Annotated in this window: 50 protein-coding genes and 9 tRNA genes (2 of these 59 cut by a window edge); 39 read left to right on the top strand and 20 right to left on the bottom strand. The window is 70.9% G+C overall.

Annotation, left to right across the window (positions count from 1 at the left end; genetic code table 11):
- The 4 genes in view from HNQ01_RS06300 to HNQ01_RS06285 are tightly spaced (at most 13 nt apart) and all read right to left on the bottom strand, a layout consistent with a single transcriptional unit that may run on beyond the window.
- Positions 1–37, bottom strand: partial view of a UDP-2,3-diacylglucosamine diphosphatase gene (locus HNQ01_RS06300; protein ID WP_353621642.1) — the 5' portion only. Its footprint begins 779 nt before the window's first position; the window shows 37 of its 816 coding nt (coding positions 1–37); its start codon is at positions 35–37; the stop codon falls past the left edge of the window.
- Entirely contained in the window at positions 34–540 is a 507-nt protein-coding gene (locus HNQ01_RS06295; RefSeq protein WP_173804510.1) for a peptidylprolyl isomerase, read from the bottom strand. Before HNQ01_RS06295 ends, HNQ01_RS06300 begins: the two co-directional genes overlap by 4 nt.
- 5 nt (positions 541–545) lie before the next feature.
- A complete protein-coding gene (locus HNQ01_RS06290; protein ID WP_173804509.1) occupies positions 546–1115 on the bottom strand; it encodes a peptidylprolyl isomerase in 570 nt (189 codons plus the stop codon).
- Positions 1116–1128: 13 nt separating this feature from the next.
- Positions 1129–3024, bottom strand: a complete 1896-nt coding sequence (locus HNQ01_RS06285; RefSeq protein WP_173804508.1) for a L,D-transpeptidase — start codon at positions 3022–3024, stop codon at positions 1129–1131.
- Between the two features lie 166 nt (positions 3025–3190).
- Between HNQ01_RS06285 and cysS the strand changes: the two genes are divergently transcribed.
- The 35 genes from cysS (at position 3191) to HNQ01_RS06110 (ending at position 35986) form a co-directional block, all read left to right on the top strand.
- A complete protein-coding gene (gene cysS, locus HNQ01_RS06280) occupies positions 3191–4579 on the top strand; it encodes a cysteine--tRNA ligase (protein ID WP_173804507.1) in 1389 nt (462 codons plus the stop codon).
- Entirely contained in the window at positions 4564–5289 is a 726-nt protein-coding gene (locus HNQ01_RS06275; protein ID WP_434801487.1) for a DNA-3-methyladenine glycosylase family protein, read from the top strand. The genes cysS and HNQ01_RS06275 overlap by 16 nt, the downstream gene beginning before the upstream one ends.
- An 81-nt stretch (positions 5290–5370) precedes the next feature.
- On the top strand, positions 5371–6339 hold the full coding sequence (locus HNQ01_RS06270) for an acetyl-CoA carboxylase carboxyltransferase subunit alpha (protein WP_173804506.1): 969 nt from the start codon (positions 5371–5373) through the stop codon (positions 6337–6339).
- A gap of 13 nt (positions 6340–6352) precedes the next feature.
- Complete coding sequence (gene tilS / locus HNQ01_RS06265; RefSeq protein WP_353621649.1) at positions 6353–7735, top strand: tRNA lysidine(34) synthetase TilS; 1383 nt, start codon at positions 6353–6355, stop codon at positions 7733–7735.
- Positions 7736–7890: 155 nt separating this feature from the next.
- Complete coding sequence (locus tag HNQ01_RS06260) at positions 7891–9153, top strand: aspartate kinase (protein WP_173804504.1); 1263 nt, start codon at positions 7891–7893, stop codon at positions 9151–9153.
- 72 nt (positions 9154–9225) lie between these two features.
- Positions 9226–9319 (top strand) — tRNA-Ser (locus HNQ01_RS06255).
- A gap of 155 nt (positions 9320–9474) precedes the next feature.
- Positions 9475–10608, top strand: coding sequence for an acyltransferase family protein (locus HNQ01_RS06250; protein ID WP_173804503.1), 1134 nt, complete (start codon positions 9475–9477; stop codon positions 10606–10608).
- Positions 10609–10671: 63 nt separating this feature from the next.
- Positions 10672–11634: a LysR family transcriptional regulator gene (locus HNQ01_RS06245; RefSeq protein WP_173804502.1), complete on the top strand. Its 963-nt coding sequence runs from the start codon at positions 10672–10674 to the stop codon at positions 11632–11634.
- Entirely contained in the window at positions 11631–13055 is a 1425-nt protein-coding gene (gene leuC / locus HNQ01_RS06240) for a 3-isopropylmalate dehydratase large subunit (RefSeq protein ID WP_173804501.1), read from the top strand. The genes HNQ01_RS06245 and leuC overlap by 4 nt, the downstream gene beginning before the upstream one ends.
- Before the next feature lie 31 nt (positions 13056–13086).
- Positions 13087–13740, top strand: coding sequence for a 3-isopropylmalate dehydratase small subunit (gene leuD, locus HNQ01_RS06235; RefSeq protein WP_173804500.1), 654 nt, complete (start codon positions 13087–13089; stop codon positions 13738–13740).
- 47 nt (positions 13741–13787) lie between these two features.
- On the top strand, positions 13788–14885 hold the full coding sequence (gene leuB, locus HNQ01_RS06230) for a 3-isopropylmalate dehydrogenase (RefSeq protein ID WP_149503090.1): 1098 nt from the start codon (positions 13788–13790) through the stop codon (positions 14883–14885).
- A 114-nt stretch (positions 14886–14999) separates the two neighbouring features.
- Entirely contained in the window at positions 15000–16127 is a 1128-nt protein-coding gene (gene asd, locus HNQ01_RS06225) for an aspartate-semialdehyde dehydrogenase (RefSeq protein ID WP_173804499.1), read from the top strand.
- Between the two features lie 301 nt (positions 16128–16428).
- Positions 16429–19122 (top strand): FimV/HubP family polar landmark protein, encoded by a 2694-nt coding sequence (locus tag HNQ01_RS06220; RefSeq protein ID WP_286180524.1) that lies wholly within the window; start codon positions 16429–16431, stop codon positions 19120–19122.
- A gap of 43 nt (positions 19123–19165) precedes the next feature.
- A complete protein-coding gene (gene truA, locus HNQ01_RS06215; RefSeq protein ID WP_173804497.1) occupies positions 19166–19978 on the top strand; it encodes a tRNA pseudouridine(38-40) synthase TruA in 813 nt (270 codons plus the stop codon).
- 61 nt (positions 19979–20039) lie between these two features.
- Complete coding sequence (locus HNQ01_RS06210; RefSeq protein WP_173804496.1) at positions 20040–20720, top strand: phosphoribosylanthranilate isomerase; 681 nt, start codon at positions 20040–20042, stop codon at positions 20718–20720.
- A 37-nt stretch (positions 20721–20757) separates the two neighbouring features.
- Positions 20758–22026 (top strand): tryptophan synthase subunit beta, encoded by a 1269-nt coding sequence (trpB, locus tag HNQ01_RS06205; RefSeq protein WP_173804495.1) that lies wholly within the window; start codon positions 20758–20760, stop codon positions 22024–22026.
- The gene (gene trpA / locus HNQ01_RS06200) at positions 22023–22856 is read left to right on the top strand and encodes a tryptophan synthase subunit alpha (protein ID WP_173804494.1); all 834 of its coding nucleotides are present in this window, start codon (positions 22023–22025) and stop codon (positions 22854–22856) included. Before trpB ends, trpA begins: the two co-directional genes overlap by 4 nt.
- Positions 22853–23725, top strand: coding sequence for an acetyl-CoA carboxylase, carboxyltransferase subunit beta (gene accD, locus HNQ01_RS06195; RefSeq protein WP_173804493.1), 873 nt, complete (start codon positions 22853–22855; stop codon positions 23723–23725). Before trpA ends, accD begins: the two co-directional genes overlap by 4 nt.
- A 78-nt stretch (positions 23726–23803) precedes the next feature.
- Positions 23804–25150: a bifunctional tetrahydrofolate synthase/dihydrofolate synthase gene (gene folC / locus HNQ01_RS06190; RefSeq protein WP_173804492.1), complete on the top strand. Its 1347-nt coding sequence runs from the start codon at positions 23804–23806 to the stop codon at positions 25148–25150.
- Between the two features lie 12 nt (positions 25151–25162).
- Positions 25163–26152 (top strand): SPOR domain-containing protein, encoded by a 990-nt coding sequence (locus tag HNQ01_RS06185; RefSeq protein ID WP_173804491.1) that lies wholly within the window; start codon positions 25163–25165, stop codon positions 26150–26152.
- Between the two features lie 26 nt (positions 26153–26178).
- A complete protein-coding gene (locus HNQ01_RS06180; protein WP_173804490.1) occupies positions 26179–26709 on the top strand; it encodes a CvpA family protein in 531 nt (176 codons plus the stop codon).
- Between the two features lie 108 nt (positions 26710–26817).
- Positions 26818–28335 (top strand): amidophosphoribosyltransferase, encoded by a 1518-nt coding sequence (gene purF / locus HNQ01_RS06175; RefSeq protein WP_173804489.1) that lies wholly within the window; start codon positions 26818–26820, stop codon positions 28333–28335.
- A gap of 32 nt (positions 28336–28367) precedes the next feature.
- Positions 28368–29597 (top strand): O-succinylhomoserine sulfhydrylase, encoded by a 1230-nt coding sequence (locus HNQ01_RS06170; protein ID WP_173804488.1) that lies wholly within the window; start codon positions 28368–28370, stop codon positions 29595–29597.
- Positions 29598–29604: 7 nt separating this feature from the next.
- A complete protein-coding gene (gene gltX, locus HNQ01_RS06165) occupies positions 29605–30999 on the top strand; it encodes a glutamate--tRNA ligase (protein WP_173804487.1) in 1395 nt (464 codons plus the stop codon).
- A gap of 97 nt (positions 31000–31096) precedes the next feature.
- Positions 31097–31172 (top strand) — tRNA-Ala (locus HNQ01_RS06160).
- Between the two features lie 38 nt (positions 31173–31210).
- Positions 31211–31286: transfer RNA gene (locus HNQ01_RS06155), tRNA-Glu, on the top strand.
- A 50-nt stretch (positions 31287–31336) separates the two neighbouring features.
- Positions 31337–31413, top strand: a tRNA-Asp gene (locus HNQ01_RS06150).
- Between the two features lie 27 nt (positions 31414–31440).
- A tRNA-Glu gene (locus HNQ01_RS06145) sits at positions 31441–31516 on the top strand.
- Between the two features lie 102 nt (positions 31517–31618).
- Positions 31619–31695 (top strand) — tRNA-Asp (locus HNQ01_RS06140).
- A 6-nt stretch (positions 31696–31701) separates the two neighbouring features.
- A tRNA-Ala gene (locus HNQ01_RS06135) sits at positions 31702–31777 on the top strand.
- Positions 31778–31785: 8 nt separating this feature from the next.
- Positions 31786–31861 (top strand) — tRNA-Glu (locus tag HNQ01_RS06130).
- 57 nt (positions 31862–31918) lie between these two features.
- Positions 31919–31995: transfer RNA gene (locus HNQ01_RS06125), tRNA-Asp, on the top strand.
- A 170-nt stretch (positions 31996–32165) separates the two neighbouring features.
- Positions 32166–33560 carry a phosphomannomutase/phosphoglucomutase gene (locus HNQ01_RS06120; protein WP_173804486.1) on the top strand — a complete coding sequence of 465 codons (1395 nt, stop codon included), beginning with the start codon at positions 32166–32168 and terminating at the stop codon, positions 33558–33560.
- Positions 33561–33596: 36 nt separating this feature from the next.
- A complete protein-coding gene (gene waaC, locus HNQ01_RS06115) occupies positions 33597–34604 on the top strand; it encodes a lipopolysaccharide heptosyltransferase I (RefSeq protein WP_173804485.1) in 1008 nt (335 codons plus the stop codon).
- Positions 34601–35986, top strand: a complete 1386-nt coding sequence (locus HNQ01_RS06110; RefSeq protein WP_353621641.1) for a 3-deoxy-D-manno-octulosonic acid transferase — start codon at positions 34601–34603, stop codon at positions 35984–35986. The genes waaC and HNQ01_RS06110 overlap by 4 nt, the downstream gene beginning before the upstream one ends.
- Here the strand turns inward: HNQ01_RS06110 and HNQ01_RS06105 are convergent.
- From HNQ01_RS06105 to HNQ01_RS06090, 4 genes are all read right to left on the bottom strand, one after another.
- Positions 35958–37316, bottom strand: coding sequence for a TolC family outer membrane protein (locus tag HNQ01_RS06105; RefSeq protein WP_286180523.1), 1359 nt, complete (start codon positions 37314–37316; stop codon positions 35958–35960). The two genes, HNQ01_RS06110 and HNQ01_RS06105, sit on opposite strands and share 29 nt — an antisense overlap.
- A gap of 28 nt (positions 37317–37344) precedes the next feature.
- The gene (locus HNQ01_RS06100) at positions 37345–37686 is read right to left on the bottom strand and encodes a rhodanese-like domain-containing protein (RefSeq protein WP_173804483.1); all 342 of its coding nucleotides are present in this window, start codon (positions 37684–37686) and stop codon (positions 37345–37347) included.
- 33 nt (positions 37687–37719) lie between these two features.
- Positions 37720–38373, bottom strand: coding sequence for a protein-L-isoaspartate O-methyltransferase family protein (locus HNQ01_RS06095; protein ID WP_173804482.1), 654 nt, complete (start codon positions 38371–38373; stop codon positions 37720–37722).
- Between the two features lie 118 nt (positions 38374–38491).
- Positions 38492–39157 (bottom strand): TetR/AcrR family transcriptional regulator, encoded by a 666-nt coding sequence (locus tag HNQ01_RS06090; protein WP_286180522.1) that lies wholly within the window; start codon positions 39155–39157, stop codon positions 38492–38494.
- Positions 39158–39276: 119 nt separating this feature from the next.
- Here HNQ01_RS06090 and HNQ01_RS06085 point away from each other — a divergent pair, with 119 nt between their 5' ends.
- Positions 39277–39909 carry a YceB family lipoprotein gene (locus tag HNQ01_RS06085; protein ID WP_173804480.1) on the top strand — a complete coding sequence of 211 codons (633 nt, stop codon included), beginning with the start codon at positions 39277–39279 and terminating at the stop codon, positions 39907–39909.
- Positions 39910–39984: 75 nt separating this feature from the next.
- The gene (locus tag HNQ01_RS06080; RefSeq protein ID WP_173804479.1) at positions 39985–40239 is read left to right on the top strand and encodes a hypothetical protein; all 255 of its coding nucleotides are present in this window, start codon (positions 39985–39987) and stop codon (positions 40237–40239) included.
- Positions 40240–40274: 35 nt separating this feature from the next.
- Here the strand turns inward: HNQ01_RS06080 and HNQ01_RS06075 are convergent, their stop codons facing one another.
- Positions 40275–41894 carry a DEAD/DEAH box helicase gene (locus HNQ01_RS06075; RefSeq protein WP_173804478.1) on the bottom strand — a complete coding sequence of 540 codons (1620 nt, stop codon included), beginning with the start codon at positions 41892–41894 and terminating at the stop codon, positions 40275–40277.
- Positions 41895–42359: 465 nt separating this feature from the next.
- On the opposite strand from HNQ01_RS06075, the gene HNQ01_RS06070 reads away from it, so the two are divergent.
- Entirely contained in the window at positions 42360–42767 is a 408-nt protein-coding gene (locus HNQ01_RS06070) for a methylglyoxal synthase (protein ID WP_173804477.1), read from the top strand.
- Between the two features lie 40 nt (positions 42768–42807).
- On the opposite strand, the gene HNQ01_RS06065 is transcribed toward HNQ01_RS06070, so the two are convergent.
- On the bottom strand, positions 42808–43614 hold the full coding sequence (locus tag HNQ01_RS06065; protein ID WP_173804476.1) for a mechanosensitive ion channel family protein: 807 nt from the start codon (positions 43612–43614) through the stop codon (positions 42808–42810).
- 78 nt (positions 43615–43692) lie between these two features.
- Positions 43693–44223 (bottom strand): HugZ family pyridoxamine 5'-phosphate oxidase, encoded by a 531-nt coding sequence (locus HNQ01_RS06060; RefSeq protein WP_286180521.1) that lies wholly within the window; start codon positions 44221–44223, stop codon positions 43693–43695.
- 167 nt (positions 44224–44390) lie between these two features.
- Between HNQ01_RS06060 and HNQ01_RS06055 the strand changes: the two genes are divergently transcribed.
- Complete coding sequence (locus HNQ01_RS06055) at positions 44391–45590, top strand: GGDEF domain-containing protein (RefSeq protein ID WP_173804475.1); 1200 nt, start codon at positions 44391–44393, stop codon at positions 45588–45590.
- Between the two features lie 22 nt (positions 45591–45612).
- On the opposite strand, the gene HNQ01_RS06050 is transcribed toward HNQ01_RS06055, so the two are convergent.
- The 9 genes from HNQ01_RS06050 to wecB all read right to left on the bottom strand — a co-directional run.
- Positions 45613–46581: a Tim44 domain-containing protein gene (locus HNQ01_RS06050; protein ID WP_173804474.1), complete on the bottom strand. Its 969-nt coding sequence runs from the start codon at positions 46579–46581 to the stop codon at positions 45613–45615.
- Between the two features lie 89 nt (positions 46582–46670).
- A complete protein-coding gene (locus tag HNQ01_RS06045) occupies positions 46671–46901 on the bottom strand; it encodes an RNA-binding S4 domain-containing protein (protein WP_173804473.1) in 231 nt (76 codons plus the stop codon).
- A 49-nt stretch (positions 46902–46950) separates the two neighbouring features.
- Complete coding sequence (locus HNQ01_RS06040) at positions 46951–47268, bottom strand: YkvA family protein (protein WP_173804472.1); 318 nt, start codon at positions 47266–47268, stop codon at positions 46951–46953.
- A gap of 91 nt (positions 47269–47359) precedes the next feature.
- Positions 47360–49606: a polysaccharide deacetylase family protein gene (locus HNQ01_RS06035; RefSeq protein ID WP_173804471.1), complete on the bottom strand. Its 2247-nt coding sequence runs from the start codon at positions 49604–49606 to the stop codon at positions 47360–47362.
- A 67-nt stretch (positions 49607–49673) separates the two neighbouring features.
- On the bottom strand, positions 49674–51965 hold the full coding sequence (locus HNQ01_RS06030; protein WP_173804470.1) for a polysaccharide deacetylase family protein: 2292 nt from the start codon (positions 51963–51965) through the stop codon (positions 49674–49676).
- A 68-nt stretch (positions 51966–52033) separates the two neighbouring features.
- Positions 52034–53281 carry a hypothetical protein gene (locus HNQ01_RS06025; protein WP_173804469.1) on the bottom strand — a complete coding sequence of 416 codons (1248 nt, stop codon included), beginning with the start codon at positions 53279–53281 and terminating at the stop codon, positions 52034–52036.
- The gene (locus tag HNQ01_RS06020) at positions 53278–54117 is read right to left on the bottom strand and encodes a hypothetical protein (protein ID WP_173804468.1); all 840 of its coding nucleotides are present in this window, start codon (positions 54115–54117) and stop codon (positions 53278–53280) included. Before HNQ01_RS06020 ends, HNQ01_RS06025 begins: the two co-directional genes overlap by 4 nt.
- Before the next feature lie 14 nt (positions 54118–54131).
- Positions 54132–54917, bottom strand: a complete 786-nt coding sequence (locus tag HNQ01_RS06015; protein ID WP_173804467.1) for a YaiO family outer membrane beta-barrel protein — start codon at positions 54915–54917, stop codon at positions 54132–54134.
- Between the two features lie 32 nt (positions 54918–54949).
- A protein-coding gene (gene wecB, locus HNQ01_RS06010; RefSeq protein ID WP_286180519.1) for a non-hydrolyzing UDP-N-acetylglucosamine 2-epimerase crosses the window boundary here: on the bottom strand, positions 54950–55801 show its 3' portion. It continues 345 nt past the right edge of the window; the window shows 852 of its 1197 coding nt (coding positions 346–1197); its start codon lies beyond the right edge, outside the window; the stop codon is at positions 54950–54952.

The raw sequence follows: 55801 nt of genomic DNA, 5'->3' as shown, positions 1-55801 counted from the left end.
TGGCGGCCCCGAGCGGGCCGTCCAGCAGCGTGATCACTCGACGATCACCGCGCGGGTGATGACGACGTCCTCGACCGGCACGTCGTCGTGGAAGCCGCGCGAGCCGGTGCGGACCTTCTCGATCTGGTCGACGACGGCGGTGCCGTCGACGACGCGACCGAAGACCGCGTAGCCCCAGCCCTGCGGCGTCTCGGAGCGGAAGTTCAGGAAGTCGTTGTGCGCGGTGTTGATGAAGAACTGCGCGGTGGCCGAGTGCGGCGCGTTGGTGCGCGCCATCGCCAGCGTGTACTTGTCGTTCTTCAGGCCGTTGGCCGCCTCGTTCTGGATCGCCGCGGCGGTGGGCTTCTGCTTCAGGCCCGGCTCCATGCCGCCGCCCTGGACCATGAAGCCCTTGATGACGCGGTGGAAGACCGTGCCGTCGTAGTGGCCGCTGCGCACGTAGTTCAGGAAGTTCTCGGCCGACAGCGGAGCGCGCTCGGCGTCGAGCTCGATGCGGATGGTGCCGAGGTTGGTCTGCAGTTCGACTTGCGGGGATGCCATGGTGTTCATTTCTCCAGGGAGGCTTTCTTGATCAGGACGGGTTCGGCCGGCACGTCGCGGTGCATGCCCGCCGAGCCGGTGCGCACGGCGCGGATCTTGTCGACCACGTCCATGCCTTCGACGACGCGGCCGAAGACCGCATAGCCGTTGCCGTCAGGCGAGTTCGGCTGGTCCAGGAAAGGATTGTCCTTCACGTTGATGAAGAACTGGGAAGTCGCGGAATCCGGCACGCTGGTGCGCGCCATCGCGACGGTGCCGCGGGTGTTGCTCAGGCCGTTGCGGCTCTCCAGCGGGATCGGCGCGCGGGTGGGCTTCTCCTTCATCGAGGGCTCCATGCCGCCGCCCTGGATCATGAAGTTGCCGATCACGCGGTGGAAGATGGTGCCGTCGTAGTGGCCGGCCTTCACGTACTCGACGAAGTTGGCGACGGTCTTCGGGGCCTTGGCGGCGTCCAGGTCGACGACGATGTCGCCCATCGACGTGGCCAGGCGCACCTTCTCGGCCTGGGCCGCGCCGGACAGCGCCAGGCCCAGGGCCAGCGCGGTCGCGATGCGGGCGAACGGGAATGCGGTCATCGGCTTCACTCCTTCAGTCCTTCGAAACGGTTTCGGAAAAGATCTTCCATTGTCCGTGCTCGCGCGCCCAGTACTGGCGGCGCAGCGGCCCCGGCGCATGTCCGCGCAGCACCTCGCGGAAGCTCGCCAGCAGCACCTCCTCGCGGTCCTGCCAGACGAACAGGCTCAAGTCTGCCAGCTGGCGATCGCGCCCGCCGGCGCCGGCCATCTCGGCCTCGATGCGCCGGGCCAGCGCGCGGCCGCCCTGGCCGTCGTCGTGCGCATCGGCATAGAGGCGGGCCAGCGCGGCGCGGTCGCCGCGTGCGCGCGCCAGCCGCCAGACCTCGACCAGATTGAGCGTGCGCAGCCGCGCCTGCGCCAGGCTGCGCGGCGCGACCCACTCGATGCGCTCGACGATCAGCACCGGCGTGCGCCGCGGCACCAGCTCGAACAGCAGCCGGTGCAGGTCGGTGTCGGCCAGCACCAGTCCGGAGCCGGGCTCGGGCGCCTGGCCGGCCGGGCGCGGCGCCGGGCCGTGCAGCCAGACGGCACGCGCCGGCCGGCCGAGGCGGCGGTCGTGCTCGTTGGGGTGGTCGAGCACCAGCGCGCCGGCGCCGTGGCCCTCCCCGATCTGGCGCGGGTCCAGCCGCTCGACGATCTGGTAGAGGCCCAGCGGCGTGCCGGGGTGGCCGTCCTCGCGGCCGAGCGGGCCGGCCAGCACCGGCAGGCAGGGGCCGGCGCGCAGCTGGCCGCCGCGGTGCTCGAGCACGAACAGCCGCGAGGTCGCGACCTCGACCACGACCACCTGCCGCACCGAATCGGCCAGGTGCACGATCTGGCGCGGCAGGCGATCGGCGGGGGCCGGCTCGGCCGCGGCCTGCAGGCGCGCGACGCAGGCCTGGCGCCAGCGCTCGAGCCGCTGCGGATCGAAGCCGGCCAGGCCGTGCACGCCGTGCAGCTCGCCGCGCAGCGCCAGCTGCAGGTCGGCGCAGGCCAGCCGCGCCGGCGCGTAGTGCGGCGTCGCGCGCACCAGCGCCTCGGCCAGCCGCAGTGCGCGGGTGCGGTCGCCCTGCTGGATGCACCGGTGCACCTCCAGCAGCTGCTCCTCGGCGCCGGGCAGGCGGTGGGCCGGCGCGCCGGCGAGCCGAGGGGCCGCCGGGCGCGGCGTGGACGTCGGCGGCGTTGCGGGAGGCGATGCCGGCGGAGAGAGCGGCGGGGAGGGCGGCGGGGCCGGGGGCGCGATCTGCGAGGGCGCGTGCGTCGGCAGCGGCTGCGTCGACAGGCCGAGCTCGCTGCGCCGCTGCAGCGTCGAGCCCGGCGGCTGCAGCGTGTCGAGTCCGTCGACGTCGTGCGCGCCGGCAGGCGTGCGGGCGTGCGCGACGAGGTGCGGGACGCGGGCCCGGCGTCGCTGCCGCAGCTGCCACGCGGCCATCAGCACGCCCGCCGCGAGCAGCGCCGGTGCCACCAGCGGCCGCAGCGCGGCCAGGCCGGCGGCGCGGGCCGGCTCCCAGCGTGCGGCCCAGCCGAGCTCGGCCGGTGCCGCCCCGGCCTGCAGCCGGGCGAGGTTGTCGTGGGCCAGCGCATGCGCGGCGCTGGTGTGCAGCGCGCGCTCGAAGGCCTGGCGCGCCTCGTCGGTGCGTCCCTGGCGGGCCAGCAGCACGCCGAGGTTGACCAGGGGCTCGGGGCGCTGCGGCAGCTCGCGCGCGAGCTGCTCGAACATCAGCATCGCGTTGCCGTCCTCGTGCCGCGCCGCCAGCGCGAGCGCCTGGTCGAAGCGCCGGGCGGCCTCGTCGCCGGCCCGCGCGGGTGTCGGCAGCGCCAGCAGCAGCACCAGGGCCGCACCGGCCGACCGCCACGCCCGCGCGGCGGTCGGCGCGGCGGCGGGCGGGATGGCGTGACGCGCGAGGTGGGGCGCTGCGGGGCGGATCATGGACGGATTGTGCATAGTCCGGCGTGATCTCTCCCCGCCGGCGGGGGAGGCGGGCTCGCCCGCCCGCCAGGCCGGCGGGGCTATACTGGCCGCCCGGTCGACATCCCGAGGTCCGTTCGCGACCCCCCCTGCCGACCGCTTCCCGCCACCGACTTTCCGCCGATCGATGACTCTCCGCATCCACAACAGCCTCACTCGCACGCTCGAAGACTTCCAGTCCCTCGAACCCGGCCATGTGCGGATGTATGTGTGCGGCATGACGATCTACGACCTGTGCCACATCGGTCACGCGCGGATGATGATGTCCTTCGACGTGGTGCAGCGCTGGCTGCGCGCCAGCGGCTGGCGCGTGACCTACGTGCGCAACATCACCGACATCGACGACAAGATCATCCGCCGCGCGGTCGAGCGCGGCATCACGATCCGCCAGCTCACCGACGAGATGACGGCCGCCATGCACGCCGACATCGGCGCGCTGGGCATCGAGCCGCCGACCCACGAGCCGCGCGCCACCGAGTACGTGCCGCAGATGCTGGCGATGATCGGCCGGCTGCAGGAGAAGGGCCTGGCCTACCAGGCGGGCAACGGCGACGTGAACTACGCGGTGCGCCGCTTCGAGGGCTACGGCCGGCTCTCGGGCAAGTCGCTCGACGACCTGCGCGCCGGCGAGCGCGTCGCGGTGGCCGACGGCAAGGACGATCCGCTCGACTTCGTGCTGTGGAAGTCCGCCAAGCCGGAAGAGCCCGAGGACGCCAAGTACGCATCCGCCTACGGCCCGGGCCGCCCGGGCTGGCACATCGAGTGCTCGGCGATGAGCTGCGCGCTGCTGGGCGAGACCTTCGACATCCACGGCGGCGGCCTGGACCTGCAGTTCCCGCACCACGAGAACGAGATCGCGCAGAGCGAGGGCGCCACCGGCCAGCCCTTCGTCAGGACCTGGATGCACAACGGCTTCCTGAACGTCGACAACGAGAAGATGTCCAAGTCGCTGGGCAACTTCTTCACGATCCGCGACGTGCTGAAGTCCTACGACGGCGAGACGCTGCGCTTCTTCATGCTGCGCGTGCACTACCGCAGCCCGTTCAACTTCAGCGACGCGGGCCTGGACGACGCCCGCAGCGCGCTGCGCCGGCTCTACACCGCGCTGGACGCGGTCGAGGCCGCGCCGGTCGAGATCGACTGGGCGCATCCGGCCGCCGCGCGCTTCAAGGCGGCGATGGACGACGACTTCAACACGCCGATCGCGGTGGCGGTGCTCTTCGAGCTGGCCGGCGAGGTCAACCGCGGCCGCTCGGCCGAGGTGGCCGGCCTGCTGAAGGCGCTGGCCGGCGTGCTGGGCCTGCTGCAGCAGGCGCCGCGCGCCTGGCTGCAGGGCGCCACCGGCTCGGACGACACCGGTCTGGCCGAGGCCGAGATCATCGCGCGCATCGAGGCCCGCGCCGCCGCCAAGAAGGCGCGCGACTTCGCCGAGGCCGACCGCATCCGCCAGGAGCTGCAGGCCGCCGGCATCGTCCTGAAGGACGGCCCGCAGGGCACGACCTGGGTGCGCGCCTGAGCCCCGCCGCGAAGCGCCCGACGCCTGACACGATGAGCGACGCTGCTGCAGCGATGGACGCCGGCGCGCCGGTCGCGCTGGTCACGCCCGACTACTGGGACGAGGCCTGCCAGTACCTGGCGCGCCGCGACCGGGTGATGAACAAGCTGATCCCGCGCTTCGGCACGGCGCGGCTGCGCAGCCGCGGCGACGCCTTCACCACGCTGGCGCGCTCGATCGTCGGCCAGCAGGTCTCGGTCAAGGCGGCGCAGTCGGTCTGGGAGCGGGTCGTCGGCCTGGGCCTGGGCGAGCGCCACCACATCGACCCGGTCGTGCTGGCCGGCCTGCCGGTGGAGACGATGCGCGCCGCCGGCCTGTCGGTGCGCAAGGTCGAGTACCTGCGCGATCTGGCACGCCACTTCGCCGAGGGCTGCGTGCACGAGACCGACTGGGGCTCGATGGGCGACGAGGCGATCATCGAGGAACTGGTGGCGATCCGCGGCATCGGCCGCTGGACCGCCGAGATGTTCCTGATCTTCTATCTGATGCGCCCGAACGTGCTTCCGCTGGACGATGCCGGGCTGATTCGCGGCATCAGCCTGAACTATTTCAGCGGCGAGCCGGTCTCACGGGCCGAGGCCCGCGAGGTCGGGGATGCCTGGGCGCCGTATCGGTCGGTCGCGACCTGGTACCTGTGGCGCAGCCTCGACCCGCAGCCGGCCGGCGGCTAAACTAAAGTACAGTCCGTGATCAATTCCCGCCCAGCGGTCCTGCGGACCCCGGGCTCCGGGAGCCAACCAGGATCGATGCCCATGAGCAAGAAACACTTCCTCGACTTCGAACAGCCGATCGCCGAGCTCGAGACCAAGATCGAGGAACTGCGCTACGTGCAGAACGAGTCGGCGGTGGACATCTCGGAAGAGATCGACCGCCTGTCGAAGAAGAGCCAGCAGCTCGCCAAGGACATCTATTCCAGCCTGTCGCCGTGGCAGGTCACGCAGATCGCGCGCCATCCGCAGCGTCCCTACACGCTGGACTATGTCGGCGAGATCTTCACCGACTTCCAGGAACTGCACGGCGATCGCGCCTTTGCCGACGACCTGTCGATCGTGGGTGGTCTGGCCCGCTTCAACGGCCGGGCCTGCATGGTGATCGGCCACCAGAAGGGCCGCGACACCAAGGAGCGCGCCGCGCGCAACTTCGGCATGGCCCGCCCCGAGGGCTACCGCAAGGCGCTGCGCCTGATGAAGCTGGCCGAGAAGTTCGGCCTGCCGGTCTTCACCTTCGTCGACACGCCCGGCGCCTATCCCGGCATCGGCGCCGAGGAGCGCGGCCAGTCGGAAGCCATCGGCCGCAACATCTACGAGATGGCCCAGCTCGAGGTGCCCATCATCACCACGATCATCGGCGAGGGCGGCTCCGGTGGCGCGCTGGCGATCTCGGTGGCCGACCAGGTGCTGATGCTGCAGTTCTCGGTCTACTCGGTGATCTCGCCGGAAGGCTGCGCGTCCATCCTGTGGAAAACGGCCGAACGCGCCAGCGACGCCGCCGAGGCCCTGGGCATTACCGCGCACCGCCTGAAGGCGCTGGGCCTGGTCGACAAGATCGTCAGCGAGCCGGTCGGCGGCGCGCACCGCGACACCAAGCAGATGTGCGCCAACCTCAAGCGCGCGCTCAACGACGCGCTGCGTCAGGTCGGCGACCTCAAGGCCAAGGAGCTGCTGGACCAGCGCTACGAGCGTCTGCGCGCCTACGGCCGCTTCACCGACACCAAGGCCTGATCCGCCCCCTGCGATCCGCCCCCTGCGATCCGCCTTCGATCTCCTCGAGCCCGGTCCGGTCGCGGTCGCCTGCAGTGGCGGGCGCGACTCGATGGCGCTGCTGCACGCCACCTGGCGGGCAGCGCGTGATCTGGCCGGGCAGGGCGCCCCGGTCCTGCCGGTGCATGCGCTGCATGTTCACCACGGCCTGAGCCGCTTCGCCGACGACTGGCGCGACCACTGCGCGCGCCAGTGCGAGCGCTGGCGTGCCGAAGGCGCCGACCTGCATTTCCATGTCCGCCATCTCGGGCTGCGGCCGCAGGCCGGCGAGAGCCTGGAGGCGCTGGCGCGCGAGGGCCGCTACCGCGCGCTGGCCGGCATGGCGCGCGAGGCCGGCTGCCGCGTCGTGCTGCTGGCCCACCACCGCGACGATCAGGCCGAGACCTTCCTGCTGCAGGCGCTGCGCGGCGCCGGTGCGGCCGGCCTGGCGGCGATGCCGCGCGCGATCGAGCGCGACGGTCTGCGCTGGCTGCGGCCCTGGCTGGCGCGGCCGCGCGCCGAGATCGAGGCCTATGTCGCCGCGCACCGCATCCCGCATGTCGACGACGACAGCAATGCCGACCCGCGCCACGCCCGCAACCGGCTGCGGCTGCAGGTGATGCCGTCCTTGCGCGAGGCCTTCCCGCAGGCGCCGCTGGCGCTGGCCGATGCGGCCGCGCGGGCGCAGGACGCGGCCGAGTGCCTGGAGGCGCTGGCCGCTCTCGATCTCGAGGCGGTGCAGGCGCCGGATGGCCCGGCGCTGCAGGCTGCTGCGCTGGCGGCCCTGTCGCCCGCGCGCCGGCGCAATCTGCTGCGCCACTGGCTGACGGGGCAGGGGCTGGCGGTGCGCGCGTCGCTGCTCGGGCGTCTGGCCGAGGAACTGCCGCTGGCCGGTTCGGGCGCGGCCTGGCCGCTGGACGCGGGCCGCCTGCTGCGGCTGCACCGTGGCCGGCTCGCTCCCGACATGTGCGGCGAGTCGAGTCCGGAGGTCCGGTCCGGCATGCCGCCGGACGAGATCGCGCTGGCGCCGTGGCTGCCGCCCGGGCTGTCCGCAGGACAGGCGCTGACGCTGGCGCTGCCGGGCTGGTCCGGCCGCCTGCATCTCGAGCCGGTGGGCGCGGGCGGCCTGGCGTGGGCGGAGCTGGCCGTGCTGGTGGCGCGGCCGCGCCGGGGCGGCGAGCAGTTCCAGAGCCATGCGGCGGGTGTGCCGCGTGCGCTGAAGAAGCAGTTCCAGGCCGCCGGCGTGCCGGCCTGGCTGCGCGATGCGCCGCTGCTGTGGCGCGGCGAGCGGCTGGTCTGCGTGCCGGCGCTGGGGGTCGATGCCCGCGAGCAGGCGCCGCCGGGCGAGGCCCAGTGGCGGCCGCGCTGGGCCGGATGACGCCCTGATGTAACGGTCTCGGGAAATTCCGATCGGAAAGCCGTTAAAATCGACGGTTTTCCGCCACGGGCGGCCTGCCGACGAGGCAGAAGTCCCGAGGTGGCTGTCCTGCCACTCCACTGCGACTCGCCGTTTCCCGCGCGAGCCACACACTCATGGCTTTGATCGTTCACAAGTACGGCGGCACGTCGATGGGCTCGACCGAGCGCATCCGCAACGTCGCCAAGCGCGTGGCCAAGTGGGCCCGCGCCGGCCACCAGATGGTGGTCGTTCCGTCGGCGATGAGCGGCGAGACCAATCGCCTGCTCGGCCTGGCCAAGGATGTCTCGCCTGCCGTCCAGACGCCCTCCGTCACCCGCGAGCTCGACATGATCGCCTGCACCGGCGAGCAGGTCTCGGTGGGCCTGCTGTCGCTGGCGCTGCAGGCCGAAGGCATGGAGGCCGTCAGCTACTCCGGCTGGCAGGTGCCCATCCGCACCGACTCGTCCTACACCAAGGCCCGCATCCAGAGCATCGACGACGCCCGCGTGCGCGCCGATCTGGCCGCCGGCCGCGTGGTCGTCATCACCGGCTTCCAGGGCGTCGACGAGGACATGAACATCACGACCCTGGGTCGTGGCGGTTCGGACACCTCGGCCGTCGCGGTCGCCGCGGCGATGAAGGCCGACGAGTGCCTGATCTACACCGACGTCGACGGCGTCTACACCACCGACCCGCGCGTCGTGCCGGAGGCCAAGCGCCTGAACACCGTCTCCTTCGAGGAGATGCTGGAGATGGCGTCGCTGGGCTCCAAGGTGCTGCAGATCCGGTCGGTCGAGTTTGCCGGCAAGTACCGCGTGCCGCTGCGCGTGCTCTCGAGCTTCACCCCGTGGGACATCGCCATCGAGGAAGAAGCCAAGTCGGGCACGCTGATCACTTTCGAGGAAGACGAGAAGATGGAACAAGCCGTTGTGTCGGGCATCGCGTTCAACCGCGACGAAGCCAAGCTGACCGTGATGGGCGTGCCGGACCGTCCGGGCATCGCCTATGGCATCCTGGGCAAGGTCGCCGAGGCCAACATCGATGTGGACGTGATCCTGCAGAACGTCTCGCATGACGGCAAGACCGACTTCTCGTTCACCGTCCACCGCAACGACTACCAGCGCACGCTGGACCTGCTGAAGTCGCAGGTCGTGCCCGAGATGGGCGCCGAGGCGGTCATCGGCGACACCAAGATCTGCAAGGTCTCGATCGTCGGCATCGGCATGCGCTCGCACGCCGGCGTGGCCTCGACGATGTTCCGCGCGCTCAGCGACGAGGGCATCAACATCCAGATGATCACCACCAGCGAGATCAAGACCTCCGTCGTCATCGACGAGAAGTACATGGAGCTGGCGGTGCGCGCGCTGCACAAGGCCTTCGGCCTGGACGCCGCCTGATGAAAATGCGCGGTCAGGCCTGAAGGGGCTTTACAGCCGGGCCTGGATCGCGCCATAATCGAATTCTTCGCCGGAGACGTGACCGAGAGGCCGAAGGTGCTCCCCTGCTAAGGGAGTATGCGCGCAAAAACGTGCATCGAGGGTTCGAATCCCTCCGTCTCCGCCAAGACATGAACCCCTGACATCGCAAGGTGTCAGGGGTTTCTTGTTTCCAACTGCTCGGAAAGGCGTTCATTTCCGGGTAATCCCCCGTTCACGGGGGATTGATAGTCTCGGCTGGACTGTCTGGTTCCATTGCATGGGGCCCTGTCGAGAATGCCGATGACCCTCAAAGATCCCGCCGCTCCGACGGCCGCGCCCCGGGAGCGCAACCACGAGATCGACCTGCTGCGCGGTCTGGCCTGCGTCTCGGTCGTGCTCTTCCATTTCCTGCATCGCGGCCAGCTCGACGACTGGATCCGCGACCATGCGCCCCGCGCGGTCGACCAGCTGGCCGCCTACGGCTATCTGGGCGTGCACCTGTTCTTCATCATCAGCGGCTACGTGATCCTGATGTCGGCCGAGGGCGGCGGCGCGCGTGCCTTCGTCGCCTCGCGCGTCGCGCGGCTGTATCCGGCCTACTGGGTGGCCGCGGCGCTGACGGCCGGGCTGGCCTGGGCGCTGCAGTCGCCGTCCTTCCAGGTCGGCTGGCGCGAGTTCCTCGTCAACCTGACGATGCTGACCCATCTGGTCTGGCTGCACGGCGAGCCGCCCTATGTCGATGGCGCCTACTGGTCGCTGGCGGTGGAGTTCCAGTTCTACCTGCTGATGCTGGCGGTGCTGCTGGCCGGTGCGCTGGCGCGCATCGAGGGGCTGATGGCGGGCTGGCTGCTGCTGTCGTCGCTCGACTTCCTGCGGCCGATGTACCTGCCGGAGCTGCTGCTGGCGCTGAAGTGGGCGCCGCTGTTCTGTGCCGGCATGCTGTTCCGGCTGATCCGCCAGCGCGGGCTCGACCGTCGGCGCTACCTGATGCTGTGGTGGTGTCATTTCCTGGTGCTGGCGCGGGCGACGACGCCCGAGGCGATGGGCTGGGGCGGGGGCGGCCGGGAGACCTGGGGCGTGGCGCTGCTGCTGACGCTGTTCTTCCTGGTGTTCTGGCTGATCGCCGCCCGGCGCTGGGCGATGCGGGCCTCGCCGCTGACCGTCTGGGCCGGGCTGCTGACCTATCCGGTGTACCTGCTGCACCAGAACATCGGCTACATGCTGCTCGAGCAGCTGCGTCCGCTCTGGCCTTCGTTCGCCGGCCGGCTGGCGCTGGTGCTGGCGCTGGTGACGCTGCTCGCGGTGCTGGTGCAGCGCGGCGTGGAGCGGCCGCTGGGCGCGTGGCTGCGGCGTCGCCTGTCGCCGCCGCGGGCGCTGCCCGCCCGTGCGCAGGCCCCGGGCGTGGCGCTGGGTCAGCCTCAGCCTTCGCGCTGAACGAAGGCTGGATCGTCGATTGCCGACCGTGAGCGGGGTCGGCCTGGGGCAAGATCACGCCCCATGCGCTTCGATCTGGTCACGCTCAACCTGGTGCTTGCCATCGCGGAGACGCGCAGCATCACGCGCGGGGCCGAGCGCGAGCATCTGGCGCTGGCGGCCGCGAGCAAGCGGCTGAGCGATCTGGAGACGCGCCTGGGCGTGCAGCTGTTCGAGCGGCGTGCGCGCGGCGTCGAGCCGACCGCCGCCGGGCTGGCGCTGATCCGCCACATCCGCAGCCTGCACGCCTCGCTGCACGCGATGGAGGAGGAGGTCGCCGAGTTCTCGCGCGGCATCCGCGGCCATCTGCGCGTCGTTGCCAACGCCTCGGCGATCGCCGAATGCCTGCCGCCGGACCTGGCGGCCTTCTCGCGCGCGCATCCCGAGATCCGCATCAGCCTGGAGGACCAGACCAGCGCGGAGCTGCAGCGCTCGGTCGCGGAAGGCGCCGCCGATGTCGGCATCTTCGTGCCGCCGCTGCTGGAGCCGGCGCGGCTGCAGACCTGGCCCTACCGCGACGGCACGCTGGTGCTGATCACGCCGGCCGGCCACGCGCTGGGCCGGCAGGCCGCGGTGCGCTTCGCCGACCTGCTCGAGCATGACTTCATCGGCCAGCACACGGGTGCGGCGCTGCAGCAGATGCTGCTGGCGCAGGCCACCGAGCTGGGCCGCCCCTTGCGGGCGCGCATGCAGGTGCGCGGCTTCGACGCGATCGCGCAGCTGGTCGAGGCCGGGCTGGGCATCGCGCTGATGCCCTCGGCGGTCGCGCAGCGCCTGGCGCGCCTGTTCCGGCTCGAGATCGTCGCGCTGGACGAGCCCTGGGCGCGGCGCGACTACCTGGTCGGCGTGCGCGCGCAGGACGTGCCGCCGGCGGTCGTGCGCCGCTTCGTCGAATTCCTCTGCCCGGATGCCTTCGCGGCCCCGGGCCCGCCGCCGCCCGTTTCGCCTGTTTCCTTTCCCTCCCACCCCGCCGAGACCCCGTCATGACCGGACGCACCCTCTACGACAAGCTCTGGGACGAACATGTCGTCCACACCGAGGAAGATGGCACCGCCATCCTCTACATCGACCGCCATCTGGTCCACGAGGTGACCAGCCCGCAGGCCTTCGAGGGCCTGCGCCTGGCCGGGCGCAAGCTGTGGCGGGTGAGCTCGGTGGTGGCGACCGCCGACCACAACACGCCCACCACCGGCTGGGAGCTGGGCTACGACGGCATCTCCGACCCGATCAGCAAGCAGCAGATCGTCACGCTGGACGCCAACATCAAGGAATTCGGCGCCGCCGCCTACTTCCCCTTCATGGACAAGCGCCAAGGCATCGTGCACGTCATGGGCCCGGAGGAGGGCGCCACGCTGCCCGGCATGACGGTGGTCTGCGGCGACAGCCACACCTCCACGCACGGCGCCTTCGGCGCGCTGGCGCACGGCATCGGCACCTCCGAGGTCGAGCACGTCATGGCCACGCAGACGCTGCTGGCCAAGAAGGCGAAGAACATGCTGGTGAAGGTCGACGGCGCGGTCGCGCCCGGCATCACCGCCAAGGACATCGTGCTGGCCATCATCGGCCGCATCGGCACGGCCGGCGGCACCGGCTACACCATCGAGTTCGGCGGCTCGGCCATCAGCGCGCTGAGCGTCGAGGGCCGCATGACGGTCTGCAACATGGCGATCGAGGCGGGCGCGCGCGCCGGTCTGGTGGCCGTGGACGACAAGACCATCGAGTACGTCAAGGGCCGCCCCTTCGCGCCGACCGGGCCGGAATGGGATCTGGCCGTGTCGCACTGGCGCACGCTGCATTCGGACGAGGGCGCCGTGTTCGACACCGTGGTCGAGCTCGACGCCGCGCAGATCGTGCCGCAGGTCACCTGGGGCACCAGCCCGGAAATGGTCACCGGCGTCGACGCGCGCGTGCCCGACCCCGAGAAGGAGCGCGATCCGGTCAAGCGCGACGCGATGGAGCGCGCGCTGAAGTACATGGCGCTCGAGCCCAACAAGGCGATGTCGGACATCCACGTCGACCAGGTCTTCATCGGCTCGTGCACCAACAGCCGCATCGAGGACATGCGCGAGGCCGCGGCCGTCGTGCGCCGCCTGAACAAGCGCGTGGCCGCCAACGTCAAGCGCGCGCTGGTCGTGCCGGGCTCGGGCCTGGTCAAGGCGCAGGCCGAGGCCGAAGGTCTCGACCAGGTCTTCAAGGCCGCCGGCTTCGAGTGGCGCGAGCCGGGCTGCTCGATGTGCCTGGCGATGAACGCCGATCGCCTCGAGCCGGGCGAGCGCTGCGCCTCGACCAGCAACCGCAACTTCGAGGGCCGGCAGGGCGCCGGGGGCCGCACCCACCTCGTCAGCCCGGCGATGGCCGCCGCGGCCGCGCTGGAAGGCCGCTTCGTCGACATCCGCTCGATCGCTTGAGCCTGAACAGGAAGAAGACAGGAAGAATCCCATGCAAGCCTTCACCGTTCACCAGGGCCTGGTGGCCCCGATGGATCGCGACAACGTCGACACCGACGCGATCATCCCGAAGCAGTTCCTGAAGTCGATCCAGCGCAGCGGCTTCGGCCCGAACCTGTTCGACGAGTGGCGCTACCTGGATCAACCCGGCCAGCCCGGCGTGCCCGAATCGGCCCGCCAGCCCAACCCCGACTTCGTGCTGAACCAGTCGCGCTACAAGGGCGCCTCGGTGCTGCTGGCGCGCAAGAACTTCGGCTGCGGCTCCAGCCGCGAGCACGCGCCGTGGGCGCTGGAGCAGTTCGGCTTCCGCGCCATCATCGCGCCGAGCTTCGCCGACATCTTCTTCAGCAACTGCTTCAAGAACGGCCTGCTGCCCATTCAGCTGCCCGAGGCGACCGTGGCCAGGCTCTTCGACGAGGTCTTCGCCTTCCCCGGCTACCAGCTGACCGTCGACCTGCCGCGCCAGGTCGTCGTCAAGCCGGACGGCACCGAGATCGCCTTCGACGTGCAGCCCTTCCGCAAGTACTGCCTGGTCAACGGCTTCGACGACATCGGCCTGACGCTGCGCCAGAAGGACAAGATCCAGGCCTTCGAGGCCGAGCGTCTGGCCCGCATGCCCTGGCTGGCGCACCGCCAGGTCGGCTGAGCCGCCGTCGCCCCGTTCCTGTCTTTCCCGTCTTTCCGAGATCCACCATGACCCACAAGATCGCAGTCCTGCCCGGTGACGGCATCGGCACCGAGATCGTCGCCGAGGCCGTCAAGGTCCTGAACGTGCTCGAGCTGCCGCTCGAGATGGAAACCGCCCCGGTCGGCGGCGCCGCCTATGAAGTGGCCGGCCACCCGCTGCCCGAGTCGACGCTGAAGCTGGCCCAGGATTCCGACGCCATCCTGTTCGGTGCCGTCGGCGACTGGAAGTACGACACGCTCGAGCGCCGTCTGCGTCCCGAGCAGGCCATCCTTGGCCTGCGCAAGGCGCTGGGCCTCTTTGCCAACTTCCGCCCGGCCATCTGCTACGAGCAGCTCGTCGGCGCCTCGAGCCTGAAGCCCGAGCTGATCGCGGGCCTGGACATCCTGATCATCCGCGAGCTGACCGGCGACATCTACTTCGGCCAGCCGCGCGGCCGCCGCGTCGCCACCGACGGCCACTTCCCCGGTGCCGAGGAAGCCTTCGACACGATGCGCTACAGCCGCCCGGAGATCGAGCGCATCGCCCACGTCGCCTTCCAGGCCGCGCGCAAGCGCTCGAAGAAGGTCACCTCGGTCGACAAGGCCAACGTGCTGGAGACCTTCCAGTTCTGGAAGGATGTCGTGACCGAGGTGCATCAGCAGTATCCGGACGTCGAGCTCGAGCACATGTACGTCGACAACGCCGCGATGCAGCTGGTCAAGGCGCCGAAGAAGTTCGACGTGCTCTTCACCGGCAACATGTTCGGCGACATCCTGTCGGACGAGGCGGCGATGCTGACCGGCTCGATCGGCATGCTGCCCTCGGCGTCGCTCAATGCCAACGGTCAGGGCCTGTACGAGCCCAGCCACGGCAGCGCGCCCGACATCGCCGGCAAGGGCGTGGCCAATCCTCTGGCTACAATCCTGTCCGCTGCCATGATGCTTCGTTTCTCCCTCAACCAGCCTGAAGCGGCCGACCGGATCGAGTCGGCCGTGCGTGCCGTCCTGGCCGCGGGGCTTCGCACGCCCGACATCTGGTCGGAGGGAACGACGCGGGTGGGCACGCGCGAGATGGGTGACGCCGTGGTCGCGGCGATCACCGGCAAAGGCATTACCAAGAGCTGACCGCTCCGCCTCGTCTCGCCTGTCCCTCCCTCAACCCCGGCGAAGCGAGCCGGGGAGGGTCGGGACACCACTCGTCAAACGGCGCCAGGAAAGCGCCACGGAAAGGGCAAGAAAATGAAACTCGTCGGATTGGTCGGATGGCGCGGCATGGTCGGCTCCGTCCTGATGGATCGCATGCAGGCCGAGGGCGACTTCGGCCTGATCGAGCCGCTGTTCTTCTCGACCTCGAACGCCGGCGGTGCCGCGCCGTCGATGGCCAGGAACGAGACGAAGCTGCAGGACGCCTTCGACATCGAGGCCCTGAAGCGCTGCGAGATCATCATCACCGCGCAGGGCGGCGACTACACCAGCGAGGTGTTCCCGAAGCTGCGCGCGGCCGGCTGGAACGGCCACTGGATCGACGCGGCGTCCACGCTGCGCATGAAGGACGACGCGGTCATCATCCTCGACCCGGTCAACATGCCGGTGATCAAGGACGCGCTGGCCAAGGGTGGCAGGAACTGGGTCGGCGGCAACTGCACCGTCAGCTGCATGCTGATGGGCGTGGGCGCGCTCTACAAGGCCGGTCTGGTCGAGTGGATGAGCACCCAGACCTACCAGGCCGCATCCGGCGGCGGCGCGCAGCACATGCGTGAGCTGCTGACGCAGTTCGGCACGCTGAACGCCGAGGTCAAGGCCCTGCTCGACGACCCGAAGAGCGCCATCCTCGAGATCGACCGCCAGATCATCGCCAAGCAGCGCTCGCTGAGCGCGACCGAGACGGCCAACTTCGGCGTGCCGCTGGGTGGCTCGCTGATCCCCTGGATCGACAAGGATCTGGGCAACGGCCAGTCGCGCGAAGAGTGGAAGGGCATGGCCGAGACCAACAAGATCCTGGGTCTGGGCGAGGGCTTCGGCTCGGCCGCCATTCCGGTGGACGGCTTCTGCGTGCGCATCGGCGCGATGCGCTGCCACTCGCAGGCCCTGACCTTCAAGCTGAAGAAGGACGTGCCGACCGCGGACATCGAGGCCATGATCGCCGCCGACAACGAGTGGGTGAAGGTCGTTCCGAACACCCGCGAGGCGACCATCAAGGACCTGACCCCGGTGGCCACGACCGGCACGCTGACGATTCCCGTGGGCCGCATCCGCAAGCTGGCGATGGGCCCCGAGTACGTCGGCGCCTTCACGATCGGCGACCAGCTGCTGTGGGGCGCCGCCGAGCCGCTGCGCCGCATGCTGCGCATCCTGCTCGACGCCTGATCAGGCCGCGGATCCGGAAATCGTGCGGATGTTCGTTGCCCCCGGGCAACGAGCCTCCGCATCGTCAATTGCACGGCTGACGATCGTGCGAGAAGCTCGGAATGTCAGGCAGTGCATGAGCTTGTCTTTGTATCTGCTTGATGTTATTGTATTTTCGGATATTTGAGCGTTCACTGCTCGTACTGACTGGTGCGAAGGACGGCCTGGAGTCGGGCTTCGCAGCATGGGAGACGCCTTGAAAACCGAGACGAAGCGCACCGGGCGTTTGGCTCTGAAACAGATCGCGGCCGCTGCCGCCATGATGGCCGTCATCGGGACGACGCCGTCGGCCTGGGCGCTGAGCCTGGGACGGCTGAGCGTGCAGTCGGCCCTGGGCGAGACGCTGCGCGCCGAGATCGATGTCACGAGCCTGACGCCGGACGAAGCCGCCAACCTGCGCGTGCGGGTCGCCCCGCCGGATGCCTACCGCATCGCCGGGGTGGACTACAACCCGGTCCTGCCGTCGACGGCCGTGGCGCTGCAGCGCCGTGCCGATGGCACTCCCTTCCTTCGCATCACCAGCGACCGTTCGGTCCAGGAACCCTTCGTCGACGTGATCCTCGAGCTGTCGTGGTCGAGCGGCCGCCTGCTGCGCGAGTACACGCTGCTGTTCGATCCGCCGGCGACGGCCCGTGCTCCGGCCGCGCCATCGACGCCGGCCGCGGCGGCTCCGGCCGCCCAGGCGCCCGCGCCGGCCGCGGCGAGCCGTCCGACGCGCGCCGAAGTGGCCGCGGCGATGGCGGCCGAGGCCGCCTCGCGGGCCGAGGCGCGCCGTCAGGCTGCGCCGGCACCGGCGCCTGCGCCCGAATCCGCCGAGAAGCCGGTGGCGGCCGCCAAGCCGGCCCGCCGTGCGGCACCTGCGCCGGCGCCCGCCGCCGAGCCGTCCTCGGCCGACAGCGCCGGCAGCGGCCAGTACCGCGTCCGGCCGGGCGACACGCTGTCGACCGTGGCCGCGAAGCTGCAGGTCTCCGGCGTCTCGCTCGACCAGATGCTCGTCGGCCTGTACCAGGGCAACGCCCAGGCCTTCGTCGGCAACAACATGAACCGCCTGCGCTCCGGCGCGGTGCTGACGGTGCCCAGCCAGGACAAGCTCGCCGGCATCGACGAGCGTCAGGCGCGCCGCCTGATCCGCGTCCAGAGCGCCAACTTCAACGCCTACCGCCAGCGTCTGGCCGCCGCCGTGCCCGAGCAGGCGCGCGCCTCCGAGCCGACCCGCAAGGGCTCCGGCCAGGTCGATGCGCGCGTGGTCGATGCCGGCAAGCCGACCTCGCCGCAGCCCGACGTGCTGAAGCTCGACAAGGCCCCGGCCAAGCCCGGAGCCACCGCGCCGGACGAAGCCGTGCTGAAGGATCGCGCCGGCAAGGAGGCTGCCAAGCGCAGCGACGAGCTGGCCCGGAACCTGAAGGATCTCAAGGACCTGCAGGCCGCGTCCAGCGCCGCGATGGGTTCCGGCCCGGCCAAGGGCGCCTCGGATGCTTCCGCGGTGACGCTGCCGGCCCGTCCGTCCGACAAGCCGGCCTCGGCCCCGGTCGCGACGGCCGCTTCGGCGGCGGACAAGGCCTCCGAGGCGATCGCCAGGGCGACGACACCGCCTTCGATGGCCTCCGAGCCGCTGATCGCGCCGCCGCCGGCCAGCGCACCGGCACCGGCCGCCTCCGCGCCGGTGGCGATGCCGCCGGCTCCGGCGCCCGCCGCCTCGCGCCCGCCGCTGCCGATGGACCCGACGACGACCGAGGAGCCCTCGCTGCTCGACTCGCTGTCCGAGAACCCGCTGCTGCTGCCGGGCGCCGGCCTGATCCTGGCGATCCTCGCCGGTCTGGGCTACTACCGCCTGCGTGGCCGCAACAAGGACGAGGCCGGCGTGACCTCGTTCCTCGAGAGCCGCATGCAGCCGGACTCGTTCTTCGGCGCCAGCGGCGGCCAGCGCGTCGACACCCGCGATGCCTCCGGCTCGCCGTCGTCGATGAGCTACTCGCTGAGCCAGATCGACGCGATCGGTGACGTCGACCCGGTCGCCGAGGCCGATGTCTACCTGGCCTATGGCCGCGACCTGCAGGCCGAGGAGATCCTGAAGGAGGCGATGCGCGCCAACCCGGAGCGTCTGGCCATCCGCACCAAGCTGCTCGAGGTCTACGCCAAGCGCCGTGACACCAAGGGCTACGAGATGCTCGCCGGCGAGCTCTACGGCCTGACCGGCGGTCAGGGCGAGGACTGGCTGCGTGCCCAGGAGCTCGGCCGCTCGATCGATCCGGAGAACCCGCTGTACGAGCCGGGCGGCCAGCCGGGCCGCGGCCTGACCGGTGCCGGTCCGCTCGAGCCGCTGGGCGCGAGCACGATGCCGCAGTCGGTCGTGCCTTCGCCGACCCGCTTCGAGCAGGGTTCGGTGCCGGACCTGGACCTGGACGCGATCATCTCGGTGCCGCCCGAGTCGCCGGCGCCGGCCCCCGTGTCGAGTCGCCTGGCCGCGGTCGACGAGGTCGATCTCGACATCTCCGTGCCGGCGCCGATGGACGACCTGCCGTCGATGTCGGGCGGCTATGTCAGCGCGGCGGCCGCGCCGTTCGTCGACAGCCGCCAGCCCGACCCGGGTCCGGAGATCGATGCGCACAGCATCGACTTCGAGCTCGGCGACCTGCCCGACATCAGCGAGCCGGTGGTGGCGCTGGCCGACAGCCACGATCTGCCGAAGGTCGACTTCGACGGCCTGTCGCTGGACTTCGACCTGAATCCGACGCAGTCGCCGGCCCAGGACTCGATCGTCGACGAATACCCGGTGCTGCTCGACGGCTCCGAGGACGACGGCGATCCGCTGGCCCGCAAGGTCGACCTCGCCAAGGAGTTCCTCGACTTCGGCGACAAGGAATCGGCCCGCGACATGCTGCAGGACGTCATCGAGAAGACCGACAGCGCCGAGCTGAAGGCCCGCGCGCAGTCGATGCTCGACGGTCTGGCGTGATCGTCCGCTTCCTGTCCGCCTCTCCCGTCCAGGGACCGACGCCTTGCGCATCGCGCTAGGCGTCGCCTACCGTGGCAGCGCCTATCACGGCTGGCAGAGCCAGCCCGGCGGTGCCACGGTCCAGGATCATCTCGAAGCGGCGCTGTCGCAGTTCGCGGCCGCGCCGATCCACACCGTCTGCGCCGGTCGCACCGACACCGGGGTGCACGGCCTGAACCAGGTCGTGCACTTCGACACCGACCGGGTGCGCGAGGCCTTCTCCTGGGTGCGCGGCACCAACCGCTACCTGCCCGCCGACATCGCGGTGCAGTGGTGCCGCACCGTGCCGGACGACTTCCATGCCCGCAACCATGCGCGCGGGCGGCGCTACGCCTACATCCTTCTCGAGTCGCCGATGCGGCCGTCGATCGACGCCGGCTCGGTGGGCTGGTCCTTCCGCCGGCTCGACGGCGAGGCGATGCGCGAGGCTGCGGCGCACCTGATCGGCGAGCACGACTTCTCGGCCTTCCGCTCCTCGGAATGCCAGGCGGCCTCGCCGGTCAAGCTGATGCGCGAGATCGGCGTGCGGCGCTGCGGCGCCTACTGGCGCTTCGACTTCGAGGCGGTGGCCTTCCTGCACCACATGATCCGCAACATCATGGGCTGCATGGTCGCCATCGGCAGCGGCAACCGGCCCAGCGGCTGGATGGCCGAGGTGCTGGCCTCGCGCGACCGCGACTGCGCCGCGCCGACCTTCGCCCCGGACGGGCTGCACTTTCTCGGTCCCCGCTACGATGCCCACCTCGGGCTGCCGATGCGCACCGCCAGCTTCGACAGCCTGCCCGGCGCGGCCGACGACGGGCTGCCGCCGGCCTGAGCGCTGTCCCCGGCCCGTCCCTGTCGCCCCGATCCTGTCGAGATCCGTCGAGAACGCTCCCATGTCCGCCACCCTGTCCCGCGCCGAGCGCACCCGCATCAAGATCTGCGGCCTGACCCGCGAGGCCGACGTCGATGCCGCCGTCGAAGCCGGTGCCGACGCGATCGGCTTCGTGCTGTGGTCGGGCAGCGCCCGCCATGTGACGCTGGCCCGCGCGGCCGAGCTGGCCCGGCGTCTGCCGCCCTTCGTGATGCCGGTCGGGCTGTTCGTCAATGCGGCGCAGGCCGAGATCGATGCGGCCTGCACCGCCATCCCGAACCTGCTGCTGCAGTTCCACGGAGATGAAACTCCCGCGCAGTGCGAGGCCGCCAGCAGCGGCCGGCGCCCCTACATGCGGGCGGCACGCATGAAGCCGGGCTTCGATTTGTTAGACTTTGCACAGTCTTATGCCAGTGCCCAGGCCATTCTGCTCGACGCGCATGTCGAGGGGTATGGCGGAGGCGGAAAGGTCTTCGATTGGTCTCTCGTTCCGTCCGGCGTGCCCCGTCCGGTCGTTTTGTCTGGTGGGTTGAGTCCTGCCAACGTGATCGATGGCGTGCTTCGCGTGCGGCCCTGGGCCGTTGACGTGAGTTCCGGCGTCGAGCTCGGCAAGGGTCTGAAGGACCCCGAGCTGATGCGCCGGTTCTGCGAGGCCGTCCGCGAGGCCGATGCACGCCGTGCCGACGCCGACCGCGGCGAGTGATTCCCGAGATCTTCCTGTCTTCACCGGATTCCCGACCATGTTCCAGTACGACCAGCCCGATGCCCGCGGGCATTTCGGCATCTACGGCGGCAGCTTCGTCGCCGAGACGCTGAGCCACGCCCTCGACGAGCTGCGCCAGGCCTACGACCGCTATCGCGACGACGCCGAGTTCCTGGCCGAGTTCCGCCGCGAGCTCAAGCACTTCGTCGGCCGCCCCAGCCCCGTCTACCACGCCGCGCGCATGAGCCGCGAGATGGGCGGCGCGCAGATCTTCCTCAAGCGCGAGGACCTGAACCACACCGGCGCGCACAAGATCAACAACGTCATCGGCCAGGCGCTGCTGGCCAGGCGCATGGGCAAGCCGCGCGTGATCGCCGAGACCGGCGCCGGCCAGCACGGCGTGGCCACCGCGACGATCTGCGCCCGCTACGGCCTGGAATGCGTCGTCTACATGGGCGCCGAGGACGTCAAGCGCCAGAGCCCGAACGTCTATCGCATGCACCTGCTCGGCGCCAAGGTGGTGCCGGTCGAGTCGGGCAGCAAGACGCTCAAGGACGCGCTGAACGAGGCGATGCGCGACTGGGTGACGAACGTCGAGAACACCTTCTACATCATCGGCACCGTGGCGGGTCCGCACCCGTACCCGGCGATGGTGCGCGACTTCCAGAGCATCATCGGCCAGGAATGTCTGACGCAGATGCCCGAGATGATCGCCGAGCTCGGCGGCGGCGCCGAGCGCCAGCCCGACGCGGTGGTCGCCTGCGTGGGCGGGGGCTCCAACGCCATGGGCATCTTCCATCCCTACATCCCGTTCGAGGGCACGCGCCTGATCGGTGTGGAGGCCGCCGGCGAGGGCATGGACACGAACAAGCACTCGGCCTCGCTGCAGCTGGGCAGGCCCGGCGTGCTGCACGGCAACCGCACCTACATCCTGCAGGACGCCAACGGCCAGATCACCGAGACGCACTCGGTGTCGGCCGGGCTGGACTATCCCGGAGTCGGGCCGGAGCACGCGTACTTGAAGGACATCGGCCGTGCGGAATACGTCGGCATCACCGACAAGGAGGCGCTGGCAGCGTTCCACTACCTCTGCCGCACCGAGGGCATCATCCCGGCGCTGGAGTCGAGCCATGCGGTCGCCTACGCGATGAAGCTGGCGAAGACGATGCGCCCGGACCAGCACATCCTGGTCAACCTCTCCGGCCGTGGCGACAAGGACATCGGCACGGTGGCCGACCTGTCGGGCGCCGAGTTCTACTGCCGCCCGTCGTGCCGCGGCCTGTCCGTCAAGGGGGGCGCGCAATGAGCCGCATCCAGACCACCTTCGCCCGCCTGGCCGCCGAAGGCCGCAAGGCCCTGATCCCTTATGTCACCGCGGGTGACCCGTACGCCGACGTCACGGTCGAGCTGATGCACGCGATGGTCGCCGCCGGCGCCGACGTGATCGAGCTGGGCGTGCCGTTCTCCGACCCGATGGCCGACGGCCCCGTGATCCAGCGCGCCAGCGAGCGTGCGCTGCTCAAGGGCATCTCGACCGCCGACGTGCTGGCGATGGTGCGCACCTTCCGCCAGGACGACGCCACCACGCCGGTCGTGCTGATGGGCTACGCCAACCCGGTCGAGTGCTTTGGGCCCGACCGCTTCGTCGACGACGCGAAGGCCGCCGGCGTCGACGGCGTGCTGATCGTCGACTACCCGCCGCAGGAGTGCGAGGCCTTCGCCGCCCGCCTGCGCGCGGCCGACATGGACGCGATCTTCCTGCTGGCGCCGACCTCGACGGACGCGCGCATGCAGGAGGTCGGCCGCATCGCGACCGGCTATGTCTATTACGTGTCGCTCAAGGGCGTGACCGGTGCCGGTCACCTCGACACCGCGGCGGTGGCGGCGATGGTGCCGCGCATCCGCGCCGCGGTGAACGTGCCGGTCGGCGTCGGCTTCGGCATCCGCGATGCCGCCACGGCGGTGGCGGTCGCGCAGGTGTCCGACGCGGTCGTCATCGGCTCCCGTATCATCCAGCTGATCGAGAACGAGCCGCGCGAGCGGGTGCCGGGCGTCGCCGCCGGCTTCCTGCGCGAGATCCGCGCGGCCCTCGACACGCTGCAACTGCAAGCTTCATCCGCAGGAGAATCCGCATGAGTTGGCTCGACAAGCTGCTGCCCCCGAAGATCCAGCAGACCAAGCCCAGCGAGCGTCGCGCCATCCCCGAAGGCCTCTGGGTCAAGTGCGATGCCTGCGAGACGGTGCTGTACAAGACCGACCTGGAGGGCAACGTCAACGTCTGCCCGAAGTGCGGTCACCACCACCGCATCGGCGCGCGCGAGCGTCTGAACGCCTTCCTGGACGACGAGGGCCGCTACGAGGTCGGCCAGGAGGTCGTGCCGGTCGACGCGCTGAAGTTCAAGGACAGCAAGAAGTACCCGGACCGCATCAAGGAGGCGATGGAGTCCACCGGCGAGACCGATGCGCTCGTCGTGATGGGCGGCTCGGTGATGAGCATGCCGGTGGTGGCCGCGTGCTTCGAGTTCGACTTCATGGGCGGCTCGATGGGCTCGGTGGTCGGCGAGCGCTTCGCGCGCGGCGTCGAGACCGCGATCGAGCAGAAGGTGCCCTTCATCTGCTTCACCGCCACGGGCGGTGCGCGCATGCAGGAAGGCCTGCTGTCGCTGATGCAGATGGCCAAGACCAATGCGGCGCTGACCCGCCTGGCCAAGGCCGGTCTGCCCTACATCAGCGTGCTGACCGACCCGACGATGGGCGGCGTGTCGGCCTCGTTCGCCTTTGTCGGCGACGTGGTCATCGCCGAGCCGAAGGCGCTGATCGGCTTCGCCGGCCCGCGCGTGATCGAGAACACCGTTCGCGAGAAGCTGCCCGAGGGCTTCCAGCGCTCCGAGTTCCTGCTGCAGAAGGGCGCGCTGGACATGATCGTCGACCGCCGCGAGCTGCGCGAGACGATCGCGCGCCTGCTGGCCAAGCTGCAGCGCCAGAGCGCCGACGCGGTGGCCTGACCGGCCCGACACCGCATCCACCGCTGCCGGGGGCGTCGCGAGGCGCCCCTCGGTCGTTTCTGATTCTTGCCTCGTCTCATGAAGACCCTTTCCGACTGGCTCGCGCACTGCGAGCGGCTGCATCCGGCGACGATCGAGCTGGGCCTGGCGCGCGTGCAGCGCGTGCGCGAGCAGCTGGACCTGCGCTTCGACGTGCCGGTGTTCACCGTGGCCGGCACCAACGGCAAGGGGTCGACCTGCGCGATGCTCGAAGCCATCCTGATGCAGGCCGGCTACCGCACCGCGGTCTACGGTTCGCCCCATCTGGTGCGCTTCGAGGAGCGCATGCGCCTGAACGGCGAGGTGGTCGCGCCCGAGCTGCTGCTGCCGCACTTCGAGGCGGTCGAGGCGGCGCGCCTGGCCACCGGGCAGTCGCTGACCTATTTCGAGTTCACCACGCTGGCGATCCTGCGCGCGATGAGCGTGCAGCCGCTCGACGCGGTGATCCTGGAGGTGGGGCTGGGCGGCCGGCTCGACGCGGTCAACATCATCGACGCCGACTGCGCGGTCATCACCAGCATCGATCTCGACCACATGGACTGGCTCGGGCCCGACCGCGAGGCGATCGGCCGCGAGAAGGCCGGCATCATGCGTCCGGGCCGGCCGGTGGTGGTGTCGGATCCGGTGCCGCCGCAGAGCGTGGTCGACCACGCCGAGGCGCTCGGCGCCGACCTCTGGCGCTTCGGCCGCGACTTCAACTACGCCGGCGACCGCCAGCAGTGGGGCTGGAGCGGACGCGGGCGGCGCTGGAACGCGCTGGGCTATCCGGCGCTGCGCGGCGCCAACCAGCTGATCAATGCCGCGGGCGTGCTGGCGGCGCTGGAGGCGATGCGCCCGCGCCTGCCGGTGCCGGCGCAGGCGATCCGCAACGGCCTGGCGCTGGTCGAGCTGCCCGGACGCTTCCAGGTCGTGCCGGGCCAGCCGACGCTGGTGCTCGACGTGGCCCACAACCCGCACGCGGCGGCGGTGCTGGCGCAGAACCTCGACCAGATGGGCTACTTCCCGCGCACCCACGCGGTGCTGGGCGCGATGGCCGACAAGGATCTGGCCGGGCTGGTCGCGCCGCTGCTGCCGCTGGTCGACACCTGGCATCTGTGCGCGCTCGACATCGGCCGCGCGGCCTCGCCCGAGCAGCTGCGCGAGGCGATCGAGGCCGCCGCGGCGCGCCGGCCGGCCGGCTCGGCGCCGCTGCCGCCGATGCGCGTCGTGCTGCACGCCGACCCGGTCAGCGCCCTCGGGGAATCCCTGAAGGGGGCCGACCCCACTGATAGAATCGTCGTCTTCGGATCGTTCCACACCGTCGGTGGCGTGCTGCAGAAGGGACTGCCGCGACTGGGCGCTGCCCATGTCGGACCCGCTGCGGGCATCCCGACCAACGCGGCCTGACGGCTGAACCAGATGGGTCTGTTCTCCTCTCTCAAGCGCAAGTCGTCCGAGCCCGCGGCGCGCCGCCAGCCGCCCCAGGACCCGGCGCAGGTGGAAACGCTGCGGACCCGGGCGCGCCGTCGCCTGATCGGTGCTGCGGTGCTGGTCGGTGCCGCGGTCGTCGGGCTGCCCTACGTCTTCGATGCCACCCCGCGGCCGGTGCAGCCGACGATGCAGGTGCGCATGCCGGGCGAGCCCGAGATCGTCGTCGGGACGACCCCGCCGGCGGCGTCGGCGGTGGCCGGCGCGGCGTCGGGCCATGAGGCTTCCGCGTCGACCGGCTCGTCTGCGGCCTCGTCCGCCGCGACCGCCGCCGCAGGCAAGGGCACGGCCGTCGCGATGGCCGGCGGTGCCGTGCTCGGCGCGGTGGCGGCCGGTGCCGCCGTCAAGGCGGCCGCGCACGACGACGGCATCATCACCGAGTCGAAGGAATCCGAGGCCGAGCGGCTCGCCCGCGAGAAGGCCGCCCAGGCCGCCCGCGACAAGGAGAAGGAGCGCCAGCGCCTGAAGGCCGAAAAGGCCGAGAAGGAACGCGCCGACCGGGAGAAGGCGCGCAAGGAGAAGGCCGCCCGCGAGGCCGAGGCCGAACGCGAGCGCATCCGCCAGGACAAGGAGCGTGCCGAGCGCCTCGACAGGATCGAGAAGGAGAAGGCCCGCAAGGAGAAGGAGCGCCGCGAGCGCGAGAAGGAGAAGGAAAAGGACCGGGAGAAGGATGCGAAGGCCGCGAAGGACGACCGACGCTATGTCGTCCAGGTCGGCTCCTTCTCCGAGGCCCGCACGGTGCGCGAGACGCGCCAGCGCGTCGAGGACCTGGGCCTGAAGTCCTTCGAGCAGCATGTCGAGACCTCGTCCGGTCGCCGTACCCGCGTGCGTCTGGGCCCGTTCGCGACCAAGGAGGAGGCGGCGCGCGCCGCCTCGAAGCTCAAGGCCGCCGGCGTCAGCGCCGCGGTGCTGCCGCTCTGAGGCGCGGCACGGTGGTGCGGTGACGGATGCTGCAGGACCTCGGATGGCTCGACCTGTCGATGCTGGCGGTGCTGCTGCTGTCGGCGCTCGCCGGGCTGCTGCGCGGGCTGGTCAGCGAGCTGATGTCGCTGGCGGGCTGGTTCGTCGCCTGGCTGCTGGCGCAGGCCTGGGGCCTCGACGTGGCGCTGGCGCTGCATCTGGGATCGCCCGACGGGCCGCTGGTGCGGCTGGGCGGGCTGGTGATCTGCTTCGTCGCGACGCTGCTGGTCTGGCGGCTGCTCTCGTGGCTGCTGCAGCAGCTGATCCAGGCCTCGCCGCTGGCGCCGCTGGACCGGCTGCTCGGCGCGCTCTTCGGCCTGCTGCGCGGCGTGCTGGTGCTGTGGGCGCTGGTGATGATGCTGGCGCTGACGCCGCTGGCGCGCCAGGAGGCCTGGCGCGTCTCGACCGGCGTCGGCTGGATCGCGCAGGTCCATGGCTGGATGTCGCCATGGCTGCCCGGAGACTGGGGACCGGCGGCCGCGCCGCCGGCCGCTGAGGATCCCGCGCCGCCGGCCTGAGGTCGGTGCGCTGCCGCGGGATCGCGGCGAGATTCGAATTTCCTCGGGAAGGAAGGCCCGCGCGGCCGACCTTCCCGGACCTGTTTGTTGCTGAAGATGGAGTGAACGATGTGTGGCATCGTCGGGGTGATTTCCAAGTCGCCGGTCAATCAACTGATCTATGACGCGCTGCTGCTGCTGCAGCACCGGGGGCAGGACGCCGCCGGCATCGTGACCGCGATGGGCACGAAGTTCTTCATGCACAAGGCCCGCGGCATGGTGCGCGACGTCTTCCGCACCCGCAACATGCGCGCGCTGCCGGGCACGCTCGGCCTGGGCCAGGTCCGCTATCCGACCGCGGGCAACGCCTACAGCGAGGAGGAGGCTCAGCCCTTCTATGTCAACGCGCCCTTCGGCGTGGTGCTGGTGCACAACGGCAACATCACCAACGCGCATGCGCTGAAGAAGGAGCTGTTCGACATCGACCGCCGCCACATCAACACCGAGAGCGACACCGAGGTGCTGATCAACGTGCTGGCGCACGAGCTCGAGCAGGCCGCGCGCGACCTGCCGCTGACGCACGAGGAGATCTTCAAGGCGGTCGCGGCGGTGCACCGCCGCGTCAAGGGCTCGTATGCGGTGATCGCGCTGATCGCCGGCTACGGCCTGCTGGCCTTCCGCGATCCGTTCGGCATCCGGCCGCTGTGCCTGGGCGCGTCCGAGACCGCCGAGGGCACCGACTGGATGGTCGCCAGCGAGTCGGTCACGCTGGAAGGCACCGGCCACCGCCTGGTGCGCGATGTCGAGCCCGGCGAGGCGGTCTTCATCTCGCTCGACGGCCAGATGCACACCCGCCAGTGCGCCGAGCGCCCGGTGCTCAATCCTTGCGTGTTCGAGTTCGTCTACCTGGCGCGCCCGGATTCGGTCATCGACGGCATCTCGGTCTACCACGCCCGCCTGAACATGGGCGAGACGCTGGCGCAGCGCGTCATCAACATGATGCCGCCCAGCGAGATCGACGTGGTCATCCCGATCCCCGAGTCCAGCCGTCCGGCGGCGATGCAGCTGGCGCAGAAGCTCGGCAAGCCCTACCGCGAGGGCTTCGTGAAGAACCGCTACGTCGGCCGCACCTTCATCATGCCGGGCCAGGGCGTGCGCAAGAAGAGCGTGCGCCAGAAGCTCAATGCCATCGGCATGGAGTTCAAGGGCCGCAACGTGCTGCTGGTCGACGACTCGATCGTGCGCGGCACCACCAGCCGCGAGATCGTGCAGATGGCCCGCGAGGCCGGCGCCAGCAAGGTCTTCATGGCCTCGGCGGCGCCGCCGGTGCGCTTTCCCAACGTCTACGGCATCGACATGCCGACCAAGACCGAGCTGATCGCGCACGGCCGCACGATGGACGAGATCCGCGACTACATCGGCTGCGACGCGCTGATCTACCAGGACGTCGACGCCATGAAGCGCGCGGTGCACGCGCTGCGCCCGGACCTGAAGGGCGTGGAGGCCTCGTGCTTCGACGGCCACTACATCACCGGCGACGTCTCGGCCGAGGACTTCGACGCCATCCAGACCCAGCGCGCCAGCCAGCCGCAGGACGAGGAGGGCGCCGAGCGCACCCGCCTGTCGCTGCAGAGCCCGTCGCAGTGAACCTGTCCGTCGCCTGACCTGGAGAGACCCGCATGACCGAGCCCAAGCGCCTGCCGCGCCTCGAGTTCGCCGACGATGTCCGGCTGGAGACGCTGGCCGTGCGCCAGGGCCTGCCGGCCACGCCGTGGGGCGAGAACTCGGAGGCGCTGTTCCTGACCAGCAGCTTCGTCCATCCTGACGCGGCCACCGCCGCGGCACGCTTCGCGCAGGAGGAGGAAGCCTTCGTTTACAGCCGCTTCACCAACCCGACGACGATGATGATGGAGCGCCGCCTGGCGGCGCTGGAAGGCACCGAGGCCTGCATCGCCACGTCGAGCGGCATGTCGGCCATCATGCTGCTGGTGATGGGCCTGCTGAAGGCGGGCGACCATGTGATCTGCTCGCGCAGCGTGTTCGGCTCGACCATCAAGCTGCTGCAGGGCGAGTTCGGCAAGTTCGGCGTGCAGACCACCTTCGTGTCGCAGACCGATCCCGAGGAGTGGCGCGCGGCGCTGCGCCCCGAGACGAAGCTGCTGTTCGCCGAGACGCCGAGCAACCCGCTCACCGAGGTCTGCGACATCCGCGCGCTGGCCGACATCGCGCACGGCGCGGGCGCGCTCCTGGCGGTGGACAACTGCTTCTGCTCGCCGGCGCTGCAGCAGCCGGCCAGGCTGGGTGCCGACCTGATCATCCATTCGGGCACCAAGTACCTGGACGGCCAGGGCCGCGTCGTCGCCGGCGCGGTCTGCGGGCCGGCGGCGCTGATCGACGGGCCGTTCATGAGCGTGATGCGCTCGGCCGGCATGTGCCTGTCGCCGTTCAACGCCTGGGTGGTGCTCAAGGGCCTGGAGACGCTCTCGATCCGCATGGAGGCGCAGGGCGCCCGCGCGCTGGCGCTGGCCGAGTGGCTGGAGGCGCAGCCGCAGGTCGCCCGGGTCTACTATCCCGGCCTGAAGTCGCACCCGCAGCATGCGCTGGCGATGGCGCAGCAGGGCGGCAACGGCGGCTCGGTGGTCAGCTTCGTCGCCCGCGGCGACACGCCCGAGGCGGCGCGCGCCAACGCCTTCGCGGTCATCGACGCGACCAGGATCTGCTCGATCACCTCGAACCTGGGCGACACCAAGACCACCATCACCCACCCGTCGAGCACCTCGCATGGCCGCCTGACCGAGGCGCAGCGCCTGGCCGCCGGCATCACGCAGGGCATGATCCGCGTGGCCGTCGGCCTGGAGCATGTCGACGACCTGAAGGCCGACCTCGCGCGCGGCCTGGCCCTGATCTGAGTTCCCCATGACCCAAGTCCGCACCCGTTTCGCACCGTCCCCGACCGGCTTCATCCACCTCGGCAACATCCGCTCGGCCCTCTATCCCTGGGCCTGGGCGCGCTCGCAGCAGGGCACGCTGGTGCTGCGCATCGAGGACACCGACGTCGAGCGCTCGTCGCAGGAAGCCGTCGACGTGATCATCGAGAGCATGAAGTGGCTCGGCCTCGACCATGACGAGGGTCCGTTCTACCAGATGCAGCGCATGGACCGCTACAAGGAAGTCCTGGCGCAGCTGGTCGAGCAGGGCTGGGTCTACCCCTGCTACATGAGCACCGAAGCGCTCGACGCGCTGCGCGAGCGCCAGATGGCCAACAAGGAAAAGCCGCGCTACGACGGCACCTGGCGCCCGGAAGAGGGCAAGGTGCTGCCGCCGGTGCCGGAAGGCGTGAAGCCCGTGCTGCGCTTCAAGACGCCCCAGGGCGGCTCGGTGGTGTGGGAGGACAAGGTCAAGGGCCGCATCGAGATCAGCAACGACGAGCTCGACGATCTGGTCATCGCGCGCCCGGACGGCACGCCGACCTACAACTTCTGCGTCGTGGTCGACGACATCGACATGGACATCACCCATGTCATCCGGGGTGACGACCACGTCAACAACACGCCGCGCCAGATCCATGTCTTCCGCGCCCTGGGCAAGGAGCCGCCGGTCTACGCTCACTTGCCGACCGTCCTGAACGAGCAGGGCGAGAAGATGAGCAAGCGCCGCGGCGCCAAGCCGGTGACGCAGTACCGCGACGAGGGCTATCTGGCCGAGGCGGTCGTCAACTACCTGGCCCGCCTGGGCTGGAGCCACGGCGACGACGAGATCTTCAGCCGCGCGCAGCTGGTCGAGTGGTTCAACCTCGACCACCTCGGCCGCAGCGCCAGCCAGTTCGACGAGACCAAGATGCGCTGGGTGAACGCCCAGCACATGAAGCTGTGCGACAACGCGGTGCTGGCCGGCCTGGTGGCCGAGCAGCTCGGCCGGCGCGGCATCACGGCGGTGGCCGACGAGCGTCTGGCGGCGATGTGCGCGCTGTTCAAGGACCGCTGCAGCACCACGGTCGAGCTGGCCGACTGGCTGTCGATCTACTTCGTCGACGTGCAGCCTGCCGAGGCGGATCTGGCCCAGCACCTCAACGAGGTGTCGCGTCCGGCGCTGGTGCAGCTGCGCGACCGGCTGGCCGCGCTCGAGACCTGGGACGCCGCGGCGATCAGCGGCGCCATCAAGGCCGTCATCGGCGAGCTGAAGATCAAGATGCCGCAGCTGGCCATCCCGCTGCGTGTCCTGGTGTGCGGCCGCGCCCAGACGCCGTCGGTCGATGCGGTCCTCGCGCTGTTCGAAAAAAATATTGTGCTGAAACGCTTGCAAAGCGTTTGAGTTCATCACATAATCTCATTCTCGCTTGAACGACGAGACGCCTGACGAAAGACAGCAAGCAATTGAAGTCCGGAGTCGACCAGAAATGGTCCTGAATGGGGGTATAGCTCAGCTGGGAGAGCGCTTGCATGGCATGCAAGAGGTCAGCGGTTCGATCCCGCTTACCTCCACCACAGCAAAGCGTTTCGAGATTCAAGTCGCGAAGGACAAAGACCCCTTCGTCTAGAGGCCTAGGACACGACCCTTTCACGGTTGTAACAGGGGTTCGAATCCCCTAGGGGTCGCCAAGTTTGACGATACTTGGCCTGAGCAATCAGGCGCTAAACGTCACCGACGCGGAGTGGTAGTTCAGTCGGTTAGAATACCGGCCTGTCACGCCGGGGGTCGCGGGTTCGAGTCCCGTCCACTCCGCCAAGTTTTCGTGATATCGATCTGTCCGATGACCCCTTCGTCTAGAGGCCTAGGACACGACCCTTTCACGGTTGTAACAGGGGTTCGAATCCCCTAGGGGTCGCCACTCATGATCCAGCTTCATGAGCGGCGATGCCGGCAGATCGATGCGATGCAGTACAAGTTTCCATGACGCTTGGGGCGCAAGCCTGAAGTCACGGACTGGCGCGGAGTGGTAGTTCAGTTGGTTAGAATACCGGCCTGTCACGCCGGGGGTCGCGGGTTCGAGTCCCGTCCACTCCGCCAAAATTTGGGGGTATAGCTCAGCTGGGAGAGCGCTTGCATGGCATGCAAGAGGTCAGCGGTTCGATCCCGCTTACCTCCACCAAATTTTCTGACCCCTTCGTCTAGAGGCCTAGGACACGACCCTTTCACGGTTGTAACAGGGGTTCGAATCCCCTAGGGGTCGCCAAGTCTGACGTGACTTGGCGAGTCCGCGAAAGCGGATGCAGAGACATCGTCACCACGCGGAGTGGTAGTTCAGTTGGTTAGAATACCGGCCTGTCACGCCGGGGGTCGCGGGTTCGAGTCCCGTCCACTCCGCCACCATTCAGAAGCCTGTTCATGCAAGTGAACAGGCTTTTTCGTTTTTTGTTCCCGCGTGATGCCTTGCGGCTTCTTCAGGGAAAACCAGGGGCGCGGGGATCGCGTGAGGCAGGGCCATGCCTACAATGCCGGGGCTTTCTATCAACTCCGGGCCTGGCCCCGCTATCTCCATGCAAGTCACCGCTTCCGCCTTCAAGGCCTATGACATCCGCGGCATCGTCGGACAGGCGCTCGATGAACAGTTCGCCGAGCATCTCGGTCGTGCCTTCGGCAGCGAGGCCGTCGCGCTCGGCGAGAAGGTGGTCGCGGTCGGCCGCGATGGCCGGGTGTCGGGTCCGACGCTGAGCGCGGCGCTGATGCGCGGTCTGGCCGCCACCGGCCTGGACGTGATCGACCTCGGCGCGGTCACCACGCCGATGCTGTATTACGTCGCGGCCACCCGTGGCGAGATCGGCTGCCGCAGCGGCATCCAGGTCACCGGCAGCCACAACCCGAAGGACTACAACGGCTTCAAGATGGTGCTCGGCGGCGTGGCGATCCATGGCGAGTCGATCCAGCGCCTGCGTCAGCGCATGGAAGCCGAGAACTACACGCTGGCCGCGCAGCCGGGCACGATCGCGGCGCTGGACATCCTGCCCGAATACACCGCCCGCATCCTGGGCGACTGCAGGATCAGCCGGCCGCTGAAGATCGTCGTCGATTCGGGCAACGGCATTCCGGGTGCCTCGGCGCCGGGCATCCTGAAGGCGATGGGCTGCGAGGTCATCGACCTGTACAGCCGCGTCGACGGCGACTTCCCCAACCACCATCCCGATCCGTCCAAGCCGGAGAACCTGGCCGACCTGATCAAGGTGGTGCGCGCGACCGAGGCCGACCTCGGCCTGGCCTTCGACGGCGACGGCGACCGCCTGGGCCTGATCACCGCCGACGGCCAGAACATCTTCCCGGACCGCCAGATCATGCTCTACGCGCAGGACATCCTGTCGCGCAACCCCGGCGCCACCATCATCTACGACGTGAAGTGCTCGCAGCGCCTGCCGCAGGCGATCCGCGAGGCCGGCGGCGTGCCGATGATGTGGAAGACCGGCCACTCGCTGGTCAAGGCCAAGCTGAAGGAGACCGGCGCGCCGATCGCCGGCGAGATGAGCGGCCACATCTTCTTCGGCGAGCGCTGGTACGGCTTCGACGACGCGATGTACACCGCCGCGCGCCTGCTGGAGATCCTGTCGCGCCATGCGGATCCGAGCGCGGTGCTCAACGCGCTGCCGACCAGCTACTCCACGCCGGAGCTCAACGTGCCGGTGCCGGCGGGCAACCAGCATGAGGTCGTGGCGCAACTGGTGGCGCAGGCCGACTTTCCCGGCGCCGAAATCGGTACCATCGACGGTCTGCGCGGCGACTATCTGGACGGCTTCGGCCTGATCCGCGCCTCGAACACCACGCCGGTGCTGGTGCTGCGGTTCGAGGGACACACGCCTGAGGCGCTGGAGCGCATCCAGCATGACTTCATGGCGGCGCTGCGCAAGGTGATGCCCGAGGCGGAGGTGCAGGCCGCGGCGCATTGACGCGTCCTTGCCTGCGCCGCCGAAAGACTGTCGTTGATGGCCCTGCTGCCTGCCGAACCTCGCATCCTGATCGTCAAGCTGTCGTCCCTGGGCGACGTGATCCACGCGATGCCGGTGGTGGCGGACCTGCGTGCGCGTCACCCCGGCGTGCACGTCGACTGGGTGGTGGAGCCCGGTTTCGCGCCGCTGGTGCGCCGGGTGGCGGGCATCGGCGAGGTCATCGAGTGCGCGCAGCGGCGCTGGCGCAAGCGGTGGTGGAGCGCCGAGGTCCGCCGCGAGAAGCAGCAGTTCCGCGAGCGGCTGCGTGCGCAGGCCTACGACGCGGTGGTCGACCTGCAGGGGCTGACCAAGTCGGCGCTGGTCGTGCTGTCGGCGCGGATGGCGCCGGGCGGCCTGCGCTACGCGCTGGGCAACCGCACCGACGGCTCCGGCTGGGAGGCTCCGACCCGCTGGGTGGCCGACCGGCCGATCGAGATCGAGCCGCGCATCCATGTGGTCGACCGCTCGCGCCGTCTCTGCGCCGAGGCCTTCGGCACCGCGATCGACACGCCGCCGCGTTTCGGGCTGCAGGCCGCGACCCGGCCCGATCCGGCGCGGCCGCTGATGGTGCTGGTTCACGGCACCTCGCGCGACGACAAGCTCTGGCCCGAGACGCACTGGATCGACTTCGGCCGGCGCCGGGTCGGGGAGGGCTGGCATCTGGCGCTGCCCCAGGCCGATGCGGTCGAGGCCGCACGGGCCGCGCGCATCGCCGCGGCCATCGGTGACGCGCACTGCACGCTCTGGCCGAAGATGAGCCTGGACGCGATCGTCGACCGCTTCGGTGCCGCGCAGGCGGTGGTCGGCGTCGACAGCGGGCTGTCGCATCTGGCGGTGGCGCTCGACCGGGTGCACCTGCAGCTCTACAACTTCCCGACCTCCTGGCGCACCGGGCCGCAGCCGGCGCACGGCCATCACCACCAGCTCAGTGTCGAGAGTGCGGCCGCCGGCGAGCCGCCGACGCTGGAGCAGGTCGAGCAGGCCTGGCGGCAGGTGGCGCCGTGAACCCGCCGCGACCGCATCCGGATCTGTCGCTGCGCGAGCGTCTGGCGCTGACGGGCTATGGCCAGCTGATGCGCCTGCTGCTGCCGCTGCTGATGGGGCGGCTGCTGTGGCGCGCGCGCGAGGAGCCGCTGTACGGCGCTGCGCTGGGCGAGCGTCTGGGCCTGGGCAGGACGAGCCGGCCGGGCGCGCTGTGGCTGCATGCGGTCTCGCTGGGCGAGACCCGCGCGGCCGAGCCGCTGGTGCAGGCGCTGCGCCGCGCCCGGCCCGACCTGCGCCTGCTGCTGACGCACGGCACCGCCACCGGCCGCGAGGCCGGCGCCGCGCTGCTGCGCGAGGGCGACGAGCAGCGCTGGCTGCCGCTGGACACGCCCGGTGCGGTGCGCCGCTTTCTGCGCCTTCATCGCCCGGCGCTGGGCGTGCTGATGGAGACCGAGGTCTGGCCGATGCTGCTGCACGAGGCGGCGCAGGCCGGCGTGCCGGTCGCGCTGGCCAATGCGCGGCTGTCGGAAAAGAGCCTGCGCCAGTCGCTGCGCTTCGATGCGCTGCTGCGGCCGGCGGCGCGCTCGTTCTCGGCGGTGCTGGCGCAGACGACCGAGGATGCGCAGCGGCTGAAGCAGGCCGGTGCCACCGGCGTCGAGGTCTGCGGCAACCTGAAGTACGACCTGCAGCCCGCGCCGGAGCTGCTGGCCGCCGGCCTGAGCTGGCGCGCCGGCCTGGGCCGGCCGGTGGTGCTGGCGGCGAGCTGGCGCGAGGGCGAGGACGAGCCGCTGCTGCAGGCCTGGACCCGACGTCTGGCCGCCTGGCCGGCGCAGCAGCCGCGCCCGCTGCTGCTGCTGGTGCCGCGTCACCCGCAGCGCTTCGCCGAGGTGGCCGGCCGGGTCGAGGCGGCCGGGCTGGCGCTGGTCCGGCGCAGCGGCTGGGGCGAGGGCGGGCCGGGTGCGAAGGCCCGCGACGCCGAGGTCTGGCTGGGCGACTCGATGCGCGAGATGCCGTCCTACTACGCCTGCGCCGACGTGGCGCTGCTGGGCGGCAGCTTCGCGCCGCTGGGCGGGCAGAACCTGATCGAGGCGGCGGCCTGCGGCTGCCCGGTGGTGATGGGGCCGCACACCTTCAACTTCGCGCTGCCGGCCGAGCGGGCGCTGGCGGCCGGGGCCGCGCGGCGCGCCGCGGACATGGCCGCGGCGCTGGACCAGGCGCTGGCGCTGGCGGTCGACGGGTCGGGCCATGCGCTGGCGGTGCAGGCCGCACGCGACTTCGCCGCGGCCGACCAGGGCGCGGCGCGGCGCATGGCCCTGCGCCTGGCGGCTTGGCTGCCGGCGCCCGACGGCGCACGCCGTCGGCCGGATGACCGGCTCAGCGCGCCGCGCCGAGCAGCGAGCTGACGGTGTCGATGTCGGTCGGCGCGAGCACGCCGGCCGCCTGGCGCAGCTTCAGGCCGTTGAGCAGCACGTCGTAGCGCGCCTTGGCGAGGTCGCGCTGCGTCGAGTAAAGCTGGGTCTGGGCGTTGAGCACGTCCAGGTTGACGCGCACGCCGACCTTGTAGCCGAGCTTGGTGGCGTCGAGCGCCAGCCGCGACGAGGTCTCGGCCGCCTCCAGCGCCTTGACCTGCGCGGCGCCGGACTGCACGCCGAAGAAGACCTGCCGGGTGACCTGCGCGACCGCGCGGCGCGCCGCCTCCAGGTCGTTGCGGGCCTTTTCCTCCAGCGAGACCGCCTCGCGGACCTGGTTCTGGATCGCCTGGCCGGTGTAGAGCGGCACCTTGACCGTCACGCCGATCGAGTTGCTGGTGGTGGTGCCGGCGCCGCCGCTCGACACCGCGGCCGAGCCGCGGTTGTTCGTCGTCGCGAGCTGGCCCTGCAGGTCGACGGTGGGCAGGTTGCCCGCCTCGGTGCGGCGGGTCTCGAGCCGGGCGATCTCGTAGGCCAGGCGGGCCTTGCGCACGGAGGGGCTGTCCTCGGTCTTCTCGACCCAGGACTCGATGCCCTCGGCCGGCACCGGCAGCGCGGTCGGTGCGCCCAGGCCCTGCGGCTGCACGTTGACGCGGCCGACGAGCTGGTCGAGCGCCAGCCGCTTCGTGCGCAGGTCGTTGTCGGCGGCGATCTCCTGCGCGGTGGCCAGGTCGAAGCGCGCCTGGGCTTCGCGGGTGTCGGTGATCGTCGCGGTGCCGACCTCGAAGTTGCGCTTGGCCGAGGCGAGCTGCTCGCTGATCGCCGTCTTCGATGCGCGCGCGGTGGTCAGCGCATCCTGCGCGACCAGCACGTCGAAGTAGGCCTGCGCGACCCGGATCGACAGATCCTGCTCGGCGCTGGCCAGATCGGCCTCGGCGATGTCGAGCGCCTTGCGCGCCTTGTCGATCGTCAGGCTGTTCTGGCGGTTGTACAGCGGCTGCGACGCCACCAGACCGAGCGAGGCGGCCGTGTTCGCGCGTGAACCGTACAGCGGCGTGTCCGAGGCCGAGCGGGTGTAGCCGCCCTGCAGGCCGACGTTGGGGCGCTGCAGCGCCTCGGCCTGCGCGCTCTTGTAGCGCGTCGACTCGGCGCTGGCGCGCGCGGCCAGGTAGGTCGCGTCATAGCCCCGGGCCAGCTCGACCACCTCCTTCAGGCTCTCGGCGCCGGCCGGCAGGGCCAGCGCGGCCAGCAGCAGCGAGGCCGCCAGCGGCAGGGCGCGCCGGACCGGCGCGGGCATGAAGGGTCGGGTCGTCGGCAGGGGCATGGTCATCCTCGCTCGGGAAACGGTTGCATCAGTACAGCGGCACGGCGGGATCGACCTGGCGCGACCAGGCATCGATCCCCCCCGTGATGTTATACGTATGGGGGTATCCTTGCCGTTCGAGGAACAGCGCGACCTGCAGGCTGCGCATGCCGTGGTGGCACAGCGCGAGCACCGGCTGGTCCGGATCGATCTCGGCCAGCCGGCCCGGGATCTGCTGCATCGGAATGCTCAGCAGCCGGGCGCCGGGCAGCGACAGCGAGGCGGTCGCGATCTCCCAGGGCTCGCGCACGTCGAGCAGCTGGGGCGTGTGCCCCGCGGCGGCAAGGGTCTGCACCTGTTCGGCCAGACGGGTCACGGCAAGCGGCTGCATCGGGGGCGAAGCTCCGGGAGTCGAGGGCAGGAATCAGAACGAGAAGGTGCTCGGACGCGAGAAGCCTTCCAGGCGCGGCACGATGGTGTCGAACAGCACCTCGGTGCGGAATTCGCGCTCGCTGACGCGGCGCACGCGCAGCGCGCGCATCACCGGCTCCGAGCCGACGATGGCCACCAGGCGGCCGCCGACCTTGAGCTGCTGCAGCAGCGCCTCGGGCACCTCGGCCACCGAGCCCGACAGCACGATCGCGTCCCAGGGACCGCGGCCGGCATCGCCGTTCGAGCCGTCGCCCTGGCGGACCTCGACGTTCATGATCGCGGCATGGCGCAGGTTCTCGCGGGCCAGCGAGGCCAGCTCGGCGCGCTTCTCGTAGGAGACGACCTGCTGCGCCTTGTGCGCCATCAGCGCGGCCATGAAGCCCGAGCCGGTGCCGATCTCCAGAACCTTCTCGTGGCGCTGCAGGCCGAGTTCCTGCAGCAGGCGGGCCTCGACGCGCGGCGCGAGCATGACCTGGCCGCCGGGCAGCGGCACTTCCAGGTCCATGAAGGCGACGGCGCGGTGCGCGGCCGGCACGAAGTCCTCGCGCCTGACGACGGCCAGCAGCGACAGGATGGACGGGTCGAGCACGTCCCACGGACGGATCTGCTGCTCGATCATGTTGAAACGGGCCTGTTCGACATTCATCTTGGATTCCTCGCGAGAAAGAGCATGCGCAACAAAACCCGACATTCTAGGAGGCCGGTGTGGCCATGGCCGACGCTTCGTGCCCGAACGTGGTCTGTCCAACACGCCCGCGGCCCCGTCAGGGCTGCGGATGTGCCGCCAGCCCGCGCAGCACCAGGTCGATGTGCGCACGGATGAAGTCCTGCGGCTCCATGCTCATGCCCGGGCAGTCGCAGGCCCCGAGAGAATGGCGGTGAACGCACAGCATGACCAGGGGCAGCACGATCGAATGCACGACGCAATGCACGTCCACCGGCCTGAACTCCCCCGAATCGATGCCCCGCTGGATCATGCTGCCGATCAGCTGCGAGCCCGGCAGCGCGACCTCGTCCGTCCACAGCGCGCCGATCTCGGGAAAGTTGCGCACCTCGCTGACGACCAGCTTGAACACGCCCGAGGCGTCGCTCTCGAGCGTCTGCGTCCACCAGTCGACCAGCAGCGTGCGCATCAGCTCGGTGGCGCTGCCCTCGTGCGCGGCCGCGCGTGCCATGCCGTCGGCGATGCGGGTGGACACGCGCTGCGAGATGACCTCGCGGAGCAGGTCTTCCTTGCTGGTGTAATAGAGGTAGAGCGTGCCCTTGGAGACGCCGGCCAGCCGGGCGATGTCCTCGGTCTTGGTCGCGGCGAAGCCCTTCTCGACGAAGAGCTGCAGCGCGGCGTCGAGCAGCTCGCTGGGCCGTTCGGCCTTGCGGCGCTGGTGCGACGATCCCGCCGGGGTCGGAGCATCGGGCGTGGTGGCGGTCAAGGCTGGCTTCCGGGACATCTTTAATGACTAACTGGTCAGTAATATAGTGACCCCGCGGGGGCGGGTCAACCGATCCGCGCCCGCATCGGCCCCGCGAGGGCAGGACGGATGCACAGGACATGACGGGAATCAAGACGACGGTGCCGATGGCTGCAGGTGTGCCGGGCCGCGGGCTGCAGCGGCGGCGGGTGCTGGCCGGGCTGGTGGCGGCGGGCCTGGGCGGCTGCGCCTCGGTGGTGCCGCGCGAGTTCACCACCAGCGAGCGCGAGCTGCAGGCGGCGCTGTCGGCGCGCTTTCCGCTGCAGCAGAAGGTGCTGGAGGTGTTCGAGGTGCAGGTGACGACGCCGCGGGTGCTGCTGCAGCCGGCCGCCGGCCGGCTGATGCTCGGCTTCGACCTGGGCCTGCGCGAGACGGTGCTGAGCCGGCGCGATTTCCGCGGCAGCATCATGTTCAGCAGCGCGCTGCGCTACGAGCCTTCGGACGGCACGATCCGGCTCGACCGGGTGCGCCGCGAGAACCTGGCCATCGACGGCCTGCCGGCGATGCTGGCCTCGGGACTGAACCGCTGGGGCGGCTGGCTGGCCGAGACCTGGCTGGAGAACATGGAGATCCACCGCATCGACCGGCTGGCGCTCGACCTGGCGGCCAAGGCCGGACTGCAGCCCGGACCGATCGAGGTCCGCTCGTCGGGGGTGACGCTGAAGCTGGTGCCGCTGCCGGCGTCCGGCAACATGGCACCGGCGCGTTCCTGAGCTGTCATCCGTCAAGGGTCGGGAAACGTTGAGCAGCGCATGCAAGCTGAAGCGGCCGAGAGGGCCGTCCCTGCGATGACAACTGCGATTTCCTGCGACCGGCGCGTGCTGCGCGTCGCGCTGCCGCTGCTGGCGGCCGCCACCCTGGCGGGCTGCGTGGTGGTTCCGGTGCCCGGCCCGGGGCCGGGTCGCCATCATGGCTACGGGCGCGACGTGGTGGTCGTGCCGCCGGCGCCTGCGCCGGTCCCTCAGGTCATCGTCGTGCCGGAGGACGATCGCCGCTGGCGTGGCCGCGGCGACCGCCGCGGCGGCCGCTGGCGCGAGGACTGATCCGGTCGCGAAGGCCGCCCGAGGCGGCCGGGCGATCAGCGCGGGCCGTGACCGCGGCCGCGCGGGGCCGGGCGGCCCGCGCCGAAGCCGCCACGCGGGCCGCTGCGGTCGTCGAAACGACGATCGCCACCGTCGAAGCGGCGCTCGCCCTCGAAGCGCGGCGCGCCGTCATGGCGGCGAGCGGCATGGGCGCCACGCGGGCCGTCATGGCGCGGCTCGCCACGGAATTCCGGGCGGCCTTCGCCTCGCGGCGCCTCGAAGCGGGGCGCGTCGAAACGCGGTGCCGAGTCGAAGCGCGGGCCGTCGAAGCCGCCGCGGCGCGGTGCACCGTCCATCGGACGCGCGAAGCCGTAGCCGCCACGGTCGCCGCCGCGGTTGTCCGGACGACCGCCATAGCCGCCGGGGCCGCCATGGCCGCGGTGCGGCGGACGGCCGCCGTCACGGCGCGGGGCACGGCTGAACATTTCCGGCGCCGGGCGCTTCGGCTCCAGACCTTCCAGCGTGCCCACCGGGATCGACTGGGTGGTGAACTGCTGGATGCGGCGGATCATGCCGACGTCGCGGCGCTCGGCCAGCGTGATCGCGCGGCCCGAGCGGCCGGCGCGGCCGGTGCGGCCGATGCGGTGCACGTAGTCCTCGGCCTTCATCGGCAGGCCGAAGTTGATGACGTGGCTGATGGTCGGCACGTCGATGCCGCGCGCGGCGACGTCGGTGGCCACCAGGATGCGCAGCTCGCCGCGGCGCAGCGCCATCAGCGTGCGGTTGCGACGGCCCTGCGGCATGCCGCCGTGCAGCGGCGCGACCGCATGGCCCATCTCGTACAGATGGGCGGCCAGCTCGTCGGCATCGCGCTGGGTGCTGGTGAAGATCACCGCCTGCTGCATCTCGGTGCTGGTCAGCAGGTTCTCGAGCAGGGCCGACTTGTGGTCCAGGTCATCGGCCCACAGCAGCTGCTGCTCGATGTTGGCGTGGCTGTCGGTGTGGTTGGCGACCTCGATGCGCTGGGCATCGTCCTTCAGGATCTGGTCGGCCAGGCGACCGACCTGACCGGCGAAGGTGGCGCTGACCATCACGGTCTGGCGGCCGGCCGGCAGGGCTTCGGCGATGCGCTCGATGTCCTCGATGAAGCCCATGTCGAGCATGCGGTCGGCTTCGTCCAGGATCAGCATCTCGACCTGGCCCAGGATGGCCTTGCCGCTGTCGAGGTGGTCGATCAGGCGGCCCGGGGTGGCGATCAGCAGGTCGATCGGGCCACGCAGCGCGGCCAGCTGGGCGCCGTAGGGCACGCCGCCGACGACGGTGGCGACCTTCAGGTGCGGGATGTGGCTGCCGTAGGTCACCGCGGCCTTGGAGACCTGGATGGCCAGTTCGCGGGTCGGGGCCAGCACCAGCACGCGCGGACCTTGCGGCGGCTGGCCGCGCAGCGGGCGGCGGCTCGCGGCCGGGTTGGCGGCGCGCGCGGCCAGCACGCGCTCGAGCGCCGGCAGCACGAAGGCAGCGGTCTTGCCGCTGCCGGTGTTGGAGCACACGCGCAGATCCGCGCCGGTCATCGCGGCGGGAATGGTCTGCGCCTGCACGTCGGTCGGGTTCTCGTAGCCGGCAGCGGTGACGGCTTGCAGGATGGCCTCGTTCAGGCCCAGGGTCGAAAAACTCATGTGAATACTCTCATCCGGCGCCGCGTCGGGCGCCATTCGGCAGGGGTTTCCGGCTCGCCTCGGGCGAGGTGGAAACACGGGATGGCAGGCCGGCGAAGGCAAAGGCGCGTCATCCGCATGGCGCCTGGCATCGCGGTCGGTACAGGGGATTGGAATCAAGCCTGCCGGGGTCGAATAGCATCGCCGCCGACCGCGCCTGCAGCCCCGCAGTCGCCGATCCCGGAAAAGGATGCGGTCTGCCGGAGGATGAGGGAAAGAGGAAGGTCAGAGGGGATGTGCGAAAGGCTGAACGGTGCTGCCCGTGAAAGCGGCATCAACAGCAGACCGAGATTCTAGCGCATTCCCTGATGGACTGCACGCCTGTCGTCTGATCTCGAGCTGATCCTGAAGCGGAAGAATCCGGCCTGTAACCGCGCGCCGCTAGGATCGTCCGGACGAGAAACCCCGACAGGAAAGGATGGATGGATGACGGACTCGAATCCTGCCGGCGCGTGCCGGCCGCTGCGCCTGGCCCTGATCGCCCATGACGGCCGCAAGGACCGCATGATCGCGCTGGCCCGGGAGTTCTCCCCGCGACTGCGGGGCTGCACGCTGTGCGCGACCGGCACGACCGGCGGGCGGCTGGCCGCCGAGCTCGGTCTGGAGGTGGAGCGGCTGCTCAGCGGCCCGCTCGGCGGCGACCTGCAGATCGGCGCGCGGCTGGCGGTCGGCGAGATCGACGCGGTGGTGTTCCTGCGCGATCCGATGACGCCGCAGCCGCACGAGCCCGACATCAATGCGCTGGTACGCGCCTGCGACGTGCATGACGTGCCGTGCGCGACCAACGTCAGCACCGCGCGGCTGCTGCTCGAGCAGCTGCTGCCGCGCGACTGAACCGTGAACCGGCGCGAGCGGCCGCCGCCCGCGCCTTCGATCAGCCCTGCACCACCTTGTGGTGGGCGGCCGGCACCGGCCAGCCGGCTTCCTTGCCGACGCGCGCGATGGCCTCGTTGGTGGCGAAGTAGACCTGCCAGTAGTGGTCGGTGTGGGTGTAGGGGCGCACCGAGATCACCGCGCCCTCGAGCTTGAAGTCGAGCAGGTCGACCTCGGGCGCCGGGCTCTGCGCGACGTTGGGGATCTGCGCGACGGCCGCCTTCAGGCGCGCGATCGCGTCCAGCGGATCGACGCCCTGCGCCAGCTGCGCGGTGCGCTCGACGCGGCGCACCGGCAGTGCCGAGTAGTTCTGCACCGTGTCGCCGAAGACCTTGCCGTTGCCGACGATGGTCATGACGTTGTCCGGCGTGATGACCGTGGTGCCGAACAGGCCGAGCTCGTGCACCGTGCCGGTCACGCCGCCGATCGAGACGAAGTCGCCGACCTTGAACGGGCGCAGCACCAGCATGAAGGCGCCGGCGGCGAAGTTGCCCAGCATGCCGCTCCAGGCCGCGCCGATGGCCACGCCCGCGCCGGCCAGCATCGCCGCGAACGAGGTCGTCTGGATGCCGAAGTAGCCCAGGATGCCGAGCACCAGGGTGATGTTCAGCGCGATGGTGATGATCGAGCCGAGGTACTTGGTCAGCGTCGGATCGATCGAGTTGCGGTTCATGCCCGCCTGGATCAGGTGGACCACCTTGGAGATCAGCCAGCGGCCGACGATCCAGAAGATCAGCGCGGCGCCGATCTTCATCAGCAGGTCGATCGCGGTGGTGCCCAGGAACGTCTGGATCGTTTCGATGTTCATCAGAAATCCTCCTCGAATGTGCAATATTGCACACGTGGACTGTGACGGATTTCCGGTCTGGATTCCACCTTCCTTCGGCTAGGACGCGGCGCTGTCGCTTTCTCGCAGCAGCTCCGCCAGGCGTGCGCCCGAGACGTCGCGTGCCGCGCCGAAGCCGGCGATCTGGCGTGCGGCCTGCACCCGCAGCCGCATCACGGTGAAGTCCGGCAGGCTGGCGAGCATCTCCCCGGCCGGGTGCCGGGCGACGTACAGCGCCAGCGCGTCCCGCGCCTCGGCGCTGCCCGGCTCGGACGGCCGGGCCTCGAGCCGCAGCGTCGCGCGCGGCAGCGCATGCACGCTGTCGGCCTCGTCCTCGCCGGCACAGACCAGCGCGCTGGCCCGCGGGCGGGCCAGCAGCTGCCGGGTGTGCGCGGCCAGGGCGCTGACGAGAATGATCAGGTCCGGCCCGGCCGGATCGAGCGCGTAGGGCGTCATCGACACCGCCGGCTCGCCCGCCTCGTCGAGCGTGCCCAGCGCGAGGGTGCGCCGGGTGTGCAGCAGGTCGACGAGCAGCCGGTCCATTCGGCTCGGTGCGAGCCGCGACGGGGTGTCTTCCGGGGAGGGATTCATCGTGATTTCTCCTGCATTCTTGCGGGGGGAAGGGTGAATATGGACATTTCGTTCATTTCCGTACCGCTTCACCATGGCGGGGCCGCGCAATCAGCCGCGCGGTCTGGAAAAGACGCGACAGACCCGCAAGGCCAGGGGGCCGAAAGGGCACGCGAGGGAGTCTGTCCATGATCAACGATATCGCCACGCTGCTGCTGGCGCTGCTGCTGTGCCATGCATTGCTGCTGACGCATCTGCTGTCCGTGCGGCGCACGGTGCTGGGTCGGCGGCCCGAGATCCGCCTGCTGCTGCTGGCCTCGCTGGCGATGAGCTGCGGCGATCTGCTGATGATGCTGCGCGGACAGCTGCCCGGGCCGTTCTGGCTGGTGCTGTCGAACAGCGTGATCGCTGCCGGGGCGAGGCTGATGAGCGTCTCGGCACGCTGCCTGCTGGTGGGAAGAGGTCTCTGCCGGATCGATCTGACGTGCTGGCTGGCCGGAAGCGTCGGGATGATGGTCCTGGTTGCCCTGAAGCTGCCTTATTCCTGGATCGTCTCCTGGGTGAGTCTCTGGCTGACGCTGTTGCTGCTGCCGGCGCTGCTGCTGCTGATGCACCACGGTCGCAGGAGCGAGCGGGCGCTGCGCATGGTGCTGGGCGGGTGCGTGATCTGCCTGTTGAGCACGCTGACGCGGGCGGTCGAGCCCCATCTGGCGGCGCAGGAGCCGGTGTCGCTGCTGCAGCCGGCCAGTCCTCTGAGCGGCTGGCTGTTCCTGGCGATGACCTTCGGCGCTTTCTCGATCCAGTTCGGCCTGCTGATGGCCAGCTTCGAGCGCAGTGCGGCGCAGCTCGAGCAGATGGCCACGACCGACGGCCTGACCGGCTGCCTGAACCGCGGTGCCACCCGCGCGCTGGTCGGACACGAGATCGAGCGCAGCCGGCGCGAGCAGCGACCGCTGGCGCTGGTGCTGCTCGATCTCGACCACTTCAAGCGCATCAACGACGACCATGGCCATGCGGCCGGCGATGCCGTGCTGCAGGGCTTCGCTCAGGCGGTGCGATCGCGGCTGCGCCAGTCGGACATCTTCGGTCGCATGGGCGGCGAGGAGTTCTGCGTGGTGCTGCCGTCGACCGACCGGGCCGGGGCGCACGAGGTGGTCGATGCGCTGCGGCGCGAGATCGAGCGCATGACGGTGACGCCGCCCGGCGGGGCCGGGCGGCTGCGCGTGACCGTGTCGGCTGGCACGGTGGTCTTCGATCCGCTGGTCGAGCGGCTGACGCCCTCGGCCGACCAGCTCTTCGCGCGGGCCGACGTGCTGCTCTACCGTGCCAAGCACGCCGGCCGCAACCAGGTGCAGACCAGCGGCTGGGTGAGCCTGACGCCGGTCTGAAGCCCGGCGCCACGGGGCCGGTTCAGGCCGCCTGCTGGATGCCGGCGATCTGCCAGGCGTCGTCGCGGGCGTCATGCGCGCGCACCAGGTGCCAGACCTCGTCGAAGGGCGCGGCCTCCTGGCCGGCTTCCTCGCGGATCAGGCCGCTGTAGCGCACGCTGACCAGATCGCGGCCGTTGTCGCGCTCGAAGTCGAGGATCTCGGCGCGGACCTCGACGACATCGGTCTGCTGCGCGGCCCCGTGGCGGTCCTGCAGGTCGACGCGCACCGAGGCGAACATCTCCGGCGTCGTGAAGCGGCGCAGGTCCTCGAGGTCGGCGCGGTCGTTGGCGGCCTGCATGCGGATGAAGATCATCCGCGCGGCACGCTCGAAGCCGGTGCGGTCGAAGCCGGCCGGCAGCTGCGGGGCGAAAGCAGCCGCAGCCGGCGCCGCGCCAAAGCTGGCGGCCGCGCTGCCGGGCAGGGCGACCGACGGGCCGCTGCCCGGCGCGGGGCTCGGCCAGCTGGCCTCGTGGCTGCCGCGCTGCATCGGCTGGTCGCCGAAGCCGGCACCGGCGGGGGCCAGCGTCGGTGCGGTCCTGCGATTGCGGTTCATTAGCCAGCGGATGGCGAAGACCGCCACCATCGCCAGCAGCGCGATCATCATCAGGTCGGCGAAGGCCTCGCCCAGACCGAAGTGGCCGAGCAGCGCCGCCAGGCCGATGCCGGCGGCCAGACCGGCCAGCGGGCCCAGCCAGGAGCGCTTCTTCGCCATCGCCGGCGCGTTCTGCATCGCGCCGGGAAAGGCCTGCTGCTGCGCCGGCACCTGGGCCGGTGCGGCGGGCTGCGGCGAGGGCGGGGTCTGGGCCGGCGGCGTGCTGCGCGAGGGCAGGCTGCGCTGCAGCCCGGACGAGCCGCCGCCGCCAAGGCGCTTGGCCTCGGACAGCGCCGGGGTCAGTGCGGTGGACAGCGCGAGCACGCACACGGCGGCGGTGCGCAGGAGGGTCTTCATCGTCGATCCTGGAGGAGGGGGTGGAACACGGCAGATGAGATCGATCTGCCGCACATCAAGTTCCGTGAATGTCGCGCGGGCGCGCCGGCTCACAGCGGCGGCGCATGCACCCGGATGCGCACATGGGCGGATTCGACCACCACTTCCTGGCCTGCGCGGATCTTGCAGGTCTTGCGGGATTCGGGCTGGCCGTCGACCTGCACGAGGCCGTCGGCCACCAGGGTCTTGGCTGCGCCGCCGCTGTGCGCGACGGCGGTGGCCTTCAGCAGGGCGTCGAGCGGGATGTGCTCGCCGCGGAGTTCGAAGTCGATCAGGTTCATGGCCCGATGGTAGCCGGGCCGCCGGGGCATGCGGCGGCCCGGGCGGCCTTCAGTCCACCCGCTCGACGAAGGGCATGCGGGCGCCGCGCGCCGGCGAGCCGGCCTGACGGCGGGCCTCGTCGAGCACCTCGGCCGGCAGCCGGCCGAGCAGCCAGCGCATCAGCAGCGGGATCAGCACCAGGTCGTCGCTGATGCCCAGGACCGGCAGCGCGTCCGGGATCAGGTCGACCGGCGACACCAGGTAGAGCGCCAGCGCGACGCAGCCGAGCCGGAACCAGCGTGGCGCGCGCGGATGGCGCAGCGCATGCCAGGCGATGCGGGCATCGACCCGCACGACCGCCCACAGGCGCAGCAGACGTTTCCACATGGACTCTCTCCTTTCAGGAACAGCCGGGAGTCGCAACGGGCCGGATTCTGGCCCGGTTGACCGCCGGCTTCCTGAAGGAGGGGCTTGGGGCTCAGCGCTCGGCCGCGGTGAACTTCAGCGCCGTGCCGCCGTTGGCGGTGATGATCCAGTTGGCGCTGTCGGAGCCGACCGAGCCCGAGCCCCAGGTCACGACCGGCAGCCAGTACTTGTCGCGCGGCAGCAGCCAGGTCATGTCCTTCAGCGAGCTCGGATGGGTCGCGCTGAAGTTCGAGAAGCCCAGCGAGCTGCTGGCGCTCCACTGCACGTCCATGCGCCGGTTGCCGAACTGCGCCAGCTCGGTCATCGTGTACCACTTGAAGCGGCCCAGCAGCTGCAGCGCGTCGGCCCGCTGCAGCAGCGGGTTGATCGCGGCGAGGTGGCCGCGCGCGCCCGGCGGGTGGTTGTAGAACATCCGGTTGGTGCGCTGGTTGACGACGAAGCTCTGCAGGTCGAGCAGCCACTGGCCGGACTGGGCGTTGGTGACGCCGAACTCGTCGAACTCCTCGAAGGTCGCGTACTTGCCCATCGGCGTGACCGGGAAGCTCCACAGCGACTTGGTCAGCCGGTTGCCCGCGCGCCAGGAGCGCACGCCCGCGGCGCCGCCGTCGCCGACGGTGTACATGCCGACGATGCCGCGGTTCTCGAGCCAGTTGACCGCCCAGGTCGGGTTGTTGCCCATCGGCGCGGAGTACTCGGTCGAGGCCTTGCCCTTCAGGCGGTCGACCGCGGCGTGGTTGAGCTCCAGCCACGGCAGGTAGGTCGCGGCGTTGTCCTCGCTGGCGCCCAGGCCGAACAGGTCATGGTTCCAGCCGCCGTGCGAGCCCAGCTCGTGGCCGACGGCGAGGTTCTTCAGGCGGTTGAACTGCGTCTGCGAGGCGGCATTGGTGTCGAGCTTCATGCCCATGCCGTCGCCCACCGTCACCGTGTCGACGCCGGCGGTGAAGTGGATCGAGAAGGGGCCGCGCTGCAGCACCGTCGTGGTGTCGAGCAGCGTCTTGACGTCGGTGTTGAGGTCGTCGCCGTCGTCGACGTGCCAGTTGTAGATCAGGCCGCCCTTGCCGCGCGGCTGCACCGACATCGTCGGCAGCTTGACCACGTCGCGCGCGAAGGCGTCGAGGAAGCCGTGCAGCGGCGCCGAATCGGTGCCGATGGCCTTGAAGTAGCCCAGCGGCAGGTTGACGAAGAGCACGCTGCCGCTGCCGACGCTGCGCTGGCCGGCCACCAGGCCGTGGTCGGGCGAGGACAGCCAGACATTGCCCGAGAAGCTGCCCTGCGTGACGTAGCTGAAGTAGCCCAGCGCGCCGTAGCCGTAGCCGCTGATGGCCTGCGGCGTGGTGTCGGTGCTGCTGGTCGTGCCGGTCTGGTCGACGTAGCCCAGGCCCGACAGCAGCGCGCGCAGGAAGTCGGTCGCCACCGGGATCTGCACCGAGCTCAGCAGCGACAGCGAGGAGGTGGTGGTGGAGACCTTGCTGGTGACGCTGACGGTCGGCGCCGGCAGCGTGTTCAGGCCCAGCAGGTCGCGCACCGCCAGCGTCTGGTGCTTGCGCACGTTGGCCGAGCTGGCGTCGAGCCGGGTCAGCGCGCGCTTGACGATGTGCGGGCGCATCTGCGTCGTGCCGCCGGGGTCGCTCGGCGTGGCCGGCACGTACATCGAGGTGCTGCTGCTGCCGGCCACGCTGCTGGCGGCGGCATAGGGCTGGTACTTGCCCGGAGGCAGCGACAGCTTCTCCAGGCGCGCCTTCGTGCCCACGACCGGGCCGAAGCCGACGACGCGGTCGCGCAGGCTGTCGTACATCGTGTAGTCGACGCCGACCAGCTCGGAGAAGCGCGACTTCGTCGGCGCGTAGAAGCCGCCGTCGGTCAGCGCGCCGGCGTCATAGACCAGCATCAGCTTGCCGCCGAGGTTGGCGTACTGCTTGACCGCGGCGACGACCGCGTCGCTGGCCTTGACGTGCGCGCTGTCGGGAACGATCAGGCCGGCGATCTGCTTCGGCGCGTTGCTGCCCAGCGCGAGGAACTGCGAGTCGGTCATCGTCTGCAGCCGCACGCCTTCCTCGGCGGCGGAGTCGGTCCAGACCTTGACCGGCCAGCTCGAGGCCACCGCATCGTCGGGCACCAGCATCACCAGGGTGTCGCGGGTGCCGGCGCTGGCCAGGTGCGGCAGCGTCGCCAGCAGGCCGGCGGCGGCGATCGGGGCGAGGCGGAAGGCCGGGCGGGCGCGGCGCGGCGCAGGCGTCGGTCCGGCGAGGCAGGCAAGGGTGGCGGCCAGTCGCTGGCGCCAGGAGGGGGTCGGGTTCATCGGGGTGTTTCCGGCGATCGGTGAAGGAAGGACGGGGGCGGGCACGGCGGCGCTCGGCGTTCGGTGTTCAGCGCTCGGCGGCGGTGAACTTCAGCGTGGTGCCGGCGGTGGCGGTGACGACCCAGTTCGTGGTGTCGGAGCCGACGCGGCCGCTGCCCGAGGTGATCAGCGGCGTGCCGTAGCGCGCGCGCGGCAGCAGCCAGGTCATGTCGGCCAGGCTGCTGGGGTGGGTGGCGGTGAAGGTCGACAGGCCGCTGGCGCTGCTGGCGCTCCAGCCGGTGGCCAGGCGGCGCTCGGAGAAGTTCGCCATCTGGGTCATCGTGTACCAGTTGAACTGGCCCAGCGTCCTGAGCGAGTCGGCGCGGGTCAGCAGCGGGTTGATCGCGGCGAGGTGGCCGCGCGCGCCCGGCGGGTGGTTGTAGAACAGCCGCGTCGTGCGGTGGTTGACCGCGAAGGTCTGCAGGTCGAGCAGCCACTGGCCGGACTGGGCGTCGGTGACGCCGAACTCGTCGAACTCCTCGAAGGTCGCGTACTTGCCCATCGGCACGATCGGGAAGCTCCACAGCGAGCTGGTCAGCCGGCTGCCCGAGCGCCAGGAGCGCACCGGCGCCGAGCCGGTGTCGCCGACGAAGTACATGCCGACGACCTTGCGGCCTTCCAGCCAGTTGACCGCCCAGGTCGGGTTGTTGCCCATCGGGGCCGAATACTCGGTCGAGGCCTTGCCCTTCAGGCGGTCGACCGCGGCGAAGTTCAGCTCCAGCCAGGGCTGGTAGGTGCTCTGGTTGGTCTCGTTCGCGCCCAGGCCGTAGAGGTCGTGGTTCCAGCCGCCGTGCGAGGCCAGCTCGTGGCCGGCGGCGAGGTTCTTCAGCCGGTTGAACTGGGTCTGCGAGGCGGTGCTGGTGTCCAGCTTCATGCCCAGGCCGTCGCCGGTGGCCACCGTGTCGGGGCCGGCGGTGAAGTGGATCGAGAAGGGCCCGCGCTGCAGCACCGTCGTGGTGTCGAGCAGCGCCTTGACGTCCGAGGTCAGGTCGTCGCCGTCGTCGACGTGCCAGTTGTAGACCAGGCCGCCGACGCCCTTGGGCTGGGTCGACATCATCGGCATCTGCACCTGCTCGCGCGCGAACAGGTTCAGGAAGCCGTGCAGCGGCGCCGAGTCGGTGCCGATGGCCTTGAAGTAGCCCAGCGGCAGGTTGACGAAGAGCACGCTGCCGCTGCCGGTGCTGCGCCGGCCGGCGACGACGCCGTGGTCGGGCGAGGACAGCAGCACCGTGCCGGAATAGCTGCCCTGGGTGACGTAGCTGAAGTAGCCCAGCGCGCCGTAGCCGTAGCCGCTGATGGCCTGCAGGTCGGTCGCGGCGGTGGTGGTCGCCGTGGTGGTGGTCGAGGTGGCGGCGGCGGTGGTGACGGTGCCCGTGCCCGTGCTCGTCGTCGAGGTCGTGCCGGTGCCCGCCAGCGTGACCGACGAGGTCAGGGGCGACAGCAGTCCGGTGGACCGCGACAGCGCGCTGCCCAGCATCGAGCTCAGCGCCGGCGTGGCGCTGACCTTGGTCGCCAGCCGGGTCGCGCTCGACACCGGCAGGCTGTCGAGCCCCAGCAGCTTGCGCACCGTCGCCGTGGTCTTGCGCGCCGCGCTCGAGCTCTCGTCGACGCGCTGCTGCGCGCGCGACTGCACATAGGGGCGCATCGCCGTGGTGGCGCCGGGGTCGCTGGTGCTGGCGGCGACGAACAGGGTCGAGCTGCTGGTGGTGCCGGCGGTGGTGACCGGTGCCGACCAGGCGGCGTACTTGCCCGGCGGCAGCTCGAGCGCGTCGAGCTGGGCCTGCGTGCCCACGACCGGGCCGAAGCCGACGACGCGGTCGAGCAGGGTGTCGTAGAGCGTGTAGTCGACGCCGGCGACATCGGAGAAGCGCGACTTCGTCGGCGCGTAGAAGCCGCCGGGGGTCAGCGCGCCGGCGTCATAGACCAGCATCAGCCTGCCGCCGAGGTTGGCGTACTGCCTGACCGCGGCGACGACCGCGTCGCTGGCCTTGATGTGCGCGCTGTCGGGCACGATCAGGCCGGCGATCTGCGCGGCCGCGCCGGTGCCCAGCGCGAGGAACTGCGAGTCGGTCATCGTCGTCATCCGCAGGCCCTGCTCGGCGGCGGAATCGGTCCAGACCTTGACCGGCCAGCTGCTGCTCACCGCGTCGTCGGGCACCAGCAGCACCAGGGTGTCGCGGGCGGCGGCCTGGGCGGCGCCGGCACCCAGCAGGCAGCCGCCGAGCGCCAGCGCGGCCGCCAGGCGGCGCAGCCGGGGTCGACGCAGGGGGGCGTGCGGTCCGTGCCGTCGGCTTCGGGGGAGGTGGTTTTCTCGGTTCATGTCGGCTCCTGTCTTTGTGGGTCGTCGGTCGTCGGGGAAACGGGGGGGGGGCGGGCGCTGCGGCGTGCTCAGCCGGGCGCGCGCGGCGCGGGCTCGGGCAGCGGGGCCTGCGGCGGCCCCGGCTCGGCCAGCCACAGCAGCCACAGCAGGTCGCTGACCTGGAAGGGCCAGGCAAAGGGCCGGTCCGGGCGCAGCCAGGCGGCGCGCGCCCGGGCCACCCAGTCGACGGCCGAGCGGGTGTCGCCGCTGCAGTGCGCCGCCACCGCCGCGGCCGGCCACCAGAAGCCGGCCGGATCGACGTTGCGCCGCGGCCAGTCGGGCCAGCGCGCCGCCGCCTGGCTCCAGGCCGCGCGCGAGCGCTGCAGCGTCTGCGCCGAGGAGGCCGGGCCCCACAGCAGCGGCCAGGCCTGGGCCATCGCGTCCGGATACCAGCGCTGAAGGTCGGGCGCGCCGTCGCTGTCGCTGACCTTCCACAGCCCCGGGCGGGGCTGCCACAGTGCCTGCTCGATGCCGCGGCGCACCCGCTGCTCGCGCTCGCGGCTGAGCTGCGCCACCGCCGGCTGGGCCCAGACGCCCTGCTGGATCTCGGCCAGCGCCCGCCAGCCGGCGGCCACCTCGGCGGCGTCCATCAGGTAGCCGACGCGGTGGTCGAGCTTCGCGATGGTCAGGCCGCTGGGCTGCTGCAGGGTGGCCAGCGTGGCCGCGGCGCGGTCGAAGGCCTTCTGCATCGCCGCGTCGCGCAGCAGATCGGCGTTGCCGCCGTGGCGCAGGTAGGCCTGCGCGAGCAGGAACATCGACGCGATCGTGCTGTCGGTGGCATCGATCTGGCGGCAGTGGCGCGGGTCGATGTCGGGCGGGCACAGCGTCATCTCGCGGCCGTCGGCGCTGATCCAGCGGTCGAAGAGCACGCCGCGGTCGCTGCCCTCGACCGGCAGGTGGCGCACCTGCCAGCGCAGCCAGCGGCCGGCCTCCTCGCGCAGCGTCGGGTCGATGCGCAGCGCGCCGATCAGGCCGAGGTTGGCCTCGTAGGCGGCGATGTGGTGCCAGGCGCGGCCGCTGGCATCGACATGCGCGGGCGAGAGCGTGCGCCGGATCGCGCCGTCGCTGGTCTGGCCGGGCGCGCGCACCACCAGCCGGCGCATCATCAGCACCGCGGCGTCGCGGAAGGCCGGGTCGACCAGGCTGCCGGTCGGGCAGGTGCTGTCGAACGGGGCCTGCATGCCCTGGGGGCGCGCCTGCAGCGGCGCCAGCGCGATGCCCAGCCCCAGCAGCGCCAGCGCGCCGCGGCGGATCGCGGTCCGTGCGGCGCGGCTCATCGGCGGCCTCCCGGCGCCAGCCGGTCGAGCGTGCGCGCATTGGCCAGGCCCATCGCCCAGCCGTAGATCGCCACGAAGCCGATGATCGACACCATCACGCCGAACAGCAGGTGCAGCAGCGGCATCGCCAGCACGCCGGCGTGGTGCAGCACCAGCGCGTGGCTCGCGTACAGCAGCGGCGCCAGCAGCAGCAGCCAGGCCCAGGTCAGCAGCGTCGCCAGCGGCCGCACCCAGGCGGCGACGTCGAACAGCCACAGCGTGGGCAGATGGATCCACGGCGTCATCAGCATCAGCACCCAGCACTGCTGCAGGCCGTTGGCGACATGCTCGCGCACCGTGTGCGGGAAGCTCGCCGGCCAGAGCTGGAAGAACAGCACCGTGGCGCCGTGGATGATCGCGGCCATGCGCAGCAGGTACATCGCCGGCCGGCCGGCGTCCGGCAGCAGTCCGGCGCCCCACCACAGCGCGACGACGCCGATCGCGTTGAAGGCCAGCACCCGCTGCGAGGGCGTGTCGACGAAGAGGTCGATCGACGGCGCGGCGATCAGGAAGGGCAGGTCCACCGGCTGCAGCGGCGCGGCGAAGCGCCCGGGCAGCTCGAGCCGCGTCAGCCACCACAGCAGCTGCTGGCTCCACAGCTCCGCCACCGTCTCGCGCAGCAGCAGCAGCGCCCCCGTCATCAGCACCGCCAGCAGCAGGGCCACCGCCAGCCGGTGGCGTGGCAGCTTCAGGCCCCAGATCGAGCGGTGCATCGCGATGCGGCCGCCGCGGTGGCCGTGGTGCTGCAGCTCGCCGAGCACCGAGTGCTGCAGGCTGTGGCGGAAGGGATTGGGCATCGTGGCTCCCGGCCTCACATCTGCATGAACACGCCGCCGCCCAGCGTGGTGCGGCGGTAGCTCGGATTGCGGTAGCTCTCGGCACGCAGCACCACGCCCCAGTCGGGCGCGATCCACCAGCGCCAGTCGGCGCCGACGGTGGTGCTGGCGAAGTCGACCGGCTGCGCGGTGTCGCCCAGCACCAGCCAGGCCTCGCGGCCCCGCGAGACGCGCAGCGCCAGGGTCTGCACGCCCGGCACGCCCAGCGTCACCGCCAGCCAGGGCATGGTCGAGCCGACGTTGCCCGGGCGGCTGCGGTTGAGGGTCGCGCCCAGCTCGAAGACCGCGAAGTGGTTGGCGTAGTAGTTCGCCGAGATCTTCAGGCCGCTGTCGCTGCGGCCGGCGTCGAAGCGGGCGTGGTAGCCGCCCAGCGTGGTGATCCAGCGTCGCTCGGCGCCCCACTTGCGCGAGACCGCGGCATCGACGCGCGAGCGGTTCCAGTTCGGTCCGCCCCAGCCGCCGGCCAGCGCGGCGCTGGCGAACCAGTCCTCGTCGATCGTGCGCGTCGCGCCGGCCGAGGCCACGCCGCCGCGGGCGTCGAACTTGCGCTCGCCCAGCAGCTCGGCGTTGACCACCGTGCCCGTGCCGAAGGCCCAGCTGCCGCGCAGGTGGGCGCTGCCGCCGTCGGGCAGGCCGGCGCTGTAGCGGCTGGCGCTGCCGCCGATCTCGATCAGGTCGCCCGCGGCGGCCGGCAGCGCCGACGCGGCGGCCAACAGGCCGGCCAGCAGCGGCCGGACCGGGCGGGGAAGGAAAGTCTTCATCGTCAGGGTCATCGGGTTGCCGGCGGCGCGTCTCACAGGCCGGCTCGCAGGCCGAGGTCGCGCTGCAGCACGTCGGCGATCTGCCGCGAGGTCGTGCCGTCGCCGAAGGGGTTGGTGGCGTCGCGCATGCGCTGCAGGCCGGCGCCGTCCGGCTCGGCCAGCAGGCCCGAGACGGTCGAGACGATGCGCTCGCGGTCGGTGCCGACGATCAGGCCGGCGCCGGCGTCGATCAGCTCGGGGCGCTCTGTGGTGTTGCGCAGCACCAGCACCGGGCAGGACAGCGCCGCGCCTTCCTCCTGGATGCCGCCGGAGTCGGTCAGCGCCAGCACGCTGCGGTGCAGGCACCACAGCAGCGCTGGGTAGTCGAGCGGCTCGCACAGCGTCAGTCGCCCTTCCAGCGCCGGCACCTTGGCGGCCAGCTCGGCGTGGACCGCGTCGCGCACCGCCGGGTTGCCGTGCACCGGCCAGACCACGGCGACGTCCGGGTGCGCCTCCAGCAGCTGCGCCACCGCCTGCGCGATCGAGGCGATGCCCTCGCCCCAGTTCTCGCGCCGGTGCGCGGTCACGGTGATCAGGCGCCACTTCGCCAGCGCCAGGCCCTGGCGCAGCGGATCGAGCGCGGCCGGCAGCACGGTGGCCCCTTCGGCCAGCAGCGCGTCCACCCGCGCGGTGCCCTGCAGCGCCGCGTCCACCGCCGTGTTGCCCACGACGTGCACGCCGGCGCGGATGCCCTCGCGCTCCAGGTTGCCGGCCGCGCGCGAGGTCGGCGAGAAGTGCCAGCGCGACAGCCGCGCGGTCAGCTCGCGGTTCATCTCCTCGGGGAAGGGCTCGCGGTGGTTGAAGGTGCGCAGACCCGCCTCGACATGGCCGACCGGCACGCCCTG

The organism is Sphaerotilus uruguayifluvii, assembly GCF_013294065.1.
Taxonomy (GTDB): Bacteria; Pseudomonadota; Gammaproteobacteria; order Burkholderiales; family Burkholderiaceae_C; genus Sphaerotilus; species Sphaerotilus uruguayifluvii.
The sequence above is the reverse complement of the archived record's forward strand: the minus strand, read 5'-3'. Positions and strand labels throughout refer to the sequence as shown.

Coding starts and splice junctions, on each gene's coding strand:
- accD (WP_173804493.1), top strand. CDS start 22,853: ATGAGTTGGCTCGACAAGCTGCTGCCCCCGAAGATCCAGCAGACCAAG.
- HNQ01_RS06105 (WP_286180523.1), bottom strand. CDS start 37,316: ATGCCCCTGCCGACGACCCGACCCTTCATGCCCGCGCCGGTCCGGCGC.
- HNQ01_RS06065 (WP_173804476.1), bottom strand. CDS start 43,614: ATGAACATCGAAACGATCCAGACGTTCCTGGGCACCACCGCGATCGAC.
- HNQ01_RS06025 (WP_173804469.1), bottom strand. CDS start 53,281: ATGAGCCGCGCCGCACGGACCGCGATCCGCCGCGGCGCGCTGGCGCTG.
- HNQ01_RS06070 (WP_173804477.1), top strand. CDS start 42,360: ATGACGGACTCGAATCCTGCCGGCGCGTGCCGGCCGCTGCGCCTGGCC.
- trpA (WP_173804494.1), top strand. CDS start 22,023: ATGAGCCGCATCCAGACCACCTTCGCCCGCCTGGCCGCCGAAGGCCGC.
- HNQ01_RS06185 (WP_173804491.1), top strand. CDS start 25,163: ATGGGTCTGTTCTCCTCTCTCAAGCGCAAGTCGTCCGAGCCCGCGGCG.
- purF (WP_173804489.1), top strand. CDS start 26,818: ATGTGTGGCATCGTCGGGGTGATTTCCAAGTCGCCGGTCAATCAACTG.
- HNQ01_RS06020 (WP_173804468.1), bottom strand. CDS start 54,117: ATGCCCAATCCCTTCCGCCACAGCCTGCAGCACTCGGTGCTCGGCGAG.
- HNQ01_RS06040 (WP_173804472.1), bottom strand. CDS start 47,268: ATGTGGAAACGTCTGCTGCGCCTGTGGGCGGTCGTGCGGGTCGATGCC.
- HNQ01_RS06075 (WP_173804478.1), bottom strand. CDS start 41,894: ATGAGTTTTTCGACCCTGGGCCTGAACGAGGCCATCCTGCAAGCCGTC.
- HNQ01_RS06015 (WP_173804467.1), bottom strand. CDS start 54,917: ATGAAGACTTTCCTTCCCCGCCCGGTCCGGCCGCTGCTGGCCGGCCTG.
- HNQ01_RS06095 (WP_173804482.1), bottom strand. CDS start 38,373: ATGAATGTCGAACAGGCCCGTTTCAACATGATCGAGCAGCAGATCCGT.
- HNQ01_RS06250 (WP_173804503.1), top strand. CDS start 9,475: ATGACCCTCAAAGATCCCGCCGCTCCGACGGCCGCGCCCCGGGAGCGC.
- HNQ01_RS06260 (WP_173804504.1), top strand. CDS start 7,891: ATGGCTTTGATCGTTCACAAGTACGGCGGCACGTCGATGGGCTCGACC.
- HNQ01_RS06285 (WP_173804508.1), bottom strand. CDS start 3,024: ATGATCCGCCCCGCAGCGCCCCACCTCGCGCGTCACGCCATCCCGCCC.
- leuB (WP_149503090.1), top strand. CDS start 13,788: ATGACCCACAAGATCGCAGTCCTGCCCGGTGACGGCATCGGCACCGAG.
- HNQ01_RS06030 (WP_173804470.1), bottom strand. CDS start 51,965: ATGAACCGAGAAAACCACCTCCCCCGAAGCCGACGGCACGGACCGCAC.
- HNQ01_RS06085 (WP_173804480.1), top strand. CDS start 39,277: ATGACGGGAATCAAGACGACGGTGCCGATGGCTGCAGGTGTGCCGGGC.
- leuC (WP_173804501.1), top strand. CDS start 11,631: ATGACCGGACGCACCCTCTACGACAAGCTCTGGGACGAACATGTCGTC.
- leuD (WP_173804500.1), top strand. CDS start 13,087: ATGCAAGCCTTCACCGTTCACCAGGGCCTGGTGGCCCCGATGGATCGC.
- HNQ01_RS06060 (WP_286180521.1), bottom strand. CDS start 44,223: ATGAATCCCTCCCCGGAAGACACCCCGTCGCGGCTCGCACCGAGCCGA.
- cysS (WP_173804507.1), top strand. CDS start 3,191: ATGACTCTCCGCATCCACAACAGCCTCACTCGCACGCTCGAAGACTTC.
- HNQ01_RS06170 (WP_173804488.1), top strand. CDS start 28,368: ATGACCGAGCCCAAGCGCCTGCCGCGCCTCGAGTTCGCCGACGATGTC.
- asd (WP_173804499.1), top strand. CDS start 15,000: ATGAAACTCGTCGGATTGGTCGGATGGCGCGGCATGGTCGGCTCCGTC.
- HNQ01_RS06180 (WP_173804490.1), top strand. CDS start 26,179: ATGCTGCAGGACCTCGGATGGCTCGACCTGTCGATGCTGGCGGTGCTG.
- trpB (WP_173804495.1), top strand. CDS start 20,758: ATGTTCCAGTACGACCAGCCCGATGCCCGCGGGCATTTCGGCATCTAC.
- HNQ01_RS06270 (WP_173804506.1), top strand. CDS start 5,371: ATGAGCAAGAAACACTTCCTCGACTTCGAACAGCCGATCGCCGAGCTC.
- HNQ01_RS06245 (WP_173804502.1), top strand. CDS start 10,672: ATGCGCTTCGATCTGGTCACGCTCAACCTGGTGCTTGCCATCGCGGAG.
- gltX (WP_173804487.1), top strand. CDS start 29,605: ATGACCCAAGTCCGCACCCGTTTCGCACCGTCCCCGACCGGCTTCATC.
- HNQ01_RS06055 (WP_173804475.1), top strand. CDS start 44,391: ATGATCAACGATATCGCCACGCTGCTGCTGGCGCTGCTGCTGTGCCAT.
- HNQ01_RS06290 (WP_173804509.1), bottom strand. CDS start 1,115: ATGACCGCATTCCCGTTCGCCCGCATCGCGACCGCGCTGGCCCTGGGC.
- HNQ01_RS06050 (WP_173804474.1), bottom strand. CDS start 46,581: ATGAAGACCCTCCTGCGCACCGCCGCCGTGTGCGTGCTCGCGCTGTCC.
- folC (WP_173804492.1), top strand. CDS start 23,804: ATGAAGACCCTTTCCGACTGGCTCGCGCACTGCGAGCGGCTGCATCCG.
- HNQ01_RS06220 (WP_286180524.1), top strand. CDS start 16,429: ATGGCCGTCATCGGGACGACGCCGTCGGCCTGGGCGCTGAGCCTGGGA.
- waaC (WP_173804485.1), top strand. CDS start 33,597: ATGGCCCTGCTGCCTGCCGAACCTCGCATCCTGATCGTCAAGCTGTCG.
- HNQ01_RS06035 (WP_173804471.1), bottom strand. CDS start 49,606: ATGAACCCGACCCCCTCCTGGCGCCAGCGACTGGCCGCCACCCTTGCC.
- HNQ01_RS06295 (WP_173804510.1), bottom strand. CDS start 540: ATGGCATCCCCGCAAGTCGAACTGCAGACCAACCTCGGCACCATCCGC.
- HNQ01_RS06210 (WP_173804496.1), top strand. CDS start 20,040: ATGTCCGCCACCCTGTCCCGCGCCGAGCGCACCCGCATCAAGATCTGC.
- HNQ01_RS06080 (WP_173804479.1), top strand. CDS start 39,985: ATGACAACTGCGATTTCCTGCGACCGGCGCGTGCTGCGCGTCGCGCTG.
- HNQ01_RS06045 (WP_173804473.1), bottom strand. CDS start 46,901: ATGAACCTGATCGACTTCGAACTCCGCGGCGAGCACATCCCGCTCGAC.
- HNQ01_RS06120 (WP_173804486.1), top strand. CDS start 32,166: ATGCAAGTCACCGCTTCCGCCTTCAAGGCCTATGACATCCGCGGCATC.
- HNQ01_RS06100 (WP_173804483.1), bottom strand. CDS start 37,686: ATGCAGCCGCTTGCCGTGACCCGTCTGGCCGAACAGGTGCAGACCCTT.